Genomic DNA, 57671 nt, shown 5'->3' with positions numbered 1-57671 from the left:
TGACGAAGCTTTGCAAAGATTTAAGCCCAGCAGTTTTCGAGCACCTGTCAATGTTGAGAGAGGAGGTAAGTATGACCAAGGAAACTGGGATTTGAAAATAATCAGAAACGAACGTGGCAGGAACGAGAGAATTCTGGTTTTAAAGTCTGACAAAACTACTCCTTCAAAGGCTATCTGGGAAATCGTTAACTATGGCCATCGATGGACTATGGAATGTGCCTTCTTTGTTCAAGTTATCTATCTCTATGCCGTATCTCAAATGAATCCCGAACAGTTTGACCAGCGTTGGAAGGGTGAATTTCGACTTCGATTCCACTGGTCTACCGGTGCTGGTCGAGATCAGATTTTAGCTTTTTATAGACGAGGAGGGAGTAACGGAAGGAAATGCCAAGAGAATAAATTAGAGCCCTGGCAGAGATATTACAAGGGACAATGGAAGCTTCTAGATTCAACCTGGAATGATGAAAAAATTCTTGATAATGTCCCTCGCGGCAGTAGAGTTATGTGGAGTCACGAACAAGGCACAGGTGCTTGGATGAATGAGAATACTGTCAAGGTTGGTAAAGATCAATACTTGGCTTTTGGTTTCACCTCCAAAGCGCTAATACTAACTGGCCGACAAGTTGAACTCCTGCTAGCTGCTGTAGGATTAAATGAAGATAGGAATGCAATCATTAGGGATCCTCAAAATGCTAGCCAGGCAGTAAAAGATGCTGCCAGGAATTATGTGTTTCTGTGTGAGGTTGTTAGATTTCGCCGCCCCAAAGCTGATAATGGTCGAAGATAGACTTATCTCACAATTGCTGAAAATCAGGTTTTCTGTTTAGGTCACGCTATAGCTGTGTCCACCTGATTACCCTGCAATACCTAATATGGTTTTTATGAAAGTTAATGAGGTATTGAAACGCTACGCTACTGGAGACCGAAATTTCGGCAGCAGTAACCTGTGTGGTCAGTCCTTCAAGGGACAGGATCTTTCGGGAGCTGACTTCAGGAAGTCAGATATCCGAGGAGCAGATTTCAGTCAGTCTAATTTATCCGGCACTAGGTTTAACCACTGCCAGGCTGGCTTAACTCCTCTGCGAACTATCATCTTCATTGTTCTTAGTTGGTTGTTGGCTGCGATCTCAGGCGTATTTTTAGGCTTAGCGATCTATCTTGTTCTGCTTATATTCGTTCCTACTCCTCTACTGATTCAGGGTATGGGAAGCGAATATAAGCCAGGACTAGAATGGATTGGGTTATTTACGCTGATTTTGTTATTAACGCAGATCTTTTTTTCCAGATTCCTAGGTCAAGTAGCTTTTCATACATTAGGCGCAATTCTTTCTCTTTCTCTTGTAATACTTACCCTGTTAGCAATATCAGATATTCCAGTTGCCGAGAACTTTTTTGGGGCAATTATGGCAGCGTGGTCGGGCGTGTTTGCCATAGAATCAGGTGGTGCGATCGCTAGTGCAATGCTTCAAATCATAGTTAGAAAAAAGGCAATCATTGTTGGCATCAGTATTATCATAAACGCACTTTTTGCTATTGCCGTCATCGATCTTATCAACTATGAATACGAACTACTCAACTTAGATGGATGGTCAGGCATTGCTGTCGGTATTTGTAAAATTCTTATTCCTGTAGCAGCATCAATTTTTAGTGCCTTTGTTGGAGTGGGGATCTTTCGAAATACCGACAATCGTTCTTGGCTGCGAAAAATTATTATTGCTTTCATTTCGATCAAAGGAAGAGGAACCAGCTTTCATCAAGCTAATCTGACCGACGCTGAGTTTAGCGCTGCGATTCTGCCTAACACCGATTTTCAAGGAGCTAATTTCACCCGAACCTTTTGGCAAGATACCCAACTTTTTCATCTATCCCTGATTGAGCAAACTTACCTGGCAGATGCCCAAATCAAGAAACTCGTTACCTCAGGAGAAGGACAGGGGCAAAGCTTTGACTACAAAGATATGCGCGGCGTCAACCTACAAAATGCACAATTGGCCGACGCTAGTTTTATTGGCGCTAATCTAAGTGAAGCCAATCTCTCCGGGGCTAATTTATCGCGAGCAAAATTGGTCCGCACTCAACTGTATCGAGCCAACATCAGCAACACGACCCTGACCGGAGCTTACATTCAAGACTGGGGCATCTCGACAGACACCCAATTTGATGGCATCCAGTGTGACTACATTTACATGCGTTTACCCACTCCAGCGGACCCCGACCCCTGCCGCAAACCCGATAATCGCAACGAAACCTTTGCTCCAGGCGACTTTGAAAACTTTATTGCCCCAATCATCAAGACTCTCGACCTCTACAGCCAGCAAAACGTCGATCCGCGCAATGTTGCCGAAGCCTACAAGACCATTGATCTATTTCACCACGAGGGCATTGATCCCAGTGCCGCTGCGATCGCTCTCCAGCAGCTAGCCGAACAGCATCCAGAAGCCGGGATAGAAGTTGTGGCGCTAGAAGGCCGGGGTCAAGATCAAATCCGCTTGCAGGCCATTGTATCCAGCCAGGCCAATCGCTCTGAACTCAGCGCTCAATATTCTGAGAACTACAATCAGCTTAAAGCTTTACCCTACAGTGACTTGCAGACTCTACTGTCCAGCATTATCGATAAAGACCAGCAAATTCATCGGCTCGAAACCATGCTGGAGCAGGCCATTCAGCAACCCCGGTTCTACGTTGAGACCTATCGCCACCAAGGAGAGTTCATCATGTCCCAGAGTAAAGGCAATATCAATATTGAAGGGGTGCAAGGCAACGTCAGCGGTGTCGCCGCTGCAGGCGACCATTTAGAGATGACCGGAACTTTGCTAGGAGAGATTAGCGGCACCGTCACCAACACCATTAATCAACTCCCCAGTTCTTCTGATCCCAATCAACCTGGGCTCAAAGAGTTGCTGACCCAGCTCCAGGCCGCGATCGAGTCTGAAGCCGAATTAAGCAATGAGGATAAAGCTGAAGCCTTAGAACAGGTCAAAGTCTTGGCAGAGGCTGGGCAGCAGCCTGAAGATGGCCCTCTAAAGAAATCAGCTAAAACAGCCCTGAAAATATTGAAAGGCACGATAGCCAGTCTACCGAGCGCCACAGATTTGGTTCAGGAATCTAGCAAGTTGTTGATAGCGATCGCTGCCCTATTGGCGATTGTTTAGTGACAAAGACAAGCGCCAACTCAAATTAAGGCTTGTTCAAAGCAAGGAATTGAGGAATTGAAGCGCTATTCACCAAACTCCTCTTCCTGCAATCGATGGTGATCCGTACTGGGTTTCTAAGTTGCCTAGTCATCACTCGGTTATGCATTTCACCAGAGTTGATTGAGTGGAAAGAGTCGCGTGGCTCACTTGCGAAAGTTGGGACTATGGCTGAAAATCTTACTCTGATTCGACTGGCGATCGAGCATCGGCCTCTCCTGCTGTCGATGCTTGAAGATTATCAAACTGCTGGGGAACAGTTCCTTTCTCAGCCCTTGCTGGAGCAGCTTCAGACCGATTTTGCCGCATTAGTGCAGCAGCTTCAGTCGGAGGAGGCTGACCGAAATTTACCCGATGGTAAAGTCCCACAGTCCACCCTATGGCTAATGCGAAACTCTGCTGAGTTGTTGGGGCGCGTCAACTTGCGGCATCGGTTAACCCCAGCGCTGGAACACCATGGCGGACACATCGGCTACTGCATTCGTCCATCTCGGCGGGGGCAGGGCTATGGCACTAAAATGCTAGCGCTAGCTCTGGACGAAGCCCGGCGGCTCGGGTTGTCCAAAATCCTGATGACCTGTGATGTGGACAATCTAGCCTTAGCCCGAGGCATCGAGAAGAACGGTGGAGTGTTGGTCAGTCAAGGGGTTTCGGATGTGTCTGGCCAACTGATTGCCCGCTACTGGATTGCGCTATGAACCCGCTGAAAACCGACTACATTGCCCACGATCGCATCTACCAACAGCTCAAGGCAAAAGGAGCCTTCGGTTGGACCTCAGAGAGCGATCAGACCGAGGTGGTGCAGCCCCGAATTTTGCAGGCGATCGCTTGCCTCGCCCTCGCACCCGGTAGCCGCATTCTAGATCTGGGCTGTGGCACGGGCGATATTGCTGTCTGGCTGGCGAACTCGGGATATGCAGCCTATGGAATTGATATTGCTCCCAGCGCGATCGCCTGGGCTAAGGAAAAAGCTCAAGCCCAACAGTCCCAGGTTCAATTCACCGTTGGCAGCGTGCTGGACCTGGCGGTCTATGAGGATGACTCTTTCGATCTGGTGGTTGATAGCCGCTGCCTGCACTGCATCATTGGTCCAGACCGAGCCCACACGCTGGCCAATATTTATCGGGTTCTGAAGCCCAGCGGGGGCTTTCTAATTCAGAGTATGTGCGGCGAGGTGATGGAGGATTCTCCCATGCGGCCAACTTTTGACCCTAACTCTTGCTGCACGATGAATGATCAGGGCATTGCTACTCGCTACATTGGCTCAGCGTCTGTCATCCTTGAGGAGCTGACGACAGCAGGCTTTAGCATTGACAATTGGCATGTCGTCCCCCGTGAAGGCCCCCATGACCAGGATGATTTAGTGGCCCTGGCGGTTAAACCGAACGCCTAACTGGCCGTCCTTATCTATCCAAATCTACGGTAGACGTCTGATGTGTTCGAGATGGAGTGGGGATTTTGCCTTTCGAGTTCAATGAATTTGCCATATGTTCTAAGTCTCGCTGCATGGCTGCGATCGCCTTCTCCGATAGTGACTGTCCTTTCGCCACTTCCCTCGCTACCTCGGTTATCCGGCTCAAATACCCCTCCGGTCTCCCCAGTGCGACTGCTGCCCCATGCCATCGCCAGAGTTGGCCCAACTCCGGGCAGCTCTGCTGCCACCCATTACCGCCCCCCTCCGGATTGACCATTACCTCATTCCAGTCCTTCCCCTGGTTCGGCGTCAGCCGCTCTATCCCCGGCACCTGCTGCGCCACCCGCCAGGCCATGGTCTCCCCCGCCGCATCCGCATCAAACGCCGCCGCTACCAGCCCCCCATTCCGCAGCACCGTTTTCAATGCCTCAGTCGGCACCCCTCCAGAACCATCCGTCGAGAGGTAAATTGACACCCCCTCCGGCCCCCGCTGAGCCCGATCCAGCACCGCCAGTGACATCGCATCAATCGGTGACTCCACTAGTAGCACCCGATTCACCGGCCCCTGCCCCGTGCCAATCCAAAACCATCCCTGGTCTCTAGCCGAGCCTGGCGCTAACCCGTGGAAATGGTTCTCCTCGCCCCACGTTCCCCTCAAACTGGCTCCTATGACCTCGCCTCGGCTCCAGGTTTGGGCCTGTAACTCGTGGCGCAGAAATACGGCATTCTGATGGTCATCGGCAAAGATCAAGCCCCGCTCATGGAGCCGATCCACCAGCACCGCTGGTAGCTTGCGCCCTTCCACCAAATACTCTCGCACGGCATCCCATCGCTGTGACGAGTCCCCCGGCATCTCCAACACCCGAGGTTCCGAGTCTTTAACCTGTGCGAAGCTAGCCACCTGAGCCGGTCGTTGGGAAAAGTCCTGACCTGACAGCCACTTCACCGCGTCTTTGAACTCCACCCCCTGAACATACATCACCAGGTCAATCGCTCCGCGCCCCCCAGCATCCGCCAACCAGTCCATGAACAGCGGCCCGCTGATACTGATGATGTGGTCGCCATTGCGCCACTTGTGCTTGTCGTAGCGATCCACTTCCAACCCCAAATGCGCCGCCACATCCTCCAAATCCGCTCCCCGCACCTCATCGGCAATCTCTTGTAGCGTTGGCCCCTGAACCGGTTTTACAGGCTTGGCTGGGGGCAGATTCTGAGATGGCGCGGGCGCTGTTGTCGCTGGCTCTTGCTGCCACAGCGGATCTGGGCTAGGTCGTGGCACCTGTCCAGTGGGGTGACCTGTCCGAAAGGGTTCCACATCAAACAAACTCTGCACCCGAAATTCAGGTTCTCCAGTAGCTGGGGCATCAACCACAGCTTCGGGTTCAGGCGGTGGTGCTTCCTCCACAGCGAGGGCAAGCGGTTGATGGGGGTGGATGGCGATCGCCCCCTCCCCATCAACAATCACCACATCCCCCTGCTGGATCAACCTGTCCAAGTACTTGTGCAAACTCCCCACCGGGAACCCCGCCACTCGTACCCGCCCGAGTTCCTTCACCCCAGACTCCATGCTGGTGCCAATCATCTCCAGATGCTCGATCAAGGGCCGAGCCCCGTCAAAAAACGCCTCATAGAACCGCTGATCCGGTGACTTCACCAGCACGATCGCATCGGGATACTGGTCTTTCACCTCCAGATACTGCCGCATATCACTCGGCATCCGCGATCGCTCATCCTCCGGTTCTTGTGGGGACACTACTTCTACTTCGGGCGTTGCCTGCGCTTGAAGCTTGGCCTTAGCGGCTTCTGCAAACCCCTGCTGCACAATGTTCTTAGAGAAGACTTGGGCAAAGGCGCGATCGGGCAGCCGCGACTCCCCACCCCGCAGGCTCTGTACCGCCGTCTCCTTGAACTCGATGTGGCCCTCGCCCCGCACTCGAAACACCATCTCCGAGTCAATAAACATATCGCCGTTTTGGGTCAGGTAGTGGGTCAGATACAGCTCATCTCCCTGCCGCTCCACCACCAGGGGACTGAAGGGCTCATTCTCAATCCGTAGATGAAATTCTTGGGATGTCATGACCTCCTTCTCAATCCCGGCGTTCCTCAAAAAGCGTAGAATCCGTTTTTCCAGCTGACCCATTGGGGGCAGATTGGGTACGGCTGGGGACACCAGATTTTCTGCTGGCTCTACGGGTTCTGTCTCTGCTAGTTCTGGCTTAGGTTGACTGGCGATCGCAGGCACAACCGGCTGAGAAACAACTGGTGGCTTCACCTCCTGGATCTCCACCTTCTCCAGCGTCGGCAATGACACCCCCATCAACTGTCGCGCCACCTCCTTAAACTCAAACGCCGCCAGCGTATAGTTTCGCTGTTGCATTACCACCCCCAGCACCCGCTCCAACCGTTCTGGGGGAATTACCACCTCCATGCGATCGGCCACCGAATAAAAATCCGACCCCGCCGCCGCAATCAGCGCCTCATCCAAGTAGTACCGCCCACCCGACTCCTTCGACTTCGGCGCTTGTAGAATGAACCCCTCCCCCGTCTGCTGGGGCTTCAGCAGCAACAACTCATCCAGGGTTTTCACAGCCCCTTGCCGGTTGGTCAACTCCGTCAGAAACCGAAACACCTGCTGCGGCTCCTTAAAGGCCACCGGCTCCTTGGTCAGCTCCGACTCAATATCGAAGCCCTTGGGCATAATCAGCCCCTGGCAGACCTCGCCTCGGTAGTCGGTGTAGTTCACCAACTTGCCGTTGGAGTATTTCTCAAAGGCCTTGATCAGGTTGCCGGTAAAGATTTGCCGGTTGACCCGACCCGCCTCCTGCTGCTTGTCAAACAGCACGTAGACGCTATTGCCAAACCAGTCTTCGGCTTGAACTGTGGCATCGAGTGATCCGCTTCGCCCGGTGTTGAACTTCGACAAGGGCACCGTAATCTGTCTCGCCGAGTCCGCCACCAAAATTCTGAGCTTCCAACGGTTTGGTGCTGCCGGACTCCCAGATCGCTTCTTGGCATCCGCCCCAGCAACCACTCCATAGAGAATGGTTTTGCTGGCAGGCGTCACGAGTCGCAGTGGTGTTCCTGAGACGAACTGTCCTAACACTGTAGAGACATGCGTGAGCTGCTGCTCAATGCGATCACTCAGCTTCTCAATCGCCTTACTGTCTTGCTTTTGGGCGATCGCTGCCTGTCGGTAGCGATTCGTCGCCGATTCCAACTCGGTGATCGTCGCCATCACCTGCTGTCTGGCCTGGAGGGATAAAGCATCGGGGTCATGGGCATCCACCGACGGCACCTCCGCCAACCCCACCGACTCCCGCACCGTATTGATCGCCTGAAGCTGGGTTAGGGGCTTGCTCTCACTCTTCGCCTCCACCAGCTCCAGGTATACCGGCCCCGTGAACTCGCTGGCCGTCTCACTGTCATCGGCCATTACCTCCATCCGCGCCAAGGGCCTGGCCTCTAAATCCAGCTGATCTGCCTCCAGAATGTTTTCCCCCATCGCCCGCGCCTGATCCACCAGGTCGCAGTACTCCGACTCAATCAGGCTGTAGACGGCTTCTTGTTCGGCGATCGGCAGTAGCGGGATCCGACCCGTCACCCGCTTGATCAGGGCGATATCGGAGGCATCGTTTTCGGCCTTGGCAGCAGGAAAATCCAGCTTGGCATTCAGCTCCGGGTCATCGGCCAGCAACTCCGTCACCACCTGCTCGCCGTAGGGATTCATGAAATCCACCACGGTATTGAGCGAAATATCGGTCTCCCGTGCTGCCGTGGTGTTGGCATTCAGGCTCGCCATCTTGCGACAGAGGATCGCCCCTGGTCGCTTTTCAGCTGGAAGGTCGCCCATTAACAGCGTGTAGTTCGGTAGCGCCACCTGCCCGGTACGATGCACCCGCCCCAACATCTGCATGAACACGTTGATGTCCCGTTCGGCCTGGGCCACAATCATGTGCCGAGGTCGCTGGTCAGCAAACTTCTCTGAGGCGTGCAGCGAGATGCCGGTCGAGCCCGAGCAGTTGAGCAGAATGACGTCCGCATCCCCAGCGTTGAAGCGGGCCACGGCATCGATCCTGCCCTTGGCTGTCTTTTCCTCCCCCAGCCGCACCTTGTAGGCCATAACACCATCAGCCCCATATTCAATCCCTGCCTTGCGCCCGGTGACTTCAGTAACTCGGTAGCCAGAGCGCTCCAACTGCTGCTCGATGTAATCAATCGGGCTGATGGGAATGCCGCTGAAGTCACTTTCGCGAATACAATCCAGCGCTTCCTCGTAAGCCAAAACCGCATCGCCGCCTAGCTGCTCATCGCTGAGTCGAAGCCGAGTGGAGTGGCCCCGGTAGTCTGTCACCACGACATCTCTGGAACGCTCCAGATACCGCTCCAGCAGATCCCCAAAGGAGAGACTCATCGCATCCCCAGGGCTCAAATCCTGGGACTCCGCATAGGCCTCGATGAAGCTGCCCATGGTATTGGCCACCGTGATCACCGGCTTCTCACCCCGGTTCAGGGCTGCAATCGCCTCCTGCACCGTCGCATCAGCTTTTTGAGCCAGCAATCCCTGCTCAATGCAGTTGTGCATCAGTGACGTAAAGTTGGTACTCCGGGCTCCCACCTCGCCAATCGCCCCATCTTCTCCTAACGCTTTAGCCTCAGCCTTCGCCTCATTACCAATCGCCTTCACTGCCTTCTGCTTAGCTCGGTCAAAATCCTTAATCGCCCGCATCGCCGCCGAGAAGTCATCGGCCACCTCCCGATCTACGGGAACGGTCTTGGCCTGAAACGAAATCCCCTCGTAAGACCGCTCCCGCCTGAGCATTTGCCCGGAAGCCACGAACTTGCTGGCGACAATCTGCTGAAGCGGCACACCCCCACGGGTCAGGATGTTCTCCAAGGCCGTCATGCTGCTGACCCCCAGCCGCAAATCCGTCCGTCGAGCATAGAGATCCATCACATCGGCCCGTTTGGCGTAAGTTGCTGACGAGTAGAACACCCCCGAAGACAGATCGATTAACTCCCGCACAAAATCTGCTCGGTCGGGTGGCCCCGCTTCCTTCCAACCGCCCTTGCTGCCCCCGGCCTGGTGGGCCTCATCCAAGATCAAAATGGCGTTAGGAGCCATCCGTCTGAGGAACGTCCGCCGCAGCGGTTCTTTCTTTCCCACGGTCTGAAGCTGGCTGTAGGTGGTAAACACCGCACTGTAGCGGCCCAGATTCCCCCGCTGAATCATTGCCTGCATTTCTGCCTGCTGTTTGGCGGCCCCAGCGGTCTTCAATGCCCCGCCATTGGCCAGGGGAATCTCGGTGCCGCTATCGGTAATGAAGGGCGAAAACCGCTGCATCCCAATATCCCCCACATCCCGCATCATGTCGGCATAAAGGGGTTTGTCCTTGGTGATGAACAGCGCAATCTTTCCCTGCTGCTGGGCATAGCGCATGATGCTGGCGCAGATGCGGCCCTTGCCGATGCCCGTCTGATCGCCGGTAATAAATCCCGCCCCTCGCTCGATATTGTTGATCGCCAGCGCTGAAGCATCGACTTGCTCAGCGCTAAAGTACTGGTGCAGTTCAGAAACGGAACCGTAGCCCAGTCGGGTGGCCAGGTATGTATCAATGTCGCCGTGGTGCTGCTCAAAACGCTCCAGCGCCTGCTGGGCCGCACTGGCCATGTTGAACGGGATCAGGGTCTGAGTCGAAAAGCCCTTACTTTTAGGCACATAGGCCACCTGACGAGGCTGGACATCATAAGTGTCTGCCGACGGTGCCGCAGCCTCGCCGGTTGAAAGAGGAGTATTCATGGTGATTTCCGAGTGAGGTTCTACAGGCTCAGTTCGGCCAGCCACGCCTCTAGCGTGGTCTCGTCGTGGAGGCTCAGCCAGTCCAGATAGTCCGGATAGCTGGGCGTGACGGGCGTTACTGGAAAGATCCCCCCGTAATAGCCGAGTCGTTCCTGAAACCGCCAGTTGCTCAGAATCAAGGTCTCTGCCCACTGCTGCCGCCAATACTCCAGGGCGAAGTCCAGGTCGTCGTCCGGCTCTAGGATCGGAATCTCCTGAGCCCAGTCCAACTCGCTGAGGGTGGTGGCCAGCTGTTGCTGCGTCTCGGTCTGGGAGGTTTCTAAGACGGAGGCCTGAATCATTCTGTCCAGTCGAGTTTGCATCAACTGCAGGTAAGTGGCTTCGCTCAGTTGCTCTAGCGCTGGTGGCACCTTGACGATGAATAGCGTTCCCATCCCCTCTAGCGTCCAGAGGTTGAGAAAGCTGGGATACTGGCGGGTCATGAACGGGTACGTCCAGGGGGATACGGGCATGGTGGATAGGTTCATGGGGAAGTAGTTCCTTTAGTTCAGTAAACGACTTGTAGATAGCAGGCACTTCAGCGGCAGGCAGGGGGCGATCCGACTTCCCCCGCCCCTCAATCACAATCACGTCGATAGGAAACCCAGCGCCCTGCTTGCGGTACAGGTCACCCCAGATAGATAGGTGCTGGGTGACCCGGTAATTCGCATAAAGCAGATAGTAAAAGGCACGACTCTCACGGCTGTTGTAGCGCTCAGAGCGGTGTTCGTCTTCACGACCTTGCTTACCTCCTAAAATCAGCACCCCGCGACCACCCTCTTTCATCACCGTCAACGCCTTCAGGGCGATCACCTGATCGATCTGAGTCGTCCAAGTGTCGGCGATGGGAAAGCGGCGGGTGTGGCGCTGCGCGTCTTTGACCACTCCAAAAGGTGGGTTACAGATGACAACATCCACCTGGGTAGCGGGCTTGTAAATCAGGGCATCGGCCTGGGTGAGCTGGCGAAAGCTTCGGGTTTGAAGTTCAGCCCAGCGATCTGGATTCAGCTCATTGGCGATCACCCTGGCTGGATTGGCCCCAATCAGCAGTGCTCCATTCCCTGCCGTGGGCTCGTACACGGTGGTTTCAGCATTGATGCCCCCGAGCACAGAGGCCAGATAAGCGATCGGAATCGGCGTACTGTAGGCCTGTTGCAGCACCGACGTAGATGACCGCACGCTCAAGTTGGGCTGCCGCTGGAGCAACTCCACCAGGCGGTCATAGGCCTCATGGGTAGTCTGGGAACTCGCCACCACCTGCCCTCCAGCCCTGACCACCGCTGCCTCAACGGACTCATCCACCGTCTTGGCCAGGGCGGTTCCAGGCTGCACCGGCTCCCCAAGAACAGATGCTGCAAAGCGCCGAGCTTCGACAATGGAGCCAAAGCCTTGACCCGATAGGAAGTAGGACGCATAGGCCTCAGCCAACTGAGGATGGCCCATGGTGATGGTCTCCGGGAGTAGACGGTCGAGGTAGATGCCGGAGAATCCCTGATTGCGGTGATGATTCAGCCCAGCTCCATCTGAGCTTTAGGCTGACGCTGGGTTGGCTGCTTAACCAGCTGCATCCGCTGATCCAATCGCTCAAAGTGCAGTAAATCCTGCTGATTGAGCCGTGAGACCACGTTGCTGTGGTGGCGTTCAAACACCACCCCGCGTCCCCACTTGTCGGTAATGCGCAGCAGATCGTCAGTGCCCACTTCCAGCTTGAACTGGCCCCCTTCCTTATTCCAAGTATTGGCGTAGACGTGGCTCTGGAGGAAATTCCGCACGGTATGCTCGACCCGGCGGGTGCGAGCCGCATAGACCGCTTCCACGTCCAGCTTGCCCTGGGGCATCGCCGTCCGGTTATGGCGTAAGTGTTGCAGTTCTTGGCGTTGAAAATTGCTGACCCGCTCGGCTACCGATACCACTTCAATGCCTCGCCCCAGACCAGTAGATTTCGTTACCCGCACTTGCATCAATTCGCCTCGCTGATCTCGCAGGCTGTAGTCACCAGCCCCTTTGCGGCTGAGGTTGTAGTCCCCGATCTGATAGAGGTTTTCTCCGGTACGCTCGTGTCCCCTCTGAAACAGCTCCACCACTGCTCGCGCCATCTGCTGATTACGCCGGTTCTCCAGGTGCTGGCTGAGCCACTGGGTTACGCGGACATCCAGAGGTTGGCCTTGCCAGTTCTCAGTTGTCGTCTTCAGCAGGGTCTTGGTTCGGCTGTCTTCCAACCGCGCCGCCTCCTGGTTCAGTACGGCGATCGCTGGTGGGGTTGCCCCATTGCGGGCTAGTTCTGGCGCAGCTGCCTCTGCAGCCACAGATGGGGAGAGCCTAGTCTCCAGCTCCAGGAATGCGGCCCGATCAGTGTCCTGCAATTGATTGGACACTACCGCCCTATCGCGCACCACCAAAATTATCTGGTTGTCGCGACTAACGCTTAGGTGGTGACCACTCTGTTTGATCTGGTAGTCGCCTACGGCTACAGCATCATAAATGGGCTTTGCTTCATTGAGAGGGTTAATCAGCCAAGCCGCGATCTGAGCCACAGCCTCTGGGTCAACTGTCAGGTCTGGTGATGGAGCCTCGGGAGTTTTCCCATTGCGGCCATTCAGGGTTGGGCTGGGAATGCCAGGCTCAACTTTCTCCGTAGTCTCCCCAATCTGCATCTGAATTTGGTTAACCGTTATGGCCCCATCTCGCTCTTCGCGAAATAGCACCATCCCACGATCGCGGATCTCAATCGCTGGGACTTTGCCCCGATACGCGTCCGGGTCAACGCTTGGGGTGACCGGCTGCTGAATCGCATCCAAAATCACCTTCAAGCTGTTGGGGTTCAGCTCTCGCCGAATCGTGCCATCGGCCAGTTGACCATAAACCACCCGCTGCCCCACCTGAATCCGCAGGTCATCTTGCCCAGCTTGAGGCAATTGGGGTGATTGCTGAAACGTCATTGCTAACCGCTGACTCACCTGGGCCAGGGCCATAACCAACTGCACCTCATCTTCCTGAATCGCCTGGGCTTCCTGGGGACTAATCACAAAGGGATTCATGCCACCCTCCCTTGCACCAGCGCTAGACCACCCAATCGATCAACCACCACCTCACTGCCGATTTGGAAAAAGGCTAGCTGGTCATCTAGGCGATATTCCACGCAACTCGGCTGGTAGTCGGACAAGCAGTCTCTAGAGAAGATCAGCACTCCGTTTACCGCTCGGAGGTATGGCAGGTCGTCAAACAACACCTCCACCACCTCGGGCACATAGCCAGGAGGTAAAGGAGGTAAGGCTTTTGCTTCAGCCAGGGCAGGAAATTGCTCTGGGTGCTGGCTTAAATATGATGTAGCCCTTGGGGAAAGTCCCCAAGTTGTGATGGTGTGGTTCATCGGAATGCCTCATCAAATTCGTCTTCGGTAATGTCAGAACTGGCAGATAACCTTGATAGCTGTTGCCCGTTACCCAATGGCAGAGGAAATAAGCACTCAGCGATTTCCTTGCGCTTTTGGTTCTCGTCATCTAAATCCGTCAGCGTCTGCTGCTGTTGAGAGCGGGCAATGAGTTTTTGCTGCACAGTGCTGTGCCAAAGCGCCTCGCTCCTAGCTTGAGTCGCCTGCTCTTTTTTGGAAATCTTCACTCGCACCCGCAGCGGCACCGAGGCCTCGCCCCCACCCCGGTAAGCTGGGTTGATAAACACGCATTCCCCCTGATCTAGCTTCAGGATCTGATCCGCTGTCATCAGCGGCACCCGCTGGCACTGCTCCGAACGACTGTTGCTGCTGTAGCGGCCCTGGCTGCGAGAACAGGTGTAAATCCGCACGTCCTTTTCACCCAGATAGCCGGAAAACTCCTGAGCCGTCTCACGATCCTTGGGGTTAAAGAACACCTTGGTGCCACAGGCGGCAAACAGCGCCCTGGAGAGATCGCGCCCATAGATGTGCTGGAGCTGAGCAAAGTTCTGGTAGCCCAGCAGCCCCACAAACCCGTAGGAGCGAAACTCGTTGATCCACTTGGGCAAATCCGGCAGATAAAGCGTCGGTAATTCATCCAGGGCGATCACTAGCGGTTCAGATCGAGGCCGAGCGAAGTTGCGGGTAACGATCAGGTGCAGGATGGCCGCTAGCAGTGGACTCACAGCATCACGCTTTTGGATATCCACCTGCAAAAATAAGATGCGCCTGCCGGTCATATCGAGCGGAATAGTGGTCTGGCCGCAGAAGCTAGAGACCAACTGCTTACCCGTAAAGGTCTTGAAGGTGCGCTGAGCGGTGGCGACAATCCCGGCAATTTGCTTATCGGCCTCCTCGGAGGCAATCAGCTGACTGAAGCTCTCCATCGTCCAGGGTGGAATCCATCCCGACTCCCCGGCCTGCCGGATGCGCCCCGGCAAATTGGAAAGGTTCAAGATTTTGTTTGCCATCAGCAGGTCGGGGTAGGGGGTGCGCTTGGCGAGTAGCATCACTGCCTCAACCAGGTTGGTACCGGCACTATTGAAGAAGTCGTTATCTCGGTAGCCGCCGTCCCGCTGGGTGTTCTTTTGCAGGACCGCCGCGAGTTGCGACGCCATCAGGGCATCGGTTTCGTCTTCAAGAAAATCGAGCGGGTTGCAGATGCCGGTGTAGGGCTGCCCCGGTGCGAACACATCCACTTGATAGCCCTGACTGGCGGCCCAAGCGGCATGGGCTGCGAGCTGACTGCCCTTGAAATCGTAGACTACGATAGAAAACCCCTGGGCAATGGCTGAACGAATCGCCGGGTCAATGATGCTGTAGGTCTTACCCGAGTCCGGGGCTCCGGCGACCACAATGCTCTGCTGGGCCTGGGGGATATCGAGATTGCCTGCTTTGAGGGGTACTTTGGCGGGATGGCGCTGCTGCTGCTGCTTTCGCCCCAGAGCTTTTGCCCGTCGTCGTTCAGCCTTCCCCGCAAAGCGCCCCGTCGCCAGCTTGTTCTTGTTGGTGCTGTTGCCAAACAGACTCATCCCCACCCACAGCACCACCAGACCGAGCAGCAGCGTACCCATGCCGGAGTCCAGGAAAGGTTGAGCCGTATCCCGTAGGATGCTGAGATCCAGAGGGCGTTGGGGTTGAGAGGATGTCGTCATAATCCTGTCAGGGTGTCGATTTGCTGAATCTCGTAGACTTCGCCATTGAAGCCCAGGGTGTATTGCTGGAGGCCCTCGTTCCCCAGTTGGGTCACAACCAGCAGGGGGAAGCCATGCTCCATAGTTGTCGTCGGCTCAATCAGGTCGCGACCTGGGGATACATGGGGATTGAGATAGGTCGCTAGCACCCGATGAAAACCAATGTCATGGGGGATATAACCAAAGAACGCACAGCCAATCGCCCCACAGAGTGGCTGCGTCTCACTGCCCTCCACCCGAGAATCCACCAAGTACAGTGGTTGGCGTTGGCCTGCAACCTGTACCTTCCACATCTGCATCTGACCCGGATCGACTGGGAAAGTAGGACTCAAGTTGTCCTGCATCATCTGGCTGAGTAGGGCCAGGGGAGCCACCTCCTGAGCTGACTGCCAGCCGGTCTGAGATGGCCGAGGCCAGAGCCAGATCGCCAGAGCTAGGAGTATTACCAGCCAGACTAGAAGGGGTTTGACACGCAAAACTCGTTTCATCCTTAGCCACCTCCTTGAGCTATACAGCCCTGTGCCTGGGCATAGACCTGACTTAAGGAAGCCGTTTGAGGATTGAGAAAGACCTGGCCTTGAATGTCAGCCACCGTGCCCTCAACCGGTACTCCTGGCCCACCAAAGTAGTGCTGGCCAATGCGCTCAATCAGGGCAGCATCGGATAGCCCTTCACCCTGGGCCTGTTCAGCAATAGCCTGCAAAGATTCCTTCACCAAATGGGTTTGGGTGTCTGTTGGTAAGAAGCGCTCTACCTCATCAGCATTAACCTCAGCTCCAGACTCAACTCGCTTGAGAAACTCCTGACCTCCCGGCTGAGCCGCAATCATCGACTGCACCTCTGGCTGATAGCTCATCAAGGGATACTGGCTCAACCGGCGACCGCAGTGACCCTGGGCATCACAGCCATAAGGGCCAATGGCCGTGGGATAACGGCTGAAAGTAGAAATAGCGGTTGAGAGTGACCCCAGGTCAAGCCCGTCCTCGCTAGGCTCACAGGGCTGTAAACTGCTCAGATCAGCCGCTTGCGGTTGCTCTCTTTGCGAAGCTGGCTGGCTCAACCCACCAGGGGAAGCCGATACCACGGGCAGACTCGACGACGCCTGGCCCCCACCCCCACCTTCTAACGCCCCCACCAACATAAAGTCGGTTTCCCGGTAGGTCATAAAGGGCACTGGGCCAATGAAGTAGGGCGTACAACCCAGATCCGGACTCAAGAATCCTCCCCGCTGGCACATCCGGAAAAACAGCGCCGTGCTGACCGTGCCCGAGGACTCATCCACATCCCACAGCGCTACCTTGAACGCATCGCCGAAGGGATGTCGCCCGGTCGGCTCCTGGCCCCCATTGACAAACGACAGAAATCCTTCACCCCCTGGCACCTGCTGCACCTGCCCTGAAATCCATTGCTTGCCGTGCAGTCCTGGAGTACCCGCAAACTCCACATGGGCGCAGGACTCCTCACATGACACCTGAAAGCCCGCCTGCTTGCTGCCAGAGATGGTTGTTTGTCGCTGGGTTTCGGCCTGGCCGTAGACCATATCAATCTGGCCAATAGCACCAGCTCCAGAAAGGGGATTAGGCATCTGATCTAGAGGCACTGAGGCCAGTCCCGGTACCCCGCCGATGGTGCTGTTGCCCCAGTCGCGAAAGTTTTGGAAAGAGATGTCGGTTAGGCCAGGAATATCGGTCATGGCAAAGGCATTGAGCTGCTCGCCCAGTTGCCCCAAGCTCAGTTGGCCCAGATCTGGAAACTCCGCCAACAGGTTAGAAAGGTTCAAATCATTTCCGTTGAGCCTCTGTAGACTCGACACCGGCAGTACCTCAGAAATGAGGGTTTCCAGAGGCGGCACCTGCTCCAACCGCAGGTTGCCTAGCCCCGGAATCGCCGCGACCAAATCCTCAACTCGCTGCCAGCCGACCATCTCCAAAGCGCTTAGGGACACCTGGCTCAGGTCAAGTTGACCCATCTGAGCCAGAGTCTGGAGGTTAAACAGTTGAGGATAAAGACTGGTCTGAAAATCGCCCAGCTTTAATACCTCGGCCACCGACTGTCCGGCTTGCCAGATTCGGGACGGGTCGTAGCCCAGGCTGCTGACCAGCTCACTAGGTATGTCAACAGTTCCACCAGACAGTAGCGGCGGCAAATTGCTAAAGGTCAGTTGCGACCAATCGGGCACCCGCGCGTAGTGTTTATCCCATTGCACGGGTACGGTAGGAATCCAAGGCTCTGTAGCAGCTTGCAGGGCAGGTCTCAACCAGACCAGACCGGCTGTAAGCAGGCCCAAAGTCACCAGTCCCAGGCGTTGAAGGTGTCGTCGAAATCGTTTGTTCATAGGTTATCTCCCTTGGGTGATTCCAGCATCAGATCGGCCTAACTCCGCCAGTCGCACCACCAGCGCTTCGGATACTCCGGCTGCCTGCGCGGCTTCGGTTAACGGTGTTCCCTGCTTGAGCTGGTCAAGTAGGGCTTGAAGCCTCTCCCAGAGCGGATCTTCAGTGGCCACCAGATTTCGCCGTTGAGCTTCGAGCAGCCCTTGCTCAACCCACCTCACACCATCAGGGCTAGCGATCTGTGTCGTCAAAATAGCGCTGGCATAGGGTGACGGAGCATCGGGTTGAATCGCCAGGATGCTGTAGGCGGGTGCGCCGGAATTTGGAAAGGCCAGTTGAAAGGTATAGAGGTCGCGATCAGTTACGACCGTCAGCGTAGTCGTCGCTGTGGCAGGTAAACCCGGAAAGGCCAGGGGCTGAATCTGCCGCAGATGGATCACCGTGGCGGCACACTCCCCCGGTGCCGCTACTGCTGCGCAGCGGGTGTCGTCAAAATCCAGCGTCACCTGAGAGGGATCATCGAGCCAGGCCCGGCGAACAATGGCTCCCACCGGGCGAAAGTTGAGCGTGACCCCATGACCGGGATGAACTTCAACCGTGACCGGAGCATAATCACCCCGAGCGGCCCGATTAGAAATAGTGCGGGTCGCCTGTGCCCAGGCTGGGCCAGAGGCCACCACCAAAGCCAACGACAGGGCTAACGTTTTCCAAGATCGAATCATTGAGCTTACCCTCAAATCGGCATCTGCATCGACTGATTGACGAACACCTGCACAGGCCGACCGGCCTCGATATAGGCAATGCGTGGCCGTTGCTCCAACTCCTCAATTGCCCGCTGGTTGCGCTCAGTAATGGTGTCGAGGATGGCGTCGGTACCTCCCTCCAATACTCCGGCCAATACATTTGGAGCCGGATTTTCGGTAGTCGCAACGGTTGTGCCATTACCGGTTTCGACCCGAGTATTGGGGCGAGTGTAGAGTTCACTGGCGCGACGGATGGAGCCCAAAGCAAACTGTCCGGCATCCATGGCGGCAATGCCGGGGCCGATGTCGTCATAGGATTCGGCCTGAAGCGGTGCCCCGCCCTGCCCCCGAATCTGGATCACGCCCTGAGGCAATATCAGTTCGCGAGCCTGGCCCTGGTCAGACCAGATCGCCTGGGTAGCAGAGAGTTGTACCAGCCCGTTATCTGAAACCACTTCTACCTGTACCACCAGCTCTCCACCCGCCGGAATTGCCACCTGGCCCTCGCTATCAACCAGCGGTTCTGAAAGTACGACCAACAGATTGTTGCCCTCAGCCGTGCTATCCAAGATGACCGGCGTTGTTAGAGAACCGTTGGATTGAGTCCCTGCGACTAGAGAGGCTGGGATTGAGGGCGGTTGAAGAATACGCTCTTCAGCCGTGGTGAGAATAGCAGGTGGAGACAGCTCCTCAGGATTAGCTACCCCTTCCAAGTCAGAAACCTCACCGGTTGAAAATTCAGGAGCTGCCCCAGCTGGTATGGATTCTGGCAGACTCACGGGAGCGGGTGCCGGAGGTAGGGTCGTGACATAGGTAAATTGCGCTTGAGCTACACGCTCAGGCACCGAAGCAGGTTCAGCGGATTCCTCTGATAGGGGTAAACTCCCATAGCTGCCAACCTGAGCCAGCTGCTGCCAGCGTTCGGCAGGATCAACCGCCGGGGCTGCTGCCGATGTTGAGGCCGCAGAAATCGTTGTCGGGCGCGGGACTACAGGGGTAGTTGTCGCCGCTGGTTGCAAGCGAGGTGTTGGAGCTGGATAACTGACAGCTGGGGAAGTCGGTCTTGCGGAAACGGTAGGTGGAGGAGCTGATCCGACGGGTTGAGACGTTGGTCTGGGCGGCGCTGTCACTGACGTGGGAGACGGCGGTGCAGGCGTTGTAGCCGGACGAAGCGGTGCTCCCGAGGTTGTCGTCTGTACCGTCGCCTGATCTTCCAGCGCCATCTGAGCTTTGAGGGCAGCAATCTCTGCTCTAGCTTCCTCCAGCTCTGCTTCCACCATTTGGGGTTGAGTCTCAGCCTGATCAGGTTCGGCTGTAGTTGTCGTCGTACCGGGCGCATCACCCTGACGACTGCCCGCAATGAAAACACCCGCTAAGGCAAAGACCGGCACCAGGGCCGAACCAATCAACACCAGCTTGGGCACCGGCAGCTTCCACAGGGGCCGCTCAGACTGCACAGGTTCTGTGAAAGCCTCTTCAGCCACCAGCGGTTCTGCAAGATCCGGTGCGCCCATCATCTCGCGCAGCATCTCCAGGTCAGGTTCTGGGAGGGAACTCATCGGCTCACGTCCTCCGGTTGAATGGGTCGAATCGCTTCAATCTGCACCCCGCTCTCCAGCAGGCGGTAGGCAATGGTCTGGTACTCCGACGCATCGGGAATCAGGGGCTTGCCGGTGGGCTCGACAGCTCGTACCGTCAGGCGGCGGTTGAAAGTCAGGGTGGTCCCAGCCGGGTTGCTGGCTTCAAACACCACGCGGGTGGCCACTAAATCCACCTGCCAGCGGCCCTCGCCAATCGCCTGGGGTGGGGAGATGTGCTGGGGAATCAAGACCGCTGACACCTGCCCGTCAAAGACGCCCTCAGGAATCACCTCAGTGGCCAGGGTTTGGAGGAAGGCATCGCGGAAGTCCGGTGCCAGCAGGAATGAGGCTTCCCATGCGGCTTTAGACACCCGATCGCGCCCGGCAACCTGAACCCCTTCATCAACGGCTTTCTCCCCTTCACCCGGCAGCTTGCCCCAGGTGAAGGTCATCACCGCCCAGGTCGAAACCACCTGGCGGATCACCTCGGGTTCCCGGTGGCGGTAGTCTGCCGGTCGCACGGAAAATGCGCGACCATCCACCTGCTGCACCAGGGTGGGTGGCCTCTGATTGGCCAGCCGCGACACCGAGACCGATAGCCACAGCAAAGACAATGCGAAGACCAGCACCCCTACCGATAACCCGGCAAAGGCTAGGGGCAAGATATCGCTGGAATGGATACGAGGCCGTTTCACCTTACGGCTAAGTTCAAGCAGTTCCATGACTTACCTCGGAATGGGAATTGCAGAGGTGCCGACCGCAATCAGTCGCGTCACCCCACCGGAAACACCGCGAAAGACCGCCATCCCTGCCCCTCCAGCAATGGCTAGGGCCAGCACGGGAGCCAGAATGCTGATCAGCAGCAGAAAACCAAAGTCGCTGGAAGTTTGGGCCTCGGCTGCGACCACCACCGTTGCGGCTAAACCCACGATGACGTTGTAGGAAAACTTGGCCATGCCGAGGCTGAAAAAGCCCACCAGCCATGACCACAGCGGGCGACCCTGGAGCGGTACAACGGAACCGGCGACTGCAATCGGCCCAATCAACCCGGTCAGCAGCATCGCCATCTCCAGCAGGTTGGCAAAGGCCCATTGCCAGCCCTTGAGAAATTGCTCCGCCAGGGCTTGACTGCTGGTTTGCAGCACGGTTCCGACCAGGATGTCCGCCAGGGGATTGCCCCCGATAGGAGCCTCACCAGACTGGTAGACCTGCTCAACCTGTTGGCTAATCTGCTGTACTCGACTCCAGAGCCGTTGCAGTCCTGCACTCCAGAAACCTCGGGAGCGATACTCCTGATCCAACCGTTGTTGGGCGCGTTCTCCGGCGCGGATGAAGCAGTCCACCTGGGCCTGACCAGTTTGGGCATCGCAGGCGGCGTACTCTTGCTGAATCACGGCCTTGGCCTGCTGGGACAAAATCACGTCGTTGAGGGCTTCAAGCATCGACACTTCACCCACCTGTACTTGAAGCACCGTTTGAGTTTGGGCATTGATCAGGTTGCGGATGCCCAGGGTGGCGGAACCCAGCAGGGCTCCGTTGTTAAAGAGCAGCACGGCGATGGTCAGCACCCAGAGCACGTTGGGTAGAGCGGGGAAGATACCTCGCTCGATGGCTTCTTTGACCCAGCCCACGGCAAAGAAGAGGAAGGCACCGACCAGAATGATCGAGGCAAACTGGTTGATGCCGAGATACAACCCACTTGAGGAAGCAAAGATATCTTCCCAGCGGGCATCCCAGGCCTGCTGCACAGCCTCAAGCTGCTGCACGCTGTCGTCGATGATGCCGACACCGCCCGTGACCTGAGCAGGGAAGACGATGCTTGATGGTAGGAGAGCGTTGAGCATCGGTCTTAATTTCCAGAGGTGTTAGTCCCCAAAGCACCGGGGATGTAGATCGGAGCCTGGGCGGAGCCGGAGATCGAAATTTGGCGCTCCACCCGTTCGCGCCGATTGGCCTCGTCAATGCCTTCGCTAGTGTTGGCGGCAAGCTGAGTCAGCATCCCTTGAAGCTGGTGGAGCTGTGTCAACGTCGTATTGTTTTCGGCGGTGAGCTGGGTTTGCTCGTGGAGCAGGGCTGCCACCGACGCCTGAATCTGGGCGTTTTGTTTCATCACGTCCTGACTGACGCTCATGCCCTGGGCGGCTTCAGCCATGGATTGTGCCTGCTGGGTGCGAGCCTCACTGGATTGCAGCAGGTTAGAAGTCTGCTCGGCCTGGGTCGAGAGTCGGGTCTGGCCCTGGTCGCCCAGCCAGGGCGAGGCCATCGAGCGGGCCACTTCCTGGTCGTAGCGGTTGGCCAGCTCCCGCTGTTGAGTAGTGGGGTCAGTGCCAAGGATGCTTTGAATTGGCACCGCCTCGTCCATCCGTACTCGGGTCGGATCGGGCAGGTTGCTGCCTAAGGCCGTTTTCAGCGCTTCCCACTGATCGCCCAAGACATTCTGAAGTGTCTCTTCGGCTAAGGCTGTCGTCTCTTCGATTTGGGAGAGGATGTCTTCTAAAGGATTGGAGAGATTTTCTGTCGCCCAGTCCTGCCACTGCTGGCCCCAGCCGCCGGGCTGGAGGGAAGCACGAGCCGTGCCGATGCCAAGGAGTACCAGGCTAAGGCTGGTGCCAAAGATGAGGCGATAGCGGAGCCGTTGGCGTTTTGATTGAGTTGTCATGATGACCTCCGAGGGGTTGACGATTGCGACTGATGACCGTTGGGAGTTGGCTCAGCCGCTGGATGAATCAGTTCAAACTGAGGGGTAGCAGTTGCGATCGCATCGAGAGATTGACCGCTACGCAGCGTCTGGACGTAGGCCTTCGCAAAGGCGGCATACCCGGCAAACTTGTTGGGATGCTGAGCCAACACCCGCTGGCGGGCTCTCTGTTCTTTGGGGTTGTTGGCCACGGCCCCCAGCAGCTCGGGAGAGGGATAGTGGGCGCAGGGCGTGAGCCTGGCATCGGCATCGAGCAGCCAGTGGGAGCAGAGCCGACCAGGGCTAATGCGAAAGGACTCTTCGGTGTTGGGCCGCAGCAGGCTGGGGTCGTAGCCGAAGAGCCGTTGGTAGGAGGGTAAGGCATTGGGCTGGATGGCCCCAACCAGGCGGGTGTTGAGGTTTTGCAGGATTTGCGACCCAGCTACTGATTGGGCAATGGTGTCGGGGTCTTGACCAATGATCAGGGGGCGAATGCCAGACTTGGCTCCGTTGGCACAGACCTGGCCGATGATCTGAGCAATGCCGTTGTACTTGAACAGAATCGGGCTCTCGTCGATAGCCAGCAGCGAATCAGAAACTTCCAGCGCCCGGCGGAAAGCCATGGATTGCGCCGAAAGCGCAAGCACCGCCGCTTCAATGTTGTCGCCGACGTTGCGAAGGGCAAAGACGGTGAGCCGAGCATCGGTGCGGATAGTGGAGGGTTGGGAGATAGCTTTGCCGACGCGGCTGGAGAGCCAACCCCGCAGCTCCAGCAGGATGGTGGCGACGGCTTCATTGAGCAGCGCCGATTCCACCTCCAGATCCAGGTTGGCCACAGTCTCAACAAAGTCAGCCAACGTTGGCATGTGCTGCCACTCTGGACTGCCGAATCCTGATTCAAACGCCGCGTCATAGCGGGTCAGAATTTGGGGAGTCTCGAAGAAGTTGTACAGCGCCTGCCAGAGAACGGTATGAACTCGCTTCCCCAGCTGGTTGTCGGTCTCGGTGCCCATCACCATGGTGTCGAGAGCTTTGACCAGAAACTCCTTGTAGTCGTCTAAACGCTCTTGCCGCTGGTTATCGGGCAAGCCTTTAAGATCAGGAATTTGAAACAGGTTGTTGCTCTCGGACCCGATGTCAAAATACGCACCCTGGTCGCCAAAGAACTTCACCAGGTCGGTGTAGGTGGTGGTGCCGTCGGGTTTGGGGTAGTCCAGCGAGATGACGTTCATGCCGTTGGCGATCGCCCACACAAAGATCTCCGCCGCCAGCACCGACTTGCCGCTGCGGGTCTCGCCGAACACCAGCATCCCCCGGTGCTGATTCACAAAGTCCAGGTAGACCGGCATCTGGCCATCGCGAGTGATCAGCTCGATGCCCCGGTTGTCGATGGTGCGAGGACAGGCTACCGGCATCAACCCAGGGGCTTCGTTGGTCAGGTACATTTGCCTGCGACCATCGTCGATCAGGCGATCGCCCACAATCGGCAATGACCTGAGCCACAACTGCCAGGCAATTTCGGTCTCCCGAATAAAATCGCCCTGATGGAAGGCATTAGTGAGTTTCTGGCAGGCTTCAGCCAAAGACTCGGGACTATCGCGATGGAGCAGCACCAGCCCGCTGACCCAGATGGGCAGAGCTCCCTCGTAAATCCGCTCTTGAGCTTCAACTCCCTGCTTCATCCGCATCTGAGACGCTACATCCACATCCCGCAGCAGATTGGCTCGGAAGGTAGCGGTGACGCTTTGCTTGGTCAACCGTTGCAGGGTGACGCGGGTCATCATGCGATCCGCTGCGGCGAGTTCGCAGACGCATTCGCAATCGGGAAACTGGGCTAGGGCTTGCCAGAGGTAGTAGAGCTGATGCTCAGGGGTGGTGAACCCGGCGGGCTTGGATTCCAGCACTACGGCCCCGACGAATTTGCCTTTGACCTGCACCCACTGCCGGTCGGCTTTGGGATGGCTGGGTTGACCGTTCTCGCCGCGAATCAGGCGAGAGGTGGCGTGCAGCGGATCGTGGATCAGCTCGCTGAGTTCGGCATCGCCGTCAGTATCATTTAGCTCCAGGCATTGTGGAATTGAGGGTGTTGCTGTTGTGTTGAACTGAGTCCAGAGGTACTGCCACAGATCCTCGGTTCCCATGGGCGTAACCTGAAGACCCATGCGGGCATTGAGCTGCTGTTCCCAGTGCAAGTAACCGTCAGTAAAGCCCTGGGTGAGGATCTGCACGTAGGACTGCTGCTGATTCTGCTCCTTCAGCCCTTTGAAGGTGTCGTACTGAGCCACCACCCAGGCCAGCAGCTTCTCGACGTGGTCGGCACTTTGCTCTTGCCCCGACCCGAGGGGGTAGGTGGCAAACAGGTAAAGTTGCTTGGGCTGGCGCTGTTTCTCGGTCGTGAGGTCACGGGTGGCCCGTTGTTGCGCCAGCAAAAGGAACTGGCTTTCTAGAGTACTGGTGGTCTGAATCAGGGTTTCGAGGGATTGTTGGCGCTCCCTGTCATCGGCAAACGATCGCCAATGAATCCGCAGGCGATCGCCCGGTCGAAACCCCTTCAACCCGTCCTCTAGTCGCTTCAACGTGGGTTCCGCCTGCCCCGGTTGCAGCTGAGTATGAATCCCTCGGCTGCGAAAGCCAAACACCAGGCTGTATTGCCTCTGGTGCTTGAGCAGATAGGCTCCGACATTGCGCCCCCGCAGGTTCAGATGGCAAAGGCATTCCAGGTGCGATTCATCTTCGAAGGGCCGAAAACGATAGCGTTGTGTTCCAAGCCTTGGTTTACTCATGATGGTTGGGTAAATGACGCTGATAGGGCACATGGCCCCGTTTCCAATCGGGCACGGGCACAAACTTGTGGGTAAAAAGCCAGGTCTTTTCGCCGACCACCACCCACCAGGTGGAAATACCCCAGGTGCTGAGCAACAGGAATGGGACAAACCCCAGCCCAAGTAGGACTTCAATCAAAATGTAGAAGCCGACGAAGATGCCGCCCGAGGGAGCCAGCAGGTTAGCCGGAATCGGGCCAAGAGAAGGCTGACGGCCCAGGCTCGGATTCACGGGGCAGTACAGCCGTGATTCAGAGTCGCTCATCTCAGGCTCCGAAGAACAGGCGGCTCAGGCCTTCGACAATGACCACAGCGGCAATGATGATGAAGGCGTTTTGCAGCAGGGGTTGCCACTGTTCGCCCCGTTGGGCCTGATACACGGCAAAGAACACAAAGCCTACGGCTGACACCCACACCACCAGGCGTAGCAGGCCGAACATAAAGCTGATAATGTCGCCATCCAGGTATTGCCCGAAGATGTTCTGAGCCTCACCTTCAACAGTGTCAAAGAGCTGGGCCATGGCTGGATTGGCGTGGCTCGTGATGCTGATGAATAGCAGGATGCCGGTAAAAAGGCCCAACAGCGACCAGCCGCTGAGGCCACGGAATTTGAAGTGGGCAAGTCGATCGCCAGCTCTAGAAAGAGTCTTACGGCTGCGCTGAACTAGAGGCCGTAGATGCCCCAGGCGGTTAGATACAAGATTCATATCTCCTACTCCAAGTGATGCGGACGTAGGTAGATTGCTCCCTGAACAGATTGAGTAGGACGATTTTCAGCTATGGGCGGCAGATCGTTGGTCTCACCACCCGCAGGTTAAGCACGGAACTTCATCAGGAACTCAAGATTGATGACTCAATCTTTGTTGTACTTTCATGTTGAAAGTGTTATGGCTCATATTGGAGTAGTACTTCTGAAAAGTAAAGCAGGCTTTAGATTTTGTTTACAAACAGAAATTTGCCATGCCTAAAGAGAACCAAAAATGTTTAAAAATGCCTAAAGCCTCCTGAAGGCAGTGCTTCACGTCGTTTGAAGACGTACGAATGTGTAGGCTGAGGTACAACGGGGCTATGTCAGACACTAACGACGGCGACCAAGCAGAGTGCGAGGCTTTCTGAGTCAAGGTGATGTAAAGCGGAGGAAAGCTTATATCTGTTAACCTCAGGCTTCTGTAAAGCTGTGACACTACGATGTTTCGTTCATTCAATGGGGAGGCTAGGATAGCGGCAGTTGGTCTCACCCCTGTCACTCCTATGGTCAAGTCCTCTGTGCCCCAAGACAAATCGCCATCCGACTCCTCAGATGTAGGATGTCGTCCTACGTTTTACATGACGGCGGAACTGCTGGAGGCACTGGAGGCACAATGTGCGGTGGAAGGGAATCGAAAGCGATCGCCTTTTCTAGCTGAAATCTTGGAACTTCTGCTCACGAGTGACGTGGGTCAGACTCTCCGAGAGAGTGCTCAAAAGCACCGCCGCCCGTTGCTCCACGAACTGGAAGCTAACTTGATTCTGTTCAACGAACACATTCCAACAGAGCGGATCGTGGAGTTGGCGGAGGCGAGTCAGCGGAATCCTGATCAAATGCTAGTGCGCTTGGTACTTTTGGGTTTGCGGATTTATGAGCGAGCTGTCTCGCTGATGGAATCAGATATAGAAGGCCGTCAGAGTTAATTTCGTAAACCTCGTCACCCGTTTACTTTTTCTTCCGGATTTAGCGCGGCGGCTCAGTACATATGGTGTACTGGTGATATTTGCTACTCAATTTATACGTAGCGCAGTGAAGCTCTGTTTGCCCCCAGATAGGTGCAATTCACACCACCAGGCCACCGTTGTTTTCAGGATCGCTGGGCTGGAATGAAGAGATTTTTGAGTGGACGCTTTGGGGGCAAGGCGGTGGGGAGTAGTCCTTATCCCGTTGCTCTTGGTGTGAGTGGGCCGGTAGCGGGGTAGGGGCATCATGGCTCGATTTATGACGCGCCGCTATGTAGCGGTGACTTGGGCTGAGGCGATTCGTCTGGCTAAGTTAGATAAGACGCCCTGGTCAGAGATTCGGCAGGCTGAGGAGGTGCAGTTGCTGCACCGGGAGGAGTGGTGGGCATGGTGGTCGGATGAGCAGTTGACGACAGCGATTGGGTTGCCCGAATCGCTGTGTCCAGAGACCCTATCACCGGATGCAGTGTCGCTGATGTCTGAGGTTTGGGAGAGCTTTTCCCCTGCGCCCCAGTGTGGATGGGAAACCTTAGCGCGAGTCAAAGCGGTGCTGAGGCGAGCGAATTGGTCGCATCCCCAGGGCAGCGTGCCTGATCGCCGAGCTATTACTGAATTGCTGATCGTGCAATTTACAGACGACTCAGAGGGGGTACTGCAATGTTGGCGCAGGGCGCTCGGAGAGGGTTATGAGTGCCATATCGAACGGCTTCAATCAGATGATTGATCGGCTTGTGGTAGCTAGATACCGATCCTGAGAGCTAAAGCAGTAGCGGAGTGTATCCTCCTCATCGCTGGATTTGCGTCAGCCCAAACTGCCGTCTGAGCAAAAACTCCATCAGCCTGGGCGGCAGCAGCTGCTTGAGCAACGGCAACCACCTGCTCTTTTTCCCTAATCGAATCGTCATTGGCGGCTGTGGCCTCATTACTGCCGCGACGAGCTGCTCCGCAAACGTGTCTGCTGGTGTCGCCTGCGCCTGAGACAGCACGGCCCGATCGCGAATCTTTGACTCAAGCGGCGCGTACCACGACTCCAGTGAAAGCACCCCCGCTAATCCTTGTTCCGCAGCGTGACCAAAATTTGACTGAATCGCGCCTGGCTGCACCGTGACTACATGAATGCCAAAGGGGGCCAATTCCATGCGCAGGGCCTCAGACAGGCTGTGCAACGCTGCCTTCGAGGCACAGTAAGCGCCTGCAAAGGGCGTTGTCACGACCCCCGAAATGCTGCCGATGTTGACGATAACACCCGATCGCTGCTGTTTCATCACCGGGGCTACCTGCTGCACCAGTTCCAGGGGGGCCAATACATTGGTCTGAAACTGGGCCTGGAGTTGGGCTGCGCTGAGATCCATCAGCGGGCCAAACTGCCCAAAGCCCGCATTGTTGACCAGCAGGTCTATGCGCCCCTCCTGAGCCAGTACAGTTGCAATCACCTGCTGGATGCCCGCCGAGTCAGTCACATCTAAAGGCAAGGTCATAATGCTATGGGCCTTCAGGCTATCCAGGGTCTCTAACCGTCTGGCCGTCGCAACCTCCCGACAGCCTCGCTGATGGAAGGCCTGGCAGAGAGCTTTACCAATACCCGACGAACAGCCGGTGATCAGAACGACGGGAGATGCCATATGTATGATTGCAGTTCAAAGTGATATTGACAGTTTAATTTGCAAGTGTCTATCATGGGCCTATGAGCATGTTGCAACAGATTGCCCAGCAACAGCCCGAGATGGTCTTAGATCGCTTCGTTGAGGTGACCAACGACCTGCTACCCCAGTTTTTGCCCGACCAGAGTTCTGGAAATCGCGGGCAGGAACCGGTGAACCCTCGGCTGGTGCGCTACTACACCACTCAGGGATGGTTAGACAAGCCCCTCAAGCAGGGGCGCGAAGCCCGGTACACCTACCGGCATCTACTGCAATTGCTGGTGCTGCGCCGTCTGCTGGCGGAAGGCTACAGCGCCAGTTCCATCGGCAGCCTGATCGGCGGTCAGGCTGACACCGCGCTAGAAGACATTCTGCAAGGCGGCGTGCAGCTGACGGTGGAGGCCGCGAACCCGGCGTTGGCGTTTTTGTCCCAAATTCGCGACCGCCGGGAATCCTCTTCATCGGACCGTTTGCCCAAGCGTTCTGCCAGTCCAGCGATGCAGGCTCCCCTGGCGGCACCTGCTCTGGCACCCGCTACCCCATCGACATCTACCCCCCAAACCTGGACTCATCTAGAGATTCTCGACGGTCTAGAACTCCACGTCCGACAAGACTTTGTGGCTCCCGCCACTACCCACGAGCGGGATAGCCTGCTCCAGCTGATTGCTGACCACCTCGCCCACCTCAAATCCACCCAAAGGCCACCATGACTCAATCCAAACCTGCCCTGCCCACCATTGAACTGATTCCGCTCCACGGGGCGATCGTCACCCAGCAGCCCATCACCCTCGATGTGCTGGTGCGGATCACTCCTCCAGCCGTTACCCTCAAGGCCGATCGCGTGCCGCTTAACCTCAGCTTGGTGATCGATCGCTCTGGCTCCATGCAGGGGCAAAAGATGCACTACGCCCGCGAAGCCGCTCGCTTTGCCGTGGAGAATTTGCTGCCCTGCGATCGCATCAGCATTGTCCTCTTCGACGATCGCATTGAAACCCTGGTGCCCAGCACCCTGGCCACCGACAAAAATACCCTGCTAGAGAAGCTGCGCCACATCCACTCGCGGGGCTCTACCGCGCTCCACGCCGGTTGGGTCGAGGGTGGGGTGCAGGTGAGCCAGTACCTCAACCCCGCCCAGCTCAACCGGGTGATTGTGCTCTCCGACGGGTTGGCCAATGTGGGCGAGACTAGACCGGATGCGATCTCAAGCGATGTTCACGGTCTAGCCAAACGTGGCGTCAGCACCACTACCCTGGGCATTGGCGACGACTACAGCGAAGACCTGCTCGCGGCGATGGCCCGCAGCGGCGACGGCAACTTTTTCCACATCGAGTCTGCCGAGCAGCTGCCGACGATTTTTGAAACTGAGCTATCGGGCTTGGCTGCTACATCAGGCCAGCGGGTCAGCCTAGGCGTCAAACCCGGCCAAGGTGTCACCGTTCTGGATGTGCTGAATGACTTTGAAATGACCGACACTCGGCGCTATAAGCTGCCTAACCTGATGGTGGGGTCGCCCATTCAAGTAGTGGTGCGCTTGCAGGTGCCTGCCCTGGAGCGCATCGGCGAACTGATGCAGGTGCGCCTGGCCTGGGATGATGCGGAACAGTTGGGTCGTCAGGTGCTGCGGGCTGGGCTGGAGCTACCCCTGGTGAGCCCCGCGCAGTTCAGCGACTTTCCAGCCAACTCAGCGGTGCAAGAGCAGGTGGCATTGCTGATGGCGGCTCGTGCCCGTCGCGAAGCCATCCGGTTTTCTGACCGGGGTGACTTTGCCTCGGCCCGACAATCTCTCACCGATGCCCGCATTGCTATGGCCGCTATGGCCCCCAGCGCCATGCTGATGGAGGAACAGGCGGTTCTGGAAGATTTAGAGGCTGACTACCAGAGTGGCAACGTGACCAGTGCCCGGAAGAAGGCGTTTTCGCAGTCCTTTAACTTGTCGCGATCGGGCAAGTCTAAGCCCCAGCGATCCATGGATTCTAAATAGATAGGCAATTACACTAGTGCAGCGTCAGTACGAAGAACCAGGGCTGTCATTCCCAAAAGTTCTGCTGTTCATACCTTCCAGAAGGCGTCAACCCTGCGCTTAGGTCTTGTCGCTGTACTAGCCTGGTTTAGCTGTCTCGCCGAGTTTAATCAGCGCTGAAACCACTGTCCTACTTACTCTGCACCACCCGCTGCGCCGAAAAGCTGAGGGCCGATGGTCTGGTAGCGGGCCACTTTGCTGTCTCGATGCGGACCAGCCACTATCGTCCTGAAAACCAATATTCAGCCGCCCGCTCAGTTGAACTTGACTAACCTACCAACGATACAGCGGTGCTCATCCATGAGGCTATGAGGCTGGCAGAAGCCGCCTTTACGCCGGGGTATGAGTATCTGAAGGCCAAGGTCATCGCTACTGAGTTAAGCCTAGCTGGCGAGGTGCAAGGCAGCTTGTTTGCGGCTCCGGTAGACCCCAAGAAGCGCGATCGCCTGATGTCCGCAATGGACAACCTCAACCGCAAGCTCAGCCCGGATGCCTTCAAGTTTGGCGCAATTGGCCTCAAGCCCGCCTGGGCCATGCGGTCAGAGTATTTCTCACAGAGCTACACGACTCATTGGGGAGAGATACCGACTGTGGGGTTTTGCCACAGGATAGTCTCATAGGACAGCCCAATTCTAGTCGGTAAGGTATTACTCGCCTGGGGCTTGATTCAGCCTCTCAGCTAACTTTGTCCAACTTTTAGCTCGAACACCAAAATGCTCCTTCGCGGCTTGAAAGGAGTCGAAATTACGTTGTAGCCAGCCCACGGTATAGATCCCATCAGTTGCCAATCGGTCTTCTTCAGCGTTTCGGGCTGTTTCCTCTGCTTCTTCTTGAGCCAAGCATTCTGGATTCATGCGATAGACCATAGCTAACTGGCCTTTAGCGTTATGACTAAGTTCATAGTCAAAAACTCGTCCGGCCTGGGTCTCTAGCCCTTCGAACTGGCCGTAGATACGGAATGGATTATCTTCGGTCTGAATGGATAGAAGGCGAAAATCAGGACCAAACATATCCGTCAAGGTCTCGATAATAGCGGGCCGAATTTCTCGCTCGACCAAGTCTTCATCGTCTTGAGGGATATAGTCTTGAACATCCTTTTGCTGGACGCTGAGCCCCGCTTGTTGCTGAACTACCTCTAACCTTGCAAGGATTGCCTCAGTCTTAGGCGCAATGCCTCGGAGGGTACTGATGGGGTAGACGGTATCTAATCCATTCTCATCCGGTATAGCAAAGGCCAGCTTAGATTCATCATTGAAGTAGAGACGTACCACCACTAAGTTGGGATGTTCTTTCAGGTGAATATTGCAGAAGTCGGGAGTGTCCTCCATATCCAGAAGGTCTCCTTCTAAGCCATTGCGTTCAAGCAGACGCTTTAAAGCATTGAAGGCATCGATTTCTTTTTGGGTTGTGATAATGCCAACGAGTTGAGAGGGAAGGTTCTTAGCTCGGCCCTCTCGACGTACATCCGAGACTCTAACGTTAGCCGTCTTGCCCTGTTGATCAGCCGCATTCAGGCCAGATGCAATCCCGAGAGCTTCTAGGGCTTGCCCATAACCTGCAGCCATGAGCGACTGGTCGCGGATGCTGAGGAGTGCCTGGCGCATTTCATCGGCACTGCCAAATCGATTTTGGGGTAGTGGGGCAATGGCAACTCTCAGCCAGTGGCTCAGGGATTCGCCAAGTTGTTCTTGAGTCCAATCCAGATCAAACTCGATTTGCTCGTTAACATCTAGCTGATGGGGAGGCACGCCTGTGGTGAGCAATAGAAACACCATGCCGATCGCATACAAGTCAGACTGGTAGAGAGCTTTGCCCATTTGCTGCTCAATGGGCATAAACCCAGGTGTACCAGCCATGGTGCCGGTTTGCAGAGGATTATCATCATCAGTTTGCTTAACCAGACCGAAGTCGATTAAAACTGGCTTGCCGTCTCCCTCTCTGAGGATGATGTTTTGGGGTTTGATGTCTCGGTGAATCAGACCCTGAACATGGAGGTGCTGAACGACATCTAGCAATTCGTCGATGAGTTTCAGAGCATAGCCAATGGAGAATACATGCCCCGTATCAATCATTTCAATAAGGGCATCCATCAGGGTTTTACCTTTTACCTGTTCTTGAATAAGGAAAAAGTTGCCTTGATCGTCAAAATAGTCAAATAGTGTGGGAATTTGACCGTGTCCGCTGCCAATCTGCTGCAGGGCGGCGGCTTCTCGTTCAAACCGCTCGACGAGCTCTTCATCTTGGCTCGCTTTTCCAGTGAGCTTCTGAGCTTTGGCCACATAGGTGTTCTGGATATTCTTTGTGATATCGCTCACTAGGAACGTCGCCCCAAAGCCTCCTTCCCCCAATTTGCTTTCAACACGGTACTTTTCAGCTAATACATCGCCTTTCTTCAAGGTAGAAAGTTTTTTCTTCCGGGGCGGGGCGGCAGCAGGGGCTGGGGGTACCGGTTGGGTAACCACAACTTCGGTTTGGTTGGATCGCTGTAAACCTCCAGCTAAAGCAACGCTACCACCACCTACCAGTCCCATTCCGGTGATAAATCCGTTACCGCTAAGCAGGCCGAGCACCATAGTGGCGACTCCACCAATAAGGCCGTAGCCGACGAGAGGACTACCTTTTTTCTGGCTCGGTGCAGGCTGGGGAGCAGCAGGTTGAGGGGTCGTGGCTCTCTTAGCCTGATGTTGCCGCTGTAGCTTCAGGGAAGCACTGGCTGATGCCTTGGCCTGATGAGGGGACTGTTTAGCGAGGTCACTCATAATTCCGGCACTAGAGTTGGTTCACTTACAGTTCCCACCGTTGGCGGAGAAAAACCGGATTAAACGCATTGGGGTGATCTGCCACAAAACTCATTGGTCTCTAATAAACCTCTGCATTTGCCGGATAAGCGTTGCATTCTGGGGACAATGAAGTATACCTACGGTGACTGAAACTTCATGGTTAGTCTCGAAGACCTGACTAAGGGCAGCATTATTCTGGGCATTTTGCCAAATACCCAGGTCACCATCGTCAGTACCGAGTGGATGGGCGATGACGCGCTGGTGATTGTCTATCGCCAGGCCAACGGTGACGTTGATCAGGAGATTCTGTATCGCGATCGCGAATCCGATCTTGACCTCGTCCATGCCGACCAACCCTGGAGTTTCACGGGCGATGGCGAAAAGCTGCGTCTAGTCTCTGAGGCCCACCGCATTCGTTTAGCCCATCTATTTGACCCACTGCTGGCGGTGCACACCTCAATGGTGGAGCCGTTGCCGCACCAGATTACGGCAGTCTATGGTGAGATGATTCCCCGGCAGCCGCTACGTTTTTTGCTGGCGGACGATCCAGGGGCGGGCAAGACGATTATGGCTGGGTTGTTGATGCGGGAGCTGCTAATTCGTGGCGACCTGCACCGCTGCTTGATTATTTGCCCTGGCAGCCTAGCTAACCAGTGGCAGGATGAGCTGTACCAGAAATTTCACCTGCCCTTTGATATTCTCACCCGCGATCGCATTGAGGCAGCCCGCACCGGCAACGCTCTGGGAGAGATTCCCTTTCTTATTGCTCGCCTAGATCAGCTCAGCCGTAGCGATGATCTGCTGGCTAAGCTCAAACAGACCGACTGGGATCTGGTGGTCTGCGACGAGGCCCATAAAATGTCAGCCTCTTTCTTTGGCAAAGAGATCAAAGAAACCAAGCGCTACAAGCTGGGCAAGCTGCTGGGTGACATCACCCGTCATCTGCTGCTGATGACGGCGACCCCCCACAACGGCAAGGAAGAAGACTTTCAGCTGTTTATGGCGCTGCTAGACAGCGATCGCTTCGAGGGACGTTTTCGCAATGGCGTCCACGCCAGCGACACCAGCGACCTGATGCGGCGCATGGTCAAGGAAGACCTGCTCAAGTTTGATGGCAAGCCCCTATTCCCCGAGCGGATTGCCACTACCGTCGGCTACAAGCTCTCAGAGTTAGAAGATCACCTCTACCAGCGGGTGACCGACTATGTACGGGAGGAATTTAACCGGGCTGAAAGTCTGGGTAACGATGGCCGTAAGGGAACCGTCGGCTTTGCTCTGACTATCCTGCAGCGGCGGCTGGCCTCTTCTCCAGAGGCAATTTATCAGTCGCTAAAACGGCGGCGAGAACGGCTGCAAAAGCGCGTGCAGGAAGAAGAGCAACGCAAGCGCTCCCTGAATGATCTGCTGGACTTTGGTCTCACCCTCGCGGTGGAAGACATTGAGGACGATTTTGATGACTATGCCGATGATGAGCGAGAAGCCGCCGAACAGGAAGTGGTAGACCAGGCCACAGCGGCCCAAACCATTGCCGAGCTAAGGCTAGAGATTGCCCAATTGGAAGAACTGGAGTCGTTGGCGCTGCGGGTGCGGCGCGGTGGCAACGATCGCAAGTGGGATGAACTACGCAAACTGCTCCAGGATGAGCCCACCATGTTTACGGAGCAAGGGCATCGGCGCAAACTGGTGATCTTTACCGAACACCGAGATACGCTGAACTACCTGGTTGACCGCATTCAAGTATTGCTGGGTCGCCCGGAGGCAGTGGTTACGATCCACGGTGGACTGCGGCGAGAGGAGCGCAAACATGCCGAAACGGCATTTAAGCAAGATGTACAGGTGCAGGTGTTGATTGCCACCGATGCGGCTGGGGAAGGCATTAACCTACAGCGAGCCCACCTGATGGTGAACTACGATCTGCCCTGGAACCCCAATCGGCTAGAGCAGCGGTTTGGCCGCATTCACCGGATCGGCCAAACGGAGGTGTGCCATCTGTGGAACCTGGTTGCTGCGGAAACCCGAGAAGGCGATGTCTACTTTTCGCTGCTGAGGAAGCTGGAGGTGGAGCAGAAAGCTCTGGGAGGCCAGGTGTTTGATGTACTGGGGCGGGCGATCGCCGGTAAAGAACTGCGACAGCTGCTGATCGAGGCGATTCGCTACGGCGATCGCCTCGACATTAAAGACCGACTGAACCAGGTGGTCGAAAACCGGCTCGACCAAACCCGTCTGCGCGAACTGTTAGACGAACGCGCCCTGGCCCGAGACTCTATGGATGCCTCTAAGGTGCAGCAGATTCGCGAAGACATGGAGCGGGCCGAAGCTCGGCGGCTACAGCCCCGCTTTGTGGCGGCATTTTTTCTAGAGGCGTTTCAGCAATTGGGGGGGCGGGTCAACCCGCGCGAGGCCAAGCGCTACCAGGTCTCCCATGTACCCTCGGCCCTGCGCAGTCGCGACCAGCAGGTTGGACTAGGCGAACCCATCCTGCGCAGCTATGAACGCATTTGCTTTGAAAAAGACGTGATCAACCTGGCGGGTAAACCAGGGGCTACCTTCCTCTGCCCTGGGCATCCGCTACTGGATGCGGTGATTGATCTCACCCTAGAGAAGCATCGAGACCTGCTCAAACAGGGGGCGGTGCTGGTGGATGCCAGTGACCTCAACGAGCAGCCCAGGGTGCTGGTCTACCTAGAGCACAGCATTCAGGATGCCCGCACCGACTCGGCGGGGCGACGGCGGGTGGTGTCGCGACGTATGCAATATGTTGAAATTGACCCAGAGGGGCACATCGTCAATGCGGGGTATGCCCCTTACCTCGACTATCGGCCTTTGCTCGATGGCGAAAAACCCTTGGTGGAACAACTGCTAGGGGCAGACTGGCTCAAGCAAGATCTAGAGGCCCAGGCCAAAACCTATGCCGTTAAACACCTGGTGCCCCAGCATGTCCAAGACCGACGCGACCAGCAGGGCGACCTGATCGATAAAACTAGAGCCGCTGTGCAGGAACGACTGACCAAAGAAATTCTCTATTGGGATCAGCAGGCCGAAAAGCTAAGACAGCAGGAGGCCGAGGGCAAACCCAATGCCAAGCTCAACTCTGAGCGAGCCAGGGCCAGGGCCGATGAACTGCAATCGCGGCTGGAGCGGCGGATGGATGAACTGGCCCGCGAACAAAAGCTGGCCCCCATGCCACCCCTGGTAGTGGGCGGAGCCCTGGTTGTACCCCTAGGGTTGCTGCAACGGCTGCAGGGCAAGCGCGATGTTACCGCTAGTCTGTTTGCTAAAGAAACCAAACGGGTGGAGCTAGCCGCCATGGCGGCGGTGATGGCGGCTGAGCGGCAACTGGGCCATGAACCGAGAGACATTAGCCGAGAGAAGCTGGGCTATGACATTGAGTCTCGTGACCCTGCGACCGGGCGGCTGCGGTTCATTGAGGTTAAGGGCCGCATCGCTGGGGCTGAGACGGTGACGGTGACGAAAAATGAAATTATCACCGCGCTGAACCAGCCAGAGGCGTTTATTTTGGCGCTGGTACAGGTGCCCCGCTCGGAGGAGTTTGGGGCGGGGGATGCGTTTCGGGTGCGGAGTACGGAAGGACGTTACAGCTCTGGGGATGGGGAGGGCTGCCTGGTGCGCTATGTGCGACAGCCGTTTCAGAAAGAGCCGGATTTTGGCGTCACCAGTGTGAACTACAACTGGAAGGAACTGTGGGATCGGGGGGCAGCGCCGGGAGGGGTGTAATCGATATCACAGCTAAATTGATCAGGCGTCACTGTATTGATGGAGAAAATGGCCTAATGTTTTAACCCATCAGGAGTTTCGTAAATCACTGAGGGTGCAATGTCTAGTGATAATAGCGGGAATGCGATCGGGCTAGCTGAATTGGTCGAGCAGGTTAAACAAGAATTACTTTCAGCGGCCCCAAGTAAAGATAATGTGCCGATCTTGTTCGTAGATTCGGTAGAGTTACAGCTCCAGGTCACGGTTAAGCGAGAAAGGCAAAGCAAGGTTAAAGTTGAAGTCGTTGCCATCGGTGGTGTAGAAGTCGGTGGTGGTGGCAGTCGTAATGACGTGCATCAAGTCATTGTAAAAATGTCTCCGTTATTTACGAAAGACAAGGTACTAGAGTTTTATCAAACACTGCATCCTGATCAGATTCCACCCATGGTGATGGAAAGCGTCGATATCTTGCTTAAGGGTAGCGGCGACAACTTAGACCAGCAGTTCTAAAGCAAGTTCCACTGAGAAGCATGAGCGGTTACCAAGGGTGCAGAATATGGCCATGGAGTTGTTTGATGTTTGGCTTTCTCCCTTAGAGGGAAATCAGTTCAAAATCATAGTCAAGTCAAACGCTGGTGAAGCAGAAGACGACTCACTTCTACCCTTCTGGGAAGATGGCAAAGATTGGCGTAATACTATAATCAAAGTTATCGAGAGCCAAGATGGATTTAAATCAGACTTCTTCTCTGATCCAGATGAGCAGGACTGGATGGTTCGTTACAAGCTTCTTGACGAAGATAGGCAAAGATTTCATCCCTCATATATAAAATACATTGGCCAAGCTTTATACAATTCACTTTTTCCTCATGGAAGTGATGTTAGACAATCACTTAACTCTTCTTTACGGATTTTAGAGAGTAATAGCAATAATAGTCATCTCCATATTTGCTTGAAATGTGAAGAATATTCGGCCAAGCGCACTTCAATAGCAAGTTACCCGTGGGAACTACTCCATGATGGGCAACGATTTTTACTTCACCATAGAGTAAGCTTATCAAGATATATTGCCAAGAAATCTGTACCTTCTAATTTTTATCCTCAGGATAAAATCCACGTATTACTAGTTGCTTCCCGTGCAGAGGATGAGGAGTTAGGCTTAAAACCGCTTACTCAACTAGAACAAAATGCTATTCGAAACGGCTTGATACAAGCACAGAAAGATGGGCTGATCCGTCTTAGCCGTCTTAGAATACCAACCCAAAAAGAATTACAAGATCATCTTACTGGTTTATCGACAGATGATGCAATTCCTCATGTTCTTCATTTTGATGGCCATGGCCTTTTCGGCAAGCTTTGTGTAGAACAAGGCTGCTCGACAATGCATAAAGGGATAAAAGCCGAACGTTGCCGCAGGTGTAATAGCCGATTACCAGAAGCAGAAGGTTACTTGGTATTTGAAAAGTTTTATAAAGGGAAGTCAAAACCAGACTATGTCAAGGCTTCTTCCCTTGGTGCTTTACTTCAAAGCACCTCATTAAGCGATAGTGACTACCATCATAGAATTTCTTTGGTGGTTCTTACTGCTTGCCAATCCGCAATGGCATTAGAGGGTGATTCTATTTTTAATGGGGTTGCTCAAAATCTAATCGATCACCAAGTACCTGCAGTTGTTGCAATGCAGTATTCAATTCGCGCTGATGCTGCAAGTAACTTTTCTGAGCAGTTTTACCGTTCATTGGGCAAAAGAAACTCTCTATCTACAGCCATTCATCATGGCCGAGTAGCTATGCTGCAAGGTAATGGACATCAGTGGTTTCGCCCAGTTCTTTATTTGAGGTGGAAAGACAATGAAGGAGGACAGCTGTTTAAAGAGTCTAAACCACAAAATTCTGCGACAGATGAAACTTCATTACATGCCTTTTCAGTAAATCAAAATAGTGTTTTAGACGATAATAAAAATTTGAAGGCTGGTCAAAAAATAGCTTTACTAATTGGTGTAAAACAGTACGGGGTTGGCTTCAAAGAGATTCCTGGTGCTGAGAGAGACGTTCAAGTTTTCAAGCAAATATTAGAATCTTCAAATTTAGGGAACTTTGATCAGGTAATTTCATTGATTGACCCTAATGTTCAGGATATTGAACAAAAAATAGATTTATTAATAGGAAAACGTTCGGAGAAGGACTTGGTACTGCTGTATTTCTCCGGGCATGGAGTTAAAAATAGTAATAACACCTTATTCCTAACTACATGTAAAACCCAAAAAAATTCGCAGGGAGAGTTAGACGAATCTACAGCTATATCGGCACAATTTATCCATGATGCAATGGATCGCTGTAATTCAAAACAGCAGATCATTATACTTGATTGTTGTTTTAGCGGTGCTTTTTCAGAGAACTTGCTGGTCAAAGATGATGGTTCAATTGATTTAAAGAACCAATTAGGTGGAGAAGGACGGGTAATTTTAACATCCTCGACTTCTTTGGAAAATTCTTTTGCCACAAAAAGCGAAGGATCATCGATTTACACAAAATATCTGGTTCAAGGAATTCAGACAGGTGAGGCTGATCTAAATGGTGACCAGAGGATATCTATCCAGGAACTTCATGACTATATCCAAAGAGAAATGAAGAAAGAAATGCCTTCAATGACACCTGGCATTTACACAACAGGGGAAGGAGCGCGCATTCTTTTGGCAAGAGTTCCTGACACTCCGATAGATTGGAGTGCTTTTGAAATTCCTAAAGGATCTGAAAATTTTGTTGAAAGCTCTGTTCGAACTGGAGGTCAACCTAATTATCAGAAAATTGCTTTTATGCTTTCTGCAACAATAGCGACTATATCATTTTTGGGCTTATTAATGTTTGTTTTAATGAGGCTGCGCTGTTCGAGTATTAAAGAATCCATGACCTATACCGAAGATTCTGATTATCATGACAAATATGTATTCGATAAATACATAGACAACAAAAATCATCCCCAAAGAAAGATCTGTGAATTGGTAGGCCCTAATCTTCCTCCCAATTAGAGGTGGTGTGATGGCGCTAGCAAACAAAATGGTTCTAGGGAATGACTTTACATGTTCCGCTAGCAAGTTCTTTAGGGCAATCTACATACTGATCATTAATCCAAGCCTCTGTATAGTTTATCTTGATTTTCTTCCACCCATTTTCTTGACCAGGTTCTCCATCCTCTCGGCCTATGACTTCTACATCAGAGCCGATAGGGGCAGCTCCAAGAGTTTTGCTAAAGCCTGGATCTTCGTATAGTTCAACCATGTTTGAAGTACTGCACGAACTTATACTTATCAAACATGCGAAAGTACTGGAAAGCTTGATAGCCGACTTCGCCAGATTTTTATTCATTTTGCAAAAAAGCTTGATTACACTTATGCTTTCGGCTCTTCAAGTGTTTATCAGGGAGAACATTAAAAAGAGTTGTTAAAGCTAGGCTTTGGAATGTCACGTAAATGTGAAGACTAGTCTGAGAATTAACTTAAAAATTGCGATATTCCAGATAAGCTAGTTATCTGACTATCTTGGATACTGGAGCTCCATGACCTATCGCAAGAAGCTGATCGAAGTTGCCCTGCCGCTAGAAGCCATCAATATGGAGTCGGCGCGGGAGAAGTCGATACGCCATGGGCACCCGAGTACGCTGCATTTGTGGTGGGCGCGGCGACCGCTGGCGGCTTGTCGGGCGGTGCTGTGGTCGTCGCTGGTGGATGACCCGTCGAGCTGGCCGGAGAAATTCCCCACGGAGGAAGACCAGACGAGGGAGCGGCAGCGGCTGTTTGATATTTTGGGGCGCATCACAATCGAGACCGATCGCAGGGGCAATACCAAGCAGGTGGTGCGGGGGCTGGTGTCGTGGGATGACATTAAAGACCCGGCAGTGATCGATGAAGGGCAGCGCGAGATTGCTAGATCGCTGGCTTGGGGCCGGGGAGAAGAGCCACCGACCCAGCCCGATGCGGTGCGCGAGTACATTGCCAAGTATGCGCCGCCGGTCTATGACCCCTTTGCCGGGGGCGGCTCGATACCGCTAGAGGCGCAGCGGTTGGGGCTAGAGGCCCACGCCAGCGACCTAAACCCGGTGGCGGTGCTGATTAACAAGGCGCTGATTGAGATACCGCCCAAGTTTAAGGATATGCCGCCGGTAAACTCGGAAGACCGCAAGCGGGCCAAGCTGGAGTCGTGGAAGGGGGCACAGGGCTTGGCGGCGGATGTGCGGTACTACGGCAAGTGGATGCGGGATGAGGCGTTTAAGCGGATTGGGCACCTGTACCCAAAGGTGAAGGTGGTGCGGGAGGAAGATGGCAACTACCGCCATGCGACGGAAGCAGAACTGTCAAATCCAAAGAAATTTAAGGTTGAAGAGCTTACAGTAATTGCATGGATTTGGGCAAGAACGGTGAAGTGTCCGAATCCGGCCTGTGGGTGTGAGATGCCGTTGGTGCGGAGTTTTCAGCTCTCAACAAAGAAGGGAAAAGAAGCCTGGGTAGAGCCTGAGATTGAACAAACATTTATACGACCACAAGTCAATTTTGGAGTGAGAACTGGAAAAGGAAAGGCTCCTCAGGAAACAGTAGGGCGGAAGGGAGCAAGATGTTTAGCCTGCAACACACCTGTACCATTAGAATTTGTGCGTCAAGAGGGCCGTGTAGGACGCATTGGGCACCAATTAATGGCCATAGTAGCCGAGGGTACTAGGGGACGGATTTATTTACCGCCTATCAAAGATCAAGAAAATATTGCATCTAAAGATAAACCTTCATGGAAGCCAGAGGCTGCCGTTGCAGGTCAAAATCTACGTGATATTAAACCTCCAACTTATGGCATGACCACTTATGGAGATCTTTTCACCAATCGTCAATTGATCGCATTGACAACCCTTAGTGACTTAGTGATGAGTGCCAAAAATCAGGCAATGCATGATACTAAATTGGCGAACCTATCACACGATGAAGTGCCACTGTCCAAGGGGGGAACTGGAGATCAAGGTTATGTAGAGGCTATCGCTACTTATTTAGGAATGGCAGTAAGCAAATTGGCAGATGCCTCAACTACATTAGTTCGATGGAAACCAAGTATGGATCAAGCCATAGCAACTTTTGGTAGGCAAGCTTTGCCTATGGTTTGGGATTACGCTGAATCGAATGTATTTAATGGAGCGGCAGGCGATTATTCAACTACTTTGAACAATATGCTTCGCGTTGTCAAGGAGCAAACCACTTCGAGTCAAGGAATAGTTATTCAACATGAGGCAACCACACAGCATAAAAATGACATAATTCCAAAGCTTATCTCTACTGATCCTCCCTACTATGACAATATAAGTTATGCCGATCTGGCCGACTTTTTTTATATCTGGCTGCAACGCTCTATCGGCTTTATTTACCCCGAACTTTGTAGTACTTTGCTCGCTCCTAAGATTCAGGAACTTGTTGCTTTTCCCTATCGATTTAATGGAAGCAAAGAAAAGGCTCAAATTTTCTTTGAGGAGGGATTAGGCAACGCCTTCAACCGCATACATTCAATCTCTCATGTAGATTTTCCTTTTTCTGTTTACTATGCTTTTAAACAAGCTGAAACAGATCAGCAAGGAAAAAATGATGGATTGGTTGCCTCAACTGGCTGGGAAACTATGCTGGAAGGTTTAATAAAAGCAGATTTTAGTATTGACGGTACCTGGCCCATGCGAAGTGAGTTGAGCAATCGCATGATTGCAAGTGGCACAAACGCTCTCGCCTCTTCCATCGTCCTCGTCTGCCGTCCCCGCCCCACCGATGCCCCAAAAGCCACCCGTCGCCAGTTTCTCAACGAACTCAAGCGCGAACTTCCCAAAGCCCTCAAAACCCTGCAACAGGGTAACATCGCCCCCGTTGACCTAGCCCAGGCCAGCATTGGCCCTGGCATGGCCATCTACTCAAAATATGCCGCCGTCCTAGAATCTGACGGTGCCCCTATGCGCGTGCGCACCGCCCTACAGCTCATCAACCAAACCCTCGACGAATTTCTCGCCGAGCAAGAAGGCGAATTTGACCGCGATACCCGCTGGGCGCTCACCTGGTTTGAGCAGCACCAGTACACCGATGGCCCCTACGGCGAAGCCGAAACCCTCTCTACCGCCCGCAACACCAGCGTCAAAGGTATGGAAGAAGCCGGTATTCTCATCGCCCGAGGTGGCAAAGTGCGCCTGCTCAAACGCGACGAACTGCCCCAAACCTGGCAGCCCGAAGCCGACAGCCGCACCCCCGATTGGGAAGCCGCCCAGCACCTCATTCGCACCCTGCTCGACCAGGGCGAACTCGTCGCCGCCGAACTCCTCGCCCGCCTGGGCGACCAGGGCCAAAACGCCCGCGACCTGGCCTATCGGCTCTACACCATCTGCGATAGAAAAGGCTGGGCCACCGAAGGCGTCGCCTACAACAGCCTGGTGATCGCCTGGCCCGAACTTACACGACTTGCAGCAGAGTCTGGACCATCCGAAGTGCAGGGGAGTTTCTTGTAAGTCCTCCGTGCCCCTTGTGTAAATAACCACAGCGACCGAGAGAGCAAAGAGAAAATCTGTTGACGCTTAAACTGTAGAACAGGGACTTTGAGAGAACTGACCATGAACACACAACTCGTAAACTCCATCATTCAGGTTGTGCGATCTCTTCCCAGAGACGAGCAACAGTTGCTCATTGACAGCCTAAACCAACTCCTTCTTCAGCCCTCCCCTGACGAATCTAATCCGTCAGAACCAGAAGAAACCGCCGATATTTTCCCTGATGAAGCCTTAGAAGAACCAATCGACGAAGACGCCTGGGCCGTTTGGCAGTCTCTGGGAGATAATGCGGTGTCGGGTCAATTAGAGAATCCATCCGTCAATCACGATCGCTATCTTTACGCCAAACCTCAATGAACCGGCTATTTGTCGATACCAGTGCCTTCGCCGCTTTAGCCGATCGGGATGACGACAACCATGCCAGTGCCGTTGCCTTCAACAAACAAATGAAGGGGCATATCCTGGTATCGACAAACTATATCCTGGATGAACTGTACACCCTGCTGTTACTCCATGCTGGCTATCCTAAAACCGTATCCTTCAAAGCGGATCTGGATATTCTGGTTGCTAAAGGACTGTTGAGAATTGTCTGGATTTCAGATGCGATCGCCCAATCCTCTTGGGAAGTATTTGAGCAGTTCAACACCGACAAAGAGTGGTCTTTCACAGACTGCACTTCCTACGTCGTCATGAAACAGCACCGGCTAACTGAGGTTTTCACCTTCGACCATCACTTCTCCCAGATGGGCTTTACTCGCTTGCCAATTTAGCTTGTCCAAATCTCTATCAGTCGGTGGTGTCAGAGAGGAGTACGGCAAAAACACGAAGCAGAAGTGCGGGAGATCTACCCTCATCCTTCCGGGCAAAGATTTCAGCCTGTGTAGAACGAATTAGTGGAATGGAGCGGTCAAGAAACCATCATTTCATTAAACGAGTTTATCCAATGCCCGCCTATTTTGGCAGGTCTGTTAGCAGCTGCCCCCGTTCTGGGGATACTCCTAAGGGAACAAGCTTCGGCAAGCTATCAATCACACGGAGCGGAGAGAGGCGATGACGGTGACGGAAGACTTTGATTTTGAGGCCGCAGTCAAGGCCGCCCTCAACGAGGCATTACGAGAGCGTGGACACGTCAATGTCTTGATCGCCGGACGCACTGGCGTCGGCAAGAGCACGCTGATCAACTCTGTCTTCCAGGGCAGCTTCGCGACGACTGGTCAAGGACGCCCCGTTACCCAAAACACGCGAGAAATCAAAAAAGAAGGGGTTCCCCTTTCCATATTTGATACTCGGGGCTTAGAAATGGCGGACTTTTCCGAGACCTTAGGGGCGCTCAAGTCCTTTGTGTCAGAGCGTTCCAAAAGTCCCGACTCCAACCAACATGTTCACGTAGCGTGGATTTGTATAGCTGAAGACTTTCGACGGGTAGAGCCCGCCGAGGAAGAACTCGTCAAAATGCTGGTTGACCGAAACATACCTGTCATCGTTGTAATCACCAAGGCCAGGTCTGACAAAGGTTTCCGCGCCACAATACTGGAAATTTTGCCCGAGGTGACCAATGCTGTTCGAGTGCGCGCTATTCAGGAGGAACTCGATGACGACATCGTGTTGCCGCCAAAGGGGTTGCATGAACTGGTCGAGTTAACCATGCAGGTCGTCCCAGAAGGCCGAAAAAGAGCCTTTACGGCGGCACAAAAAGTTGACATCGAGTTAAAAAAAACACAATCCCACACCATCGTAGCCGGATCGGCCATTAGCGCAGCCGGGACAGCGGCAGTCCCTATTCCATTTTCGGATGCGATCGTGATTGTCCCTATCCAAATTGGGATGTTGGCTGGTATATCGGCAACCTTTGGTTTACCAGTAGACAAAAGCTTTCTCAGTACCCTAGTCGGCAGCATCCTCGCCGGAGCCGGGGGCACCTTAGCCGGACGGTCAATTGTGTCTGGCTTACTAAAGATGATTCCCGGTGCCGGTTCTGTTGCCGGAGGTGCGATCGCAGCTACTACAGCCGCTGCACTCACCACGGCTATTGGAGAGACTTACATCGCTGTTCTAGTCATGCTGTTTGTCAGCAAAGATGGTGAACCTCCAACATCCGATGAAGTAGCGGAGGCGTTCAAGTCCAAATATCTACAGCTTGCTACCAGTAGATAGCTCACTCTACCGAGCCTAAGTCTGTCACGAGACATTCGGTGGAGTAGCCAAAGACGCATTCTGACCCGAATTAATCATTTATTCAAGGTAATTCTTTTGGAAGCCCGTAACCGTAAAATCAGCGAATGGTATACCAAGATTCTATTCGGCGAAATCAAACTCCCCCGATTTCAGCGGTTTGAAGCTTGGGATAGCCATCGGATTGCCAGCTTGCTGCAGACTGTGATCCACAATCTGCCCTTAGGCATCACCCTGGTACTTGAAGTCGGTGACCAGGAGAAATTCATCTCCCGCTATCTGCAAACTGCACCCGTTACCCAAAACAAAGTGCAGGAACACCTTTTGGATGGGCAGCAGCGGCTAACCGCTCTCTGGCGAGCATTCCACAACAACTACCCATGGGAGACCTACTACGTCTATCTCCAGGAGTTCGACAACTACGACAAAGACGAAGAGCGAGATGACCTGTCAATCTACTGGCGGGGACGTTACATCAAGCAGAAAGACGGAAAACGATACCCGCTATGGTGTGACAACCCAGCAAGGACTCTGGAGAGGGGCTTTATCCCAATTAATTTGCTGCGTCCCGATAATATTCAAACCGAAATTGATGATTGGCTAAATGCCGCTCTTCAAAGACCTTCTGCTGAAGCAGGTGTGGAAGCCTTCGAGCAGTTCTTCTCCCTCAAGGAACGATTAAGGGCCAAAGTTCAAGAGTTGCGTTCCACTATTGCCAACTACAACCTGCCATTTCTGTCTTTACCGTCTTATACCGATAAGTCCGTGGCTCTCAGCGTGTTCATCAACATGAACACCAACAGCAAGCCCCTTTCAACCTACGACATTATCGTGGCGGAAGTGGAAAGCGCCATGGGGCAATCTCTCCACGATTTAGAAGCTGACCTCCACCAAAAACATCCAGCCATTAGTCGCTACGCCTCCTTATCGAGCCTGATTCTGACGACATCGGCGCTGCTTCAGGGCAATCTCCCCAACCAGCGGGGAGCTTGGGACATGGATAAAACCCGCATGGTCGAGCAGTGGGCCAGGCTTGAGCGAGGCTTGAGCCTAATGGCCCAATTCCTCAACGGCGAAGGCATTTACGACGACCAACGGTTACCCACCAACGCTGTCCTGGCCGTCATTGCCGCTCTCTATGCCGACATCCCAGAATCTGGAGATAAGCGAGGGCAAGATGAACTGCTGCTGAAGAAATATCTGTGGTACAGCTTCTTTAGCGATCGCTATGAAAACTCTGCTGCTACCCACGCTTTCGCCGACTTTAATGTGCTGAAAGCCATCATCACGGGCAAACAGAAACCTGATGGCAGTCCTTACACCACTGCTGATGTCCCTATCTTCGCCAACCACTCCCTAGTCGAATCCGAAGAACTAACCACTGCTGAATGGCCAAAGCGCACCACCATTCGTGGACGCGGTGTTCTGGCCGTTATGTGTCGTTTAGGAGCACTAGACTTTTTCACCGCAGAACAACTCAATGCTCAGAATATTGGTGAACGACACTACCACCATGTTTACCCTGACGCTCTGTTGAAAGAAGCTGGTATAGAAAGCTTCTTGGCGCTTAACTGCGCTCTGATTAAGGACAAAACCAATATGTCAATCGGGCGCAAAGATCCGCTGGTGTACATGAAAGAGCGATACCAATGGGTTTCCGAAGAAATTGTGCAGGATCGCTTACAATCCCACCTGATTCCCATTGACGAGCTAGCTAATGGTGGCTACGAAGAGCTATCAGAAGAAGCGAAAAATACTAAGTTGAAGAAAGATTTTGAAGATTTCATTCAGAGGCGGGCCGAACTGGTTATGGCTGCTGTCAGAAAACTGATTGACGGACGCCAGCTCAGCGCTGCGGAGGTTTACAAAGAGATTGAAAGCTCCTCAATGGTTGACCAGCAACCAGCAATGTCACAGATTAGTGGCTGAGCCATCTAGGCTTCCGCAGGAGTTTCCCGACTCAGTAGCAGGGGTAACCGTTCAACAGCTTTGTCCAGACACCCCCAAAGCCTTAATGTTAAGGCCATGAGTAATTTTGCTGGCTTTCCTTCAATCCCTGGGAAGAATGAAGCAAGGGTAAAAAACTTCAACAAATCAAGCTGAAATCGTTCCATAAGATCACCATAGGGGGCAGAACCCCCACACCTCAGCAGCAAATACACTATGGCTATCAGCAACCACGAACGGGTCGGACGGGCGCTCCAACTGCTTCAAACGGGGGTATACCCCTACCTGGAGCGAGAAATGCAGGCGACCTACGGCAAGCACTGGCCAGTGAGAGCCGCCACCTACCTCAACCATAAAAACGAAAGAGCCGAGGACGTTCTCCAGAGTGACCTCTATTCGGCCTTAAAGGTGATGTGGAACGAGTGGAACGATGTGTTTCGTAAGACCCTGGGCAAGTCTGAGCGATCGCTACTCTCAGAATGCCAGGATATCCGCAATACCTGGGCTCACACTACCACCTTCACCACCGAAGATGCCTACCGCGCCCTGGACAGCATCGCCCGCCTGCTCTCTGCCCTCTCCGCCCCCGAAGGCGAAGAACTCGAAAAGCAGCGCTACGAACTCCTCCGCACCCGGTTTGAAGAGCAGGCCCGCAAAGCAACCCGGCGGGCCGCCACCGCCACCACTGAGGGGCAACCCCTGGCCGGGCTCAAACCCTGGCGAGAGATTGCCACCCCCCACCCCGACGTAGCTTCTGGCCAGTACCAGCAAGCTGAATTTGCCGCTGACTTGTGGGAGGTGTATTGCGATCGCGGCTCTGACGAATATCGAGACCCGACAGAGTTCTATAAGCGCACCTTTCTCACTGAGGGCCTACGCCAGTTGCTCAGCAATGCCCTACTGCGTCTCAGTGGGCAAGCTGCCGACCCAGTCATCGAGCTACAGACCAACTTTGGGGGTGGCAAGACCCACGCCATGCTGGCGCTGTACCACCTCTGCATGGGGGTGAACGCCCAAGACCTGCCGGGCATGGAGACCATCTTTCAAGATACCAATATTGAGCAGCCGCCTCAGAACGTTAATGTCGCGGTGCTCGTGGGTAACAAAGTATCTCCGGGGCAAATTCACCACAAAAAAGATGGCACCACCATTCGCACCCTGTGGGGCGAAATGGCCTACCAGTTAGGTGGCAAAGAAGCCTACGAGATGATCCGCGAAGCCGACGAAACGGCCACCAACCCCGGCGACGCCCTCAAAGACTTGTTCGACCGATATTCCCCCTGCATGGTTTTGATCGATGAGTGGGTGGCCTACGCTCGCCAGCTCCACGACAATAAAGACCTGCCCGCCGGAGATTTTGACACTCACTTTACCTTTGCCCAGACCCTCAGTGAGTCGGCTAAGAATGCTAAGGATACGCTGTTGGTGGTCAGCATCCCGGCCTCTGATATTGAAATTGGTGGTGAACGGGGCAAAGAAGCCCTAGACCGGCTGAAAAATGCCATTGGCAGGGTCGAATCGCCCTGGCGGCCTGCCAGTGCCGAAGAAAGTTTTGAGATTGTCCGCCGTCGCCTGTTTCAGACCACGACCAACCGTGAATTGTTTGTCGATCGCGATGCCGTGGTCACCGCCTTTGCCGAAATGTATCGCACTCAGTCCCAGGAGTTTCCCTCCGAATGCCGGGAGATCAGCTATAAGCAGAGGATGCTCGACGCCTACCCCATTCACCCAGAGCTATTTGATCGCCTTTACTCTGACTGGTCTAGTCTCGACAAATTTCAGCGTACCCGAGGGGTCTTGAGGCTCATGGCCAAGGTCATCCATGCCCTATGGGAAAGTGGAGATAAGAACCTGCTGATCATGCCAGGGCACATCCCCATTAGCGATGCCCAGGTACAACCAGAAATGACCCGTTATCTAGAAGACAACTGGCCGCCTATTCTAGAGCGCGATGTGGATGGCCCCAATTCACTCCCTAAAACCCTCGACGCTCAAAACCCTAACCTGGGCCGCTACTCAGCTTGTCGTCGGGTAACGCGCACGATTTATCTGGGGTCGGCCCCGACGTTGCAAGGGGCTAACCGAGGCGTCGAAGACCGGCGCATCAAGCTGGGCTGCGTGCAGCCTGGCGAAAGTGTCGCCACCTTTGGTGATGCCCTCCGTCGTTTAACCGATCAGGCCACCTATCTCTACGTAGACGGCAACCGCTACTGGGTCTCTACTCAGCCCAACGTTACCCGCACCGCTCAAGATCGCTCCGAGCAAATCTTGTCAGACAAAGACACCGTCTGGGAAGAGATTACTCGACGGCTCAATCACCAGGCCCGCAGACGAGAAGACTTCTGTGCGGTCCATACGGCCCCTGCCTCATCAGCAGATATCCCCGATGACCCTACGGATGGCATCCGGTTGGTGATTCTAGGCCCGCAGCAATGCCACAGCCGCTTAGTAGAAGACAGCCCGGCCCGTCAATGGGCCGAAGATGCCCTGAGCCACAAGGGAGCTAGCCCCCGCTACTACAAAAACATGCTGCTGTTTTTAGCCGCCGATAAGGCCAAGCTAGAAACCCTAGAGCGAGTCACTGCTCAATACCTGGCTTGGAAATCTATCATTGCCGATAAAACGACCCTCAACTTAGATCCGTTTCAGCAAACACAGGCCGAGACTAAGGTAGGAGAATCTGATAAATCTGTCGATGCTTTACTCAGTGAAGCCTATCAATGGGCACTTGTACCCGATCAACCCGATCCCCATGGCGGCATTAAGTGGACTGAAATTCGCATTCAGGGTCAAGATTTGCCGATCGCTCGGGCCAGCCGCAAGCTGATTCACGAAGAGCATCTCATCACCCAATATTCCGCCAGTCGGCTTTGTATGGAAGCCCTTGATCCCTTCCTATGGCGAGACAGCAACCACCTGGACCTCAAAAAACTCTGGGACTACATGGCCCAGTACCTCTATCTGCCCCGGCTTAAGTCAGCTCAAGTATTGCTTGATGCCATTCAAGACAGTGTTTCTAACCTGCTTTGGGCTGAGACATTTGCCTATGCTGAAGGTTGGGATAACTCCAGGGAAAGGTATCAAGGACTGCGAGCAGGTCAATACATAACCCCCACACTCAGCAGCCAGAGTCTGCTGGTTAAACCGGCGATTGCCCAGCAGCAATTCGATGCCGAAGAAGCTGAACGCAAGCGAATCGAAGCGGAAAGGGCTAACAATGAAGGGCAATCCGGAGGCTATACAGCGACAGTTATCGTTTCACCGGGCAGCACCTCAGTGGTCGCTGACTCAGCGGATGGTTCAACTACTGTTGTAGTCGAAAAGAAAATCACCCGGTTCTTTGGTTCAACCAATCTTGACCCCGTCCGCTGCAAGCGCGATTTTGATCAAGTAGCTGATGCAGTACTGCAACATCTAATCGGCCAAGTGGGTGCCACTGTTTCAATCCGCATCGAAATTGAAGCCACTGCCGACCAGGGTTTTTCCGAGTCAGTTATGCGCACCGTCACTGAAAACGCCAACACCCTGAAGTTTTCAACCCAAGAATTTGAGGAGGATTGATCCTATACTTCGCCTACATCGCGTGAGGCTTCGAGAAATACTTCACCAGCATTCTCATCAATTCGCCGGGCTGGCATTGCAGCGGCCTTTCAGGAGTAGGGGCAGGTAGAAAGTCAGTCCACTCAAAAATTTCAGCAAAGCCACACAGATGCATCTGCTGAAGCATGGCCTGAATTGCCTCCCGAGACCCAATGGCCAAAAGCTTTACAGGTTCTCGATCAGGTCTTGGGTAATTGCTAAGCTTTTGCCTGATTTCGACACTGACTATCAGGTCATTGTCGGCAGCACGCATCTCTGAACCAATAAAAGCTGTAGGGGTCAACACAACATGAACCTCAAATAGTCCTATCGCCATAATAGTATCCATAAATGTGTGCGTCAACATATATGGATTCGCTTGTCCAGCCCTCCTCTGAAATGATAAGAACATGGGCAAGGCAGGCTATGTTCTCAAGCAGGTGCTGGAGCAATACGGCATCACTCAATACCGCTTCGCGGCAACTATGGGTGTTGGGCGCAACAGCGTTTACCGCTGGTGTAGCGGCAAAATTGACCCCACAGGCGACACCATTCTGGAAATCGTCCGTGTCCTTAAAACCATGAGTCCAGAAGCCGCTGAAGACTTCGTTAATCAGTACATAAGCAGCGAACTTGACGGGTAATGCTCCGGTTGCTCAAAGCTCTACCGGTCTATCCCTCTAGAGCGCGTTATGCTCCGTTGGGGTTGTCCCATCTGAAGTGCCTGAATCGCCTGCACCTGGGCGACCGTCCCTCGGGCATACTGCTCAATTGTCTGCGGTGCCACCCCTTGCAAATCCTGCTGAAACCGAGCATACGGCCCTTGGTGTAGCAATGCTGCTACAGACTCCCCCGATTCCCCAGCTCCCAGCGCCGCCGCCGTCACCTTTTGATCAAGCTGAATTGCAGTGAGATCGCTGCTCACATAGTCCCGATAGAGATCCGGATAACTCTGAATCTTCCCCGTCACCGCGCAGGCATATTCTAGATACCGCTGCTGCTGAAGGCTATCCACAGTCGTCTGAGCGTACTGGAGTAGTTTGGGTAACGCCGCTTTCTTCTCCTCCTCAGACAATCCCAAAATCTGTTGCTGAGTAAACGGCCCCTGGGCCAGCAGTTGAATGACCTGCCGTGGCGACTTGCCGGTTTGGAGCGCGGCCTTAGCCACCTCCTGATCTAACCCCTGGGCTGATGTAGGATTGTCGCTATAGCGGGTGTAGAGGCTCTCGTAGTCCCTTGCATCCTTGAGCGAGGCCTTAGCCAGAGCCAGGTACTGCTGGCGCATCAACCGCCCTTTCTCAGTCTCGGGCTCCTTAGGCAACTGTGGCTCGCTCATAGGGCATCGGTGAACTCATCGAGCAAGTCAGCCGGAGCGGCTACCGTCACCGGCTGTACCAAAGCGGATCCACTAATCATCTCGGCCTGTGAATTCTCCGCCTCGGGGCCTCCTACCAGTTCAGTCGTGTCAGGCCGAGCCAGCCCTAGATCAAACTCTTCGCGCAGGTGTTGAATCTGGGCTTCCATTTGCCAAATCGACTGCTGCGCCAGGTCGCGTAGCTCCGCCTCAGAGTAATTGCCCGAATGCCGGTAGGCGAAGGGCAGCCAGAAAGCACGGGTGGCGGTGGCCGCTTTCTCCTTGCCGTTGTAGGTGTCGTGGATCAGCCAGGAGTAGGTGATGCCGTTGGGAGAAGTGCGATCGGGCTCAAAGATAAAGCGCACCCGAGACTTTTTGTCAGGGTTGGCAGGATCGGGGCTTGGGGAAGGGCTTCGTCCTCGGGGCATGGGTAAAAACTAAGCCGATATAGGCTTCTCAAACTTTGTCAGCATCTCGCAAGGTGAATGACCACTAACAGCAGTCTTTCTTTCGTATTCTACACTGGCAAGTCTTTCAATGCTGATTTTATGCCAGCCATCTATATAGGCGAAGCAGCATTACTGAATATCCGCAGGATCTACAGACCATCAAAATGCCTTCCAGTCAAGACTTAAAGCCTTGCCGACAGGTGTACCACATACTTTTATCATAAAGTTTCGTAAATTAATCAGCACGCAATCAGCTTTTCTTGGATGACTCACCGTAGAATCGGTTCATCAGGTTTGGTGAGGCCAGCGATTTTGGCTATTTGGAATCGATCTTGGGGCTCTCACGCAGTGCACTACCTTCACTTTGGCATCGTTATGCCCTGATATTGTGGAGGCATTCAGATGGATTACTCCCAGCACATTCAAGATGTGGTCTTTAATCAACTTGTTCAGAAGTTAGAAGAAGCAACTGCTGAACTTCGAGCCCTACAGTCAGCAAATCATCTCATACGAGATGATATTCGAGAACTGCATGAAAGATTGGGAGATAAACCCCAATTTGATAAGGTGCTATCTCTCAAAGATGCTTGGCCTGTGCTCGGCTATAAAAATTACAGTCAATGTCTGTATATGATACGGTGTGGCCATTACCGCAGCGGTATAGAAGCAATTGATAGACGTGCCCCTGGTACAACAAAGGCAAGCTGGTATTTGAATATCAATGCTTGTAATAAACGAGATTTAGTTGCTCCACATAAAAGGCAACCTGGCAAAGTAGTATCCTAGGGGCTATTCTCCAGAATTATTATTTTTCAAAGCTTCAAAATACGCCTGTGCAGCTCTTACTTTACTAATATGCTTTTGATAGGTGCCCAGATTAAGGGTGGCTGAATGTCCAGCCATTTGGGCAGCGACAGCGGTAGGTAACCCCAAATCAAGCGCAGCCCTAATGTTCCAGGCATGGCGCAAGTCATAAGGCCTAAACGGAATTTTGTATCGCCCGAATTGAGTAGACGTGCGATCGCCATAGTCTTTGTTAAGACGGGCAGTAATCTCTGGTTTTTCTATATTCATCAGATCCCAGCGTTTAACCCATGAGAGCGGGAGTGGAAAAACTTCTCGGTTACCTGTCTTCGTTGCGTCTGGGACGAGTGCAATAGGCCATGACTCGCCCTCGTACTCTTTATATACAATTTCACACAAAAATGCTTCGTGATCCCGTAGCCCATAGGTTGCCATAGTTCCTGCAATCCACTGCCAGCCCCGGTTATTGATGTTGTCTATTGCCGCAATAATCTGATCGTCAGGTGGAATATTGCGAACTACTTTATTTAAGCTATAGTTACCCTGCTTCGACCTCAGATTGCACCCGATACCAGCAAAGTCAGCTAGCCGTTGCAATTTCTGGCAACCAATCTGCAAACTCCGACTGTTGGGCTTCCACCTCAGAGTAGTCTGCTCAAGTAGGTCTGCTGTAAGTTTGCGTTCTGGAGTAAGCCATTTAAATGCCGGATACCAAAATTGTTCCTTCCAACTGAGGGCAATCGCATCCTTGTCACCCGTCTGGGACTTTAACCAGTCTTGGCGGAATTTCTCGATCCAATAGCCACAAGTCTCTTTGCTACGATCAACTTCCTGAGCAACCACATCCCATTCAAACCGCTTCTGGTCAAGTAGCCCTCCGATGCGCTTTGCCTCAGACTCTGCAAACTTTAAGCCTGTAGGGTTAGCGTAGACGTCCAGGCTGAGATACTGCTGATAGGGCTTTTGTCGCTTACTACCAGGTTTAGGAGGTAACACTGCTCGCAAGCTCAGCTTTTCCTGCCGGGCACCTCGGGCGTAAACACGAACACCAATCTTGGCAGCCTTCAACCGTTCATTTATAGCTTCAATCGTCAGCGATTTTTGGGGCATCACATGACCTAGCCGTGAACTAAACGTGAACTACTTTTTTTCTGTTGTGTGCAATTCTCTCTGCTGTCTCACATTAGAGCACCCGGCTGTAACTTAGTCATGACAGCTATTCTAGCCTATATGCAGGATTGGAGGGAGCTACGAAATCTCGATGCTGACCTGCCTTACAAGCAGGATGTCACTGGTTCGAGTCCAGTATCGCCCATACAGGAAACCCAAGCCCTCAGGCCTTTTCAGGTGGTTACTTCAGACCCAGCCAGAACTGACTGAATGGGGCTGAACTAGAATAAACGGAGGTATTTCTAGATCAAATTTAGATCAGGAGCTAGCTCGCCATGGGACGAAAAGCGCTGACGGTAGAAGCAGCCAATCAACGGTTAGACGCGGCTCAGATGGGATTGAGGCTCTACCAGCGCGGTGAGAAGCTGTCACTGCGAGGCACCCTCCCACCCCGACCAGACAGCAAGGAGACTCGGTCCAAGCAGCAGTTCATCACATTGGGGGTCTACGCCAACCCTGCGGGCATTGAGTACGCCGAGGCAGAGGCCTTTCGCCTGGGGGCGCTGCTCGCCCAGAAACGCTTTGACTGGCGCGAAGTTGAGCCCGACACCAAAGAGAACAGCGAAACCTGCCAGGCATGGATCGATCGCTTTCAGCAGGATTGGCAAAAGCAGCAAGAGGGTGATGAAGACGCTATTGCCCTGCGCTGGCGAGAGCAGTTTTGGTACCCGGCCTTCAAATGGTTACCACCAACGGCGAAACTTACGCCCCATCTTTTGGATGACGTGGTGGATCGGTGGAAGCCCAATAGCCGCAGTCGCCAGGTCGCCTGCCAAAAGCTCCAGCGGTTGGCCGACTTTGCCGGTATCGAGTCAAAGGTGCGCGATCGCCAGGGCGACTACCGGCTCAGCAACGTTGAGCGCATCATCCCCAACGACGACGAGATTATTGCCGCCATCGACGGTATGAAAAACAAGTCCTGGCAGTGGATTGCCGCGATGATGGCCACCTACAACCTCAGGGATCACGAGGCCTTTCTCTGTGAAATGGACTGGCGTGAGTACGATGGTCAGCGGTGGTTGGTGGCCCTGGTGCCTGATGGAACGAAAACCGGGAAGCGCGAGACTTTTCCCCTGCCACCAGAGTGGGTTGACCGTTGGCAACTTTGGGAGGTGCGCCGACCTGCTGTGACAGCTCGCATGAATAAAGACTACGGCGATCGCACGTCCACGGCTTTTCAGCGGGCTAAGATGCCCTTCCCGCCCTATAGCCTGCGCCACGCCTGGAGTTTGAGAGCTGCCCTCTGGCTAGAGCTGCCAACGGCGGTGGCCTCACAGTTTATGGGTCACAACCCCAACGTCAACCTGGGCACTTACCAAAAGCACATCTCTAAAGAACGAGCGGCCCAGACCTATTTTGCTGCTCTGAAGAAAAAGCAGGCGGGTTAAAGGCTGATCAACCTCGCTTGCTGGCCATAGTACGATCGCGCAGCTGGCACTTCTCAATATCGGCATACCAGTCTGGGCGGCGGGAATCGGGCGATCGGCGATCGACTATCTCTTTATTCACTCGGTAGTGGCCAGACCGCACTTTGTAGAGGCAAGCGTCGTAAGTCTGGTAGCCCAGCATCTTCCAGGCCTTGTTGAGCTTTACCAGCTTAGGCACATCCACCTCGCTATTCAGACGCTGCCTCAGATCTCGAAGATTGCCCTCAATTAAATCAAGGCGGGCGTTAAGCCGTTCAAATAACGCTTCCAAGAGGTCATGGGTGTCCATTGTCTATGCATCTCCAGAACCGATTCACACGAAGCTCTCAGCCGCTTGGGCACATAGTCCCAAGCCGCCCGCATTTGGCTTTCCAACGGTCAACAAGCAAAGAATTTGATAGACACACTCACCTTGGTGAGAACATCTTAAGACGAATCAATCGCCAATAGCTGATCTCATGCTGACTAATTTACTAAAGTTAGCAATAGTGGCGCATAGTCAAATCTTGCTTAACGGGTGACAAGGGTACTCAACGTCATGCGGTACAGGGCTTTGAGACAATAAAGGGGACAAAAAATAGGGAGCCTCAGTGCAGCTCCCCTAAACCAATATGTTTCCTGCATCCTACCAAACCA

44 protein-coding genes (1 of these 44 running past the window's edge) are annotated in these 57671 nt (G+C 54.0%); 21 read left to right on the top strand and 23 right to left on the bottom strand.

The genetic code is table 11. The features are described 5' to 3' along the window. The 4 genes from IQ254_RS07060 to IQ254_RS07045 form a co-directional block, all read left to right on the top strand. A protein-coding gene (locus IQ254_RS07060) for a serine protease (RefSeq protein WP_193965464.1) crosses the window boundary here: on the top strand, positions 1-787 show its 3' portion. 1475 nt of this gene lie to the left of the window's left edge; only the last 787 of its 2262 coding nucleotides appear in the window; the start codon falls outside the window, past its left edge; it ends in the stop codon at positions 785-787. Positions 788-872: 85 nt separating this feature from the next. Then, positions 873-3152 (top strand): pentapeptide repeat-containing protein, encoded by a 2280-nt coding sequence (locus tag IQ254_RS07055; protein WP_228040299.1) that lies wholly within the window; start codon positions 873-875, stop codon positions 3150-3152. Positions 3153-3358: 206 nt separating this feature from the next. Beyond that, a complete protein-coding gene (locus IQ254_RS07050; RefSeq protein ID WP_193965463.1) occupies positions 3359-3889 on the top strand; it encodes a GNAT family N-acetyltransferase in 531 nt (176 codons plus the stop codon). After that, positions 3886-4584 carry a class I SAM-dependent methyltransferase gene (locus IQ254_RS07045; RefSeq protein ID WP_193965462.1) on the top strand — a complete coding sequence of 233 codons (699 nt, stop codon included), beginning with the start codon at positions 3886-3888 and terminating at the stop codon, positions 4582-4584. The genes IQ254_RS07050 and IQ254_RS07045 overlap by 4 nt, the downstream gene beginning before the upstream one ends. 10 nt (positions 4585-4594) lie before the next feature. On the opposite strand, the gene IQ254_RS07040 is transcribed toward IQ254_RS07045, so the two are convergent. The 14 genes from IQ254_RS07040 to IQ254_RS06975 form a co-directional block, all read right to left on the bottom strand. Then, the gene (locus IQ254_RS07040; RefSeq protein WP_193965461.1) at positions 4595-11884 is read right to left on the bottom strand and encodes a strawberry notch C-terminal domain-containing protein; all 7290 of its coding nucleotides are present in this window, start codon (positions 11882-11884) and stop codon (positions 4595-4597) included. A 65-nt stretch (positions 11885-11949) separates the two neighbouring features. After that, a complete protein-coding gene (locus IQ254_RS07035; RefSeq protein WP_193965460.1) occupies positions 11950-13479 on the bottom strand; it encodes a hypothetical protein in 1530 nt (509 codons plus the stop codon). Beyond that, a complete protein-coding gene (locus tag IQ254_RS07030) occupies positions 13476-13811 on the bottom strand; it encodes a hypothetical protein (protein WP_193965459.1) in 336 nt (111 codons plus the stop codon). The genes IQ254_RS07035 and IQ254_RS07030 overlap by 4 nt, the downstream gene beginning before the upstream one ends. Then, positions 13808-15526: a type IV secretory system conjugative DNA transfer family protein gene (locus IQ254_RS07025; RefSeq protein WP_193965458.1), complete on the bottom strand. Its 1719-nt coding sequence runs from the start codon at positions 15524-15526 to the stop codon at positions 13808-13810. The genes IQ254_RS07030 and IQ254_RS07025 overlap by 4 nt, the downstream gene beginning before the upstream one ends. Continuing rightward, on the bottom strand, positions 15523-16053 hold the full coding sequence (locus IQ254_RS07020) for a hypothetical protein (protein ID WP_193965457.1): 531 nt from the start codon (positions 16051-16053) through the stop codon (positions 15523-15525). Before IQ254_RS07020 ends, IQ254_RS07025 begins: the two co-directional genes overlap by 4 nt. A gap of 2 nt (positions 16054-16055) precedes the next feature. Continuing rightward, complete coding sequence (locus IQ254_RS07015; protein WP_193965456.1) at positions 16056-17900, bottom strand: hypothetical protein; 1845 nt, start codon at positions 17898-17900, stop codon at positions 16056-16058. A 3-nt stretch (positions 17901-17903) separates the two neighbouring features. After that, positions 17904-18620 carry a hypothetical protein gene (locus IQ254_RS07010; protein ID WP_193965455.1) on the bottom strand — a complete coding sequence of 239 codons (717 nt, stop codon included), beginning with the start codon at positions 18618-18620 and terminating at the stop codon, positions 17904-17906. 11 nt (positions 18621-18631) lie between these two features. Beyond that, on the bottom strand, positions 18632-20200 hold the full coding sequence (locus IQ254_RS07005) for a TrbI/VirB10 family protein (RefSeq protein ID WP_193965454.1): 1569 nt from the start codon (positions 20198-20200) through the stop codon (positions 18632-18634). Then, positions 20197-20943, bottom strand: a complete 747-nt coding sequence (locus IQ254_RS07000) for a hypothetical protein (protein WP_193965453.1) — start codon at positions 20941-20943, stop codon at positions 20197-20199. Before IQ254_RS07000 ends, IQ254_RS07005 begins: the two co-directional genes overlap by 4 nt. Before the next feature lie 3 nt (positions 20944-20946). After that, entirely contained in the window at positions 20947-22065 is a 1119-nt protein-coding gene (locus IQ254_RS06995) for a hypothetical protein (protein ID WP_193965452.1), read from the bottom strand. A gap of 5 nt (positions 22066-22070) precedes the next feature. Next, complete coding sequence (locus tag IQ254_RS06990) at positions 22071-22880, bottom strand: hypothetical protein (protein ID WP_193965451.1); 810 nt, start codon at positions 22878-22880, stop codon at positions 22071-22073. Continuing rightward, the gene (locus IQ254_RS06985; protein ID WP_193965450.1) at positions 22877-25681 is read right to left on the bottom strand and encodes a hypothetical protein; all 2805 of its coding nucleotides are present in this window, start codon (positions 25679-25681) and stop codon (positions 22877-22879) included. Before IQ254_RS06985 ends, IQ254_RS06990 begins: the two co-directional genes overlap by 4 nt. Next, the gene (locus IQ254_RS06980) at positions 25674-25985 is read right to left on the bottom strand and encodes a hypothetical protein (protein WP_193965449.1); all 312 of its coding nucleotides are present in this window, start codon (positions 25983-25985) and stop codon (positions 25674-25676) included. The genes IQ254_RS06985 and IQ254_RS06980 overlap by 8 nt, the downstream gene beginning before the upstream one ends. A gap of 1 nt (position 25986) precedes the next feature. Further along, entirely contained in the window at positions 25987-26427 is a 441-nt protein-coding gene (locus tag IQ254_RS06975) for a hypothetical protein (protein WP_193965448.1), read from the bottom strand. Positions 26428-26971: 544 nt separating this feature from the next. On the opposite strand from IQ254_RS06975, the gene IQ254_RS06970 reads away from it, so the two are divergent. Both IQ254_RS06970 and IQ254_RS06965 read left to right on the top strand, forming a co-directional pair. Then, positions 26972-27391 carry a hypothetical protein gene (locus tag IQ254_RS06970; protein ID WP_193965447.1) on the top strand — a complete coding sequence of 140 codons (420 nt, stop codon included), beginning with the start codon at positions 26972-26974 and terminating at the stop codon, positions 27389-27391. Positions 27392-27677: 286 nt separating this feature from the next. Then, the gene (locus IQ254_RS06965; protein WP_193965446.1) at positions 27678-28154 is read left to right on the top strand and encodes a hypothetical protein; all 477 of its coding nucleotides are present in this window, start codon (positions 27678-27680) and stop codon (positions 28152-28154) included. Positions 28155-28215: 61 nt separating this feature from the next. On the opposite strand, the gene IQ254_RS06960 is transcribed toward IQ254_RS06965, so the two are convergent. Beyond that, on the bottom strand, positions 28216-29052 hold the full coding sequence (locus IQ254_RS06960) for an SDR family oxidoreductase (RefSeq protein WP_193965445.1): 837 nt from the start codon (positions 29050-29052) through the stop codon (positions 28216-28218). Between the two features lie 62 nt (positions 29053-29114). Here IQ254_RS06960 and IQ254_RS06955 point away from each other — a divergent pair, with 62 nt between their 5' ends. The 3 genes from IQ254_RS06955 to IQ254_RS33065 all read left to right on the top strand — a co-directional run bounded on the left by IQ254_RS06955 (position 29115) and on the right by IQ254_RS33065 (position 31710). After that, positions 29115-29780, top strand: coding sequence for a MerR family transcriptional regulator (locus tag IQ254_RS06955; RefSeq protein WP_193965444.1), 666 nt, complete (start codon positions 29115-29117; stop codon positions 29778-29780). Next, on the top strand, positions 29777-31051 hold the full coding sequence (locus IQ254_RS06950; RefSeq protein ID WP_193965443.1) for a VWA domain-containing protein: 1275 nt from the start codon (positions 29777-29779) through the stop codon (positions 31049-31051). The genes IQ254_RS06955 and IQ254_RS06950 overlap by 4 nt, the downstream gene beginning before the upstream one ends. Before the next feature lie 329 nt (positions 31052-31380). Continuing rightward, entirely contained in the window at positions 31381-31710 is a 330-nt protein-coding gene (locus tag IQ254_RS33065; protein WP_313887388.1) for a DUF4113 domain-containing protein, read from the top strand. A 27-nt stretch (positions 31711-31737) separates the two neighbouring features. Here the strand turns inward: IQ254_RS33065 and IQ254_RS06940 are convergent, their stop codons facing one another. Further along, entirely contained in the window at positions 31738-33663 is a 1926-nt protein-coding gene (locus IQ254_RS06940; RefSeq protein ID WP_193965442.1) for a protein kinase, read from the bottom strand. Between the two features lie 363 nt (positions 33664-34026). On the opposite strand from IQ254_RS06940, the gene IQ254_RS06935 reads away from it, so the two are divergent. The 3 genes from IQ254_RS06935 to IQ254_RS06925 all read left to right on the top strand — a co-directional run bounded on the left by IQ254_RS06935 (position 34027) and on the right by IQ254_RS06925 (position 40609). Continuing rightward, entirely contained in the window at positions 34027-37605 is a 3579-nt protein-coding gene (locus IQ254_RS06935) for a helicase-related protein (protein WP_193965441.1), read from the top strand. A 99-nt stretch (positions 37606-37704) separates the two neighbouring features. Continuing rightward, positions 37705-38094, top strand: coding sequence for a trypco2 family protein (locus IQ254_RS06930; RefSeq protein ID WP_193965440.1), 390 nt, complete (start codon positions 37705-37707; stop codon positions 38092-38094). A 52-nt stretch (positions 38095-38146) separates the two neighbouring features. Continuing rightward, complete coding sequence (locus tag IQ254_RS06925) at positions 38147-40609, top strand: CHAT domain-containing protein (protein WP_193965439.1); 2463 nt, start codon at positions 38147-38149, stop codon at positions 40607-40609. Between the two features lie 34 nt (positions 40610-40643). Here the strand turns inward: IQ254_RS06925 and IQ254_RS06920 are convergent, their stop codons facing one another. Further along, positions 40644-40859 (bottom strand): hypothetical protein, encoded by a 216-nt coding sequence (locus IQ254_RS06920; RefSeq protein ID WP_193965438.1) that lies wholly within the window; start codon positions 40857-40859, stop codon positions 40644-40646. A gap of 277 nt (positions 40860-41136) precedes the next feature. On the opposite strand from IQ254_RS06920, the gene IQ254_RS06915 reads away from it, so the two are divergent. The 5 genes from IQ254_RS06915 (at position 41137) to IQ254_RS06895 (ending at position 48234) form a co-directional block, all read left to right on the top strand. After that, positions 41137-44094, top strand: a complete 2958-nt coding sequence (locus IQ254_RS06915; RefSeq protein ID WP_193965437.1) for a DUF1156 domain-containing protein — start codon at positions 41137-41139, stop codon at positions 44092-44094. 102 nt (positions 44095-44196) lie between these two features. Beyond that, a complete protein-coding gene (locus IQ254_RS06910) occupies positions 44197-44490 on the top strand; it encodes a hypothetical protein (protein WP_193965436.1) in 294 nt (97 codons plus the stop codon). After that, positions 44487-44903 carry a type II toxin-antitoxin system VapC family toxin gene (locus tag IQ254_RS06905; RefSeq protein ID WP_193965435.1) on the top strand — a complete coding sequence of 139 codons (417 nt, stop codon included), beginning with the start codon at positions 44487-44489 and terminating at the stop codon, positions 44901-44903. Before IQ254_RS06910 ends, IQ254_RS06905 begins: the two co-directional genes overlap by 4 nt. A gap of 280 nt (positions 44904-45183) precedes the next feature. Beyond that, a complete protein-coding gene (locus tag IQ254_RS06900; protein ID WP_193965434.1) occupies positions 45184-46287 on the top strand; it encodes a YcjF family protein in 1104 nt (367 codons plus the stop codon). A gap of 96 nt (positions 46288-46383) precedes the next feature. Next, positions 46384-48234 carry a DUF262 domain-containing protein gene (locus IQ254_RS06895; protein WP_228040297.1) on the top strand — a complete coding sequence of 617 codons (1851 nt, stop codon included), beginning with the start codon at positions 46384-46386 and terminating at the stop codon, positions 48232-48234. 5 nt (positions 48235-48239) lie between these two features. On the opposite strand, the gene IQ254_RS06890 is transcribed toward IQ254_RS06895, so the two are convergent. Then, positions 48240-48419, bottom strand: coding sequence for a hypothetical protein (locus IQ254_RS06890; protein WP_193965433.1), 180 nt, complete (start codon positions 48417-48419; stop codon positions 48240-48242). A gap of 49 nt (positions 48420-48468) precedes the next feature. Here IQ254_RS06890 and IQ254_RS06885 point away from each other — a divergent pair, with 49 nt between their 5' ends. Beyond that, positions 48469-51813: a Swt1 family HEPN domain-containing protein gene (locus IQ254_RS06885; RefSeq protein WP_193965432.1), complete on the top strand. Its 3345-nt coding sequence runs from the start codon at positions 48469-48471 to the stop codon at positions 51811-51813. A gap of 13 nt (positions 51814-51826) precedes the next feature. On the opposite strand, the gene IQ254_RS06880 is transcribed toward IQ254_RS06885, so the two are convergent. Beyond that, positions 51827-52180 carry a hypothetical protein gene (locus tag IQ254_RS06880; protein ID WP_228040295.1) on the bottom strand — a complete coding sequence of 118 codons (354 nt, stop codon included), beginning with the start codon at positions 52178-52180 and terminating at the stop codon, positions 51827-51829. Positions 52181-52241: 61 nt separating this feature from the next. Here IQ254_RS06880 and IQ254_RS06875 point away from each other — a divergent pair, with 61 nt between their 5' ends. Then, a complete protein-coding gene (locus tag IQ254_RS06875) occupies positions 52242-52475 on the top strand; it encodes a helix-turn-helix transcriptional regulator (RefSeq protein WP_193965431.1) in 234 nt (77 codons plus the stop codon). A 20-nt stretch (positions 52476-52495) separates the two neighbouring features. Here the strand turns inward: IQ254_RS06875 and IQ254_RS06870 are convergent, their stop codons facing one another. Beyond that, positions 52496-53167, bottom strand: coding sequence for a hypothetical protein (locus tag IQ254_RS06870; RefSeq protein ID WP_193965430.1), 672 nt, complete (start codon positions 53165-53167; stop codon positions 52496-52498). Beyond that, positions 53164-53613 carry a hypothetical protein gene (locus IQ254_RS06865; protein WP_193965429.1) on the bottom strand — a complete coding sequence of 150 codons (450 nt, stop codon included), beginning with the start codon at positions 53611-53613 and terminating at the stop codon, positions 53164-53166. Before IQ254_RS06865 ends, IQ254_RS06870 begins: the two co-directional genes overlap by 4 nt. Positions 53614-54036: 423 nt before the next feature. Here IQ254_RS06865 and IQ254_RS06860 point away from each other — a divergent pair, with 423 nt between their 5' ends. Continuing rightward, positions 54037-54420, top strand: coding sequence for a hypothetical protein (locus IQ254_RS06860; protein ID WP_193965428.1), 384 nt, complete (start codon positions 54037-54039; stop codon positions 54418-54420). Positions 54421-54423: 3 nt separating this feature from the next. Here the strand turns inward: IQ254_RS06860 and IQ254_RS06855 are convergent, their stop codons facing one another. Continuing rightward, complete coding sequence (locus tag IQ254_RS06855) at positions 54424-55548, bottom strand: hypothetical protein (RefSeq protein ID WP_193965427.1); 1125 nt, start codon at positions 55546-55548, stop codon at positions 54424-54426. Positions 55549-55883: 335 nt separating this feature from the next. On the opposite strand from IQ254_RS06855, the gene IQ254_RS06850 reads away from it, so the two are divergent. Next, positions 55884-56996, top strand: coding sequence for a hypothetical protein (locus IQ254_RS06850; protein ID WP_193965426.1), 1113 nt, complete (start codon positions 55884-55886; stop codon positions 56994-56996). A 7-nt stretch (positions 56997-57003) separates the two neighbouring features. On the opposite strand, the gene IQ254_RS06845 is transcribed toward IQ254_RS06850, so the two are convergent. After that, positions 57004-57324, bottom strand: a complete 321-nt coding sequence (locus IQ254_RS06845) for a hypothetical protein (protein WP_193965425.1) — start codon at positions 57322-57324, stop codon at positions 57004-57006. Positions 57325-57671: the final 347 nt, after the last annotated feature.

This window comes from Nodosilinea sp. LEGE 07088 (genome assembly GCF_015207395.1).
GTDB lineage: Bacteria > Cyanobacteriota > Cyanobacteriia > Phormidesmidales > Phormidesmidaceae > Nodosilinea.
Note: the sequence above shows the minus strand (reverse complement) of the source record. Positions and strands in the feature narration are given on the sequence as shown.

Excerpts from the sequence above, each read along its gene's own strand:
- IQ254_RS06905 (WP_193965435.1), top strand. The coding sequence starts at position 44,487 with ATGAACCGGCTATTTGTCGATACCAGTGCCTTCGCCGCTTTAGCCGAT.
- IQ254_RS07050 (WP_193965463.1), top strand. The coding sequence starts at position 3,359 with ATGGCTGAAAATCTTACTCTGATTCGACTGGCGATCGAGCATCGGCCT.
- IQ254_RS07015 (WP_193965456.1), bottom strand. The coding sequence starts at position 17,900 with ATGAACAAACGATTTCGACGACACCTTCAACGCCTGGGACTGGTGACT.
- IQ254_RS06955 (WP_193965444.1), top strand. The coding sequence starts at position 29,115 with ATGAGCATGTTGCAACAGATTGCCCAGCAACAGCCCGAGATGGTCTTA.
- IQ254_RS07030 (WP_193965459.1), bottom strand. The coding sequence starts at position 13,811 with ATGAACCACACCATCACAACTTGGGGACTTTCCCCAAGGGCTACATCA.
- IQ254_RS06880 (WP_228040295.1), bottom strand. The coding sequence starts at position 52,180 with ATGGATACTATTATGGCGATAGGACTATTTGAGGTTCATGTTGTGTTG.
- IQ254_RS06860 (WP_193965428.1), top strand. The coding sequence starts at position 54,037 with ATGGATTACTCCCAGCACATTCAAGATGTGGTCTTTAATCAACTTGTT.
- IQ254_RS06855 (WP_193965427.1), bottom strand. The coding sequence starts at position 55,548 with ATGCCCCAAAAATCGCTGACGATTGAAGCTATAAATGAACGGTTGAAG.
- IQ254_RS06885 (WP_193965432.1), top strand. The coding sequence starts at position 48,469 with ATGGCTATCAGCAACCACGAACGGGTCGGACGGGCGCTCCAACTGCTT.
- IQ254_RS06920 (WP_193965438.1), bottom strand. The coding sequence starts at position 40,859 with ATGGTTGAACTATACGAAGATCCAGGCTTTAGCAAAACTCTTGGAGCT.
- IQ254_RS06850 (WP_193965426.1), top strand. The coding sequence starts at position 55,884 with ATGGGACGAAAAGCGCTGACGGTAGAAGCAGCCAATCAACGGTTAGAC.
- IQ254_RS06960 (WP_193965445.1), bottom strand. The coding sequence starts at position 29,052 with ATGGCATCTCCCGTCGTTCTGATCACCGGCTGTTCGTCGGGTATTGGT.
- IQ254_RS06995 (WP_193965452.1), bottom strand. The coding sequence starts at position 22,065 with ATGCTCAACGCTCTCCTACCATCAAGCATCGTCTTCCCTGCTCAGGTC.
- IQ254_RS07040 (WP_193965461.1), bottom strand. The coding sequence starts at position 11,884 with ATGGGCCATCCTCAGTTGGCTGAGGCCTATGCGTCCTACTTCCTATCG.
- IQ254_RS06900 (WP_193965434.1), top strand. The coding sequence starts at position 45,184 with ATGACGGTGACGGAAGACTTTGATTTTGAGGCCGCAGTCAAGGCCGCC.
- IQ254_RS06870 (WP_193965430.1), bottom strand. The coding sequence starts at position 53,167 with ATGAGCGAGCCACAGTTGCCTAAGGAGCCCGAGACTGAGAAAGGGCGG.
- IQ254_RS06925 (WP_193965439.1), top strand. The coding sequence starts at position 38,147 with ATGGAGTTGTTTGATGTTTGGCTTTCTCCCTTAGAGGGAAATCAGTTC.
- IQ254_RS06890 (WP_193965433.1), bottom strand. The coding sequence starts at position 48,419 with ATGGAACGATTTCAGCTTGATTTGTTGAAGTTTTTTACCCTTGCTTCA.
- IQ254_RS07010 (WP_193965455.1), bottom strand. The coding sequence starts at position 18,620 with ATGATTCGATCTTGGAAAACGTTAGCCCTGTCGTTGGCTTTGGTGGTG.
- IQ254_RS07020 (WP_193965457.1), bottom strand. The coding sequence starts at position 16,053 with ATGAAACGAGTTTTGCGTGTCAAACCCCTTCTAGTCTGGCTGGTAATA.
- IQ254_RS06875 (WP_193965431.1), top strand. The coding sequence starts at position 52,242 with ATGGGCAAGGCAGGCTATGTTCTCAAGCAGGTGCTGGAGCAATACGGC.
- IQ254_RS06970 (WP_193965447.1), top strand. The coding sequence starts at position 26,972 with ATGGTCAAGTCCTCTGTGCCCCAAGACAAATCGCCATCCGACTCCTCA.
- IQ254_RS06865 (WP_193965429.1), bottom strand. The coding sequence starts at position 53,613 with ATGCCCCGAGGACGAAGCCCTTCCCCAAGCCCCGATCCTGCCAACCCT.
- IQ254_RS06910 (WP_193965436.1), top strand. The coding sequence starts at position 44,197 with ATGAACACACAACTCGTAAACTCCATCATTCAGGTTGTGCGATCTCTT.
- IQ254_RS07035 (WP_193965460.1), bottom strand. The coding sequence starts at position 13,479 with ATGAATCCCTTTGTGATTAGTCCCCAGGAAGCCCAGGCGATTCAGGAA.
- IQ254_RS07000 (WP_193965453.1), bottom strand. The coding sequence starts at position 20,943 with ATGGAACTGCTTGAACTTAGCCGTAAGGTGAAACGGCCTCGTATCCAT.
- IQ254_RS06940 (WP_193965442.1), bottom strand. The coding sequence starts at position 33,663 with ATGGTGCTCGGCCTGCTTAGCGGTAACGGATTTATCACCGGAATGGGA.
- IQ254_RS06980 (WP_193965449.1), bottom strand. The coding sequence starts at position 25,985 with ATGAGCGACTCTGAATCACGGCTGTACTGCCCCGTGAATCCGAGCCTG.
- IQ254_RS07005 (WP_193965454.1), bottom strand. The coding sequence starts at position 20,200 with ATGAGTTCCCTCCCAGAACCTGACCTGGAGATGCTGCGCGAGATGATG.
- IQ254_RS06845 (WP_193965425.1), bottom strand. The coding sequence starts at position 57,324 with ATGGACACCCATGACCTCTTGGAAGCGTTATTTGAACGGCTTAACGCC.
- IQ254_RS06965 (WP_193965446.1), top strand. The coding sequence starts at position 27,678 with ATGGCTCGATTTATGACGCGCCGCTATGTAGCGGTGACTTGGGCTGAG.
- IQ254_RS06950 (WP_193965443.1), top strand. The coding sequence starts at position 29,777 with ATGACTCAATCCAAACCTGCCCTGCCCACCATTGAACTGATTCCGCTC.
- IQ254_RS06975 (WP_193965448.1), bottom strand. The coding sequence starts at position 26,427 with ATGAATCTTGTATCTAACCGCCTGGGGCATCTACGGCCTCTAGTTCAG.
- IQ254_RS06985 (WP_193965450.1), bottom strand. The coding sequence starts at position 25,681 with ATGAGTAAACCAAGGCTTGGAACACAACGCTATCGTTTTCGGCCCTTC.
- IQ254_RS07025 (WP_193965458.1), bottom strand. The coding sequence starts at position 15,526 with ATGACGACATCCTCTCAACCCCAACGCCCTCTGGATCTCAGCATCCTA.
- IQ254_RS07045 (WP_193965462.1), top strand. The coding sequence starts at position 3,886 with ATGAACCCGCTGAAAACCGACTACATTGCCCACGATCGCATCTACCAA.
- IQ254_RS06930 (WP_193965440.1), top strand. The coding sequence starts at position 37,705 with ATGTCTAGTGATAATAGCGGGAATGCGATCGGGCTAGCTGAATTGGTC.
- IQ254_RS07055 (WP_228040299.1), top strand. The coding sequence starts at position 873 with ATGGTTTTTATGAAAGTTAATGAGGTATTGAAACGCTACGCTACTGGA.
- IQ254_RS06935 (WP_193965441.1), top strand. The coding sequence starts at position 34,027 with ATGGTTAGTCTCGAAGACCTGACTAAGGGCAGCATTATTCTGGGCATT.
- IQ254_RS06915 (WP_193965437.1), top strand. The coding sequence starts at position 41,137 with ATGACCTATCGCAAGAAGCTGATCGAAGTTGCCCTGCCGCTAGAAGCC.
- IQ254_RS06990 (WP_193965451.1), bottom strand. The coding sequence starts at position 22,880 with ATGACAACTCAATCAAAACGCCAACGGCTCCGCTATCGCCTCATCTTT.